Here is a 57,439-nt window from a genome sequence, read left to right as displayed (position 1 = left end):
GATCATAAACCCCATCCTCACGCCATAACTGCTCGTGCCGGGCTGGGTGTGGCAATCTCACAGAACAGTTATAATCAGGATGAGCAGGGTCATCACACCACCCGTCCTGTGGTGCAAGTGGTTCAACCTGAAGTATTGTTTGCGGCTTTATCACCCGGTCCGCCCGGTAGTACACCTTTCTGAGAGGAAAAATACCAATGGGCGTTGCATGATCACCTTCCTGTTTCACGTCTGTAAGGCCGTTCTTTCCGATGACCACATTCATGATTTTGCCCCCGCAATGCAGTTGTGCATCAGCGGCAAAGCATGAGCGGGACAGGAGGTGTATCATCATACGTGAAAATTACCCGTTTGCAGATTTTTCAGGGCGGTAACATACCATATCTAGACTAGAGCTCTGAGCCGAATCGTGACAAGTTCGAGAGACTGTGAACAGACCAGACAGCCCGCCCAGAAGGCCGATACCAAGGAGAAGAAAACCGAATGACGGGTGCACGTCCAATATTGGTTGTTGATGACGACCGGATCCTTCGCCAGACACTTGTTGAGCAATTGCAGCTTGAAGGTGAGTTTACAGTTGAAGAGGCCTCCTCTCTGGCTGAAGCACGGGAAAAACTGAAAGCACCAGACAGCCGGTTTGATGCTCTTCTGCTTGACGTCAGCCTGCCTGATGGCGATGGGCGCGATTTCTGCGCGGATTTGCGGAAAGATGGCCTGCGGATGCCCATCATCATGCTGACAGGTTCAGATGATGAAGCGGATGTGGTGCGGGGCCTGGATGCCGGCGCGAACGATTACGTCGCCAAGCCTTTCCGGATTGCCGAGCTTCTGGCGCGCCTGCGTGCCCAGATGCGCCTGTTTGAAAACAGTGAAGATGCCGTGTTCAGCATCGGGCCTTACACCTTCCGCCCTTCCGCCAAGCTCCTTCAGGAGCCGCTGAAGAACCGCCGCATTCGGCTGACGGAAAAAGAAACGGCTATCCTGAAATTTCTCTACCGTGCCGGCACGCGCCCTGTGCCCCGTCAGGTGCTTCTCAATGAAGTCTGGGGGTATAATGCCGCGGTGACAACGCACACGCTTGAAACACACATCTATCGGCTGCGGCAGAAAATTGAGCCCGATCCGGCCAATGCCACACTCCTGATTACAGAAGGCGGCGGCTATCGCCTGAACCCGGAATTGGCTGCGGTTCCCGCGCACTAAAGCCACGCCACAGAACACCAGAACGGGCCAGAGTCACTCTCTGGCCCGTTTTTGTTCGGGCAGCCATGGTGTTTGAACAGGGCCAGACCAGGCGCCTTTCCGTGGCCCATGCCCATTCATAACAGCCCCTTACGTTTTCTCCTGCCCTTCTCAAGCACCAATCCATCGTGCCATGCTTCACGCTATAGAGCGAACGGGCTTTAGCTGCTCTGTGCTCTTTGGCACTTTGAAGAGAAAGAGAGAAACTGTTCCATGAAGTTATATTACTCTCCCGGGGCTTGTTCACTTGCAGCGCATATCATTTTGAACGAAACGGGCCTGCCTTACACCCTCGTGCGGGTGGATCTCAAAAACAAGGTAACGGCAGACCATCAGGATTATACAACCATTAACCCACGCGGAGCCGTACCGGCACTTGAAGTCTCACCCGGCACTATTCTGACGCAGAACGTTGCTGTTCTGACGTATATCGGACAACACGCCGATCAGGCGGCATTTCGTCCCGCCACCAATACCATCGAATTTTTTCGCCTGCTGGAAGCTTTAGGGTTCTGTGAGGACGTGCACAGCGCGATCGGGCCTCTTTTTTCCCCTGATCTTCCAGATGCCACACGTGAAATACTCCTGAACCGTGTTGTCACACGCCGCCTGAGTGAAGTTGAAGCGCTTCTGGCGCAGGGGACAAATGGCTATATTCTTCCAGCCGGCTTCACACAGGCAGATGCGCTCATGGCCGTTCTCCTGAACTGGACAACACCCCTCAAAATAGACATCTCCGCCTACCCGAAAACACGCGCCCTGCGCGACACCGTTCTTGCCCGTCCTTCAGCCCAAAAGGCGATGCGTGAAGAAGGATTACTCTGAGGCGCAACTGCTGCCGGTTACAGCCCGTAGCCGGCAGCAGGACACTGCGCGACCAGCCGCATCAGAAATCGACTGGATGTTCAATTCCGGGATTTGATGGCACGGATTTCTACGTGCCAATGCGGATTGAGCCGTACCGAAATGCACCGATATGAATTTTGGAAAAAACCGGAAACCACGTAAGAGCCGCAAAAAAAACTGCGGTTTATCGTGGTGGGTGCGACAGGGATTGAACCTGTGACCCCCGCCGTGTGAAGGCGATGCTCTACCGCTGAGCTACGCACCCGGTTTGTGGGGATCCTATTAGCCGAGAGAAACAGGGGTGGCAAGTGGGAGAAAGGAATTAATTTTCACCCGCTGCAAGGTTTTCCCGCTTCATCTCCAGTTCCAGCCATTTTTCTTCAGATTCAGAGAGTTTTCCCTCAATCTTCTCAAGGTCCGCGCTGTATTTCTGGAACAAGGCAGGGTCTCGGCTATAAAGAGAGGCATCCGAGAGTTTTGTCCGCAATGCGGCTGCTTCCTGCTCCAGTTTTTCCATCTCCCGGGGCAGGTTATCCAGAGCGAACTGGTCCTTGTAGCTCAGCTTTCTGGCTGTTGTCGTACGGGGGCCGCCTGAAGGCTCTTTGGAAGGTGCTGGCCGCACAACCGCTTTTTCAGAGGCAACAGCCTCTTCCACGCCGCCTTTTTTCTGAACCAGCATATCGGAATAGCCACCGGCATACTCCAGCCATGTGCCGTTACCGTCTGTCGTGAGGACCGAGGTCGCAACCCGGTCAAGAAAATCACGATCATGGCTGACCAGCAGAACTGTGCCTTCATAGCTGGACAGCATTTCCTGAAGCAGGTCCAGCGTTTCAAGATCGAGATCGTTGGTCGGCTCGTCCAGCACCAGCAGATTGGAGGGCTGCGCCAGCGCGCAGGCCAGCATCAGGCGGCCACGCTCACCGCCCGAGAGCACGCCAACAGGAGTTCTGGCTTGCTCCGGCCTGAACAGGAAGTCTTTCATATACCCGATAACATGCCGCTTTTCGGTGCCGACCTGCACCATGTCTCCCCCGCCGCGCGTGAGGGTGTCGGCCAGTGTCTTGTCCGGGTCCAGCGTGCGGCGCTGCTGGTCCAGCGTCACCATGGACAGAGAAGGGCCAAGCGTGATGCTACCACTGTCCGGCTGATCCTGCCCGACCAGAAGGTGAAGCAGGGTGGTTTTGCCTGCACCGTTTGCGCCGACAATTGCGAGCCTGTCCCCCCGCAGCACACGCAAGTCCAGATTACGGACAATGCAGCGCTCACCCCAAGATTTGCTGACATTTTCAGCAACAGCCACAAGACGGCTGGAGGTGGAGGCACTTTGTGCAGCCAGCGTGACTGTCCCCTGTGAACGCACTGCATCGCGCCGGGCCGCACGCAGGGCAGCCAGTTCTCCCACTCGGCGCACATTCCGCTTGCGCCGGGCGGTCACGCCATACCGCATCCAGTCTTCTTCACGGGCAATCTGGCGGTCCAGCTTGTGGGCGTCCCGCTCTTCCTGCTCCAGCAGTTCCTCACGCCAGGTTTCAAACCGGCTGAACCCTTGGTCCAGCCGCCTTGTTGCCCCGCGGTCCAGCCAGACAACGGAGCGGGAGAGGGTGGAAAGCAGCCGCCGGTCATGGCTGATGATAACCATTGCACAGTTCAGGCTGAGAAGTTCACGCTCCAGCCATTCGATGGTGGGCATGTCCAGATGGTTGGTTGGCTCATCCAGCAGCAGAATATCCGGGGAGGACGCCAGAGCGCCCGCAATGGCACAGCGGCGCGCTTCACCCCCGGAGACAGTTGCCGGGTTTTCCTTGCCGCTCAGCCCCAGCGCATCCAGCATGGCTGCGGCGCGCCACTCTGAAGCCGGCTCGGTAATCTGCGCCAGAACATAGTCCGCCGTGGTTGCGTAGCCGGACAGGTCCGGCTCCTGTGGCAGATACCGCAGGCTGGCGCCGGGTTGCAGGAACAGGGTTCCTGAGTCGGGCTGGATAACGCCCGCTGCAATTTTCAGGAGGGTGGATTTGCCGGAACCATTGCGGCCGACCAGACATAACCGCTCACCGGCTGAAACGGAAAAACCTGCCTTGTCGAGCAGCGGATTTCCACCAAGCGTGAGAGTAATGTCCTGAAGGAGAAGGAGAGGGGGAGCCATGCCCTGTTTCTGTGGCAGAGTGACCGCTGACGCAAGAGGCTTTTACGGACCTGAGCGTGCCATTGTGCGGTTACTGACAGCCTGATACGTCGCGACAGCAAGTGTGAGAGGCTCAAACGGCTTGGTGATGACGAAGCTGGGCTCGGATGTCTCGCCTGTCAGCAATCTTTCAGGATACGCCGTAACGTAAATAACCGGCACGGAAAGAGTTTTGGTGATTTCCGCCACGGCACGCATGCCATCGCCCCCAGCCCCAAGATTGATGTCCGCCAGAATCAGCCCGGGGCGCGTTTCCTGCGCCAGACGGATCGCATCGGCCTGCGTATGGGCGACCCCTGCCACCTTATGGCCACACTGCAGGACCAGTTCTTCAATATCCATGGCAATAATCGGTTCGTCCTCAATAATCAGGACGGATGTCTGAACGCCGGTTTTCAGATAGGCATAGGCGGCTTCAAGATCTGCAGATGCGTCCTTGGCGGCAAGACCGACTATTCTGGCCGCCGTCTCCAGAGAAACCTCTTCCAGGGTCGTGAGAAGGAGAAGCTGGCGCTGAATAGTGGAGAGCCCATGCTCGGGGGTGTCATGCTCCTGCTGTGCCGCGAAATGTCTGGAAATGGCCTGATAAAGCCTGCAAAGAGAAGGAAGGTTATCCGTATGCTGGCTTGTGGTAAGAGTCCGCAGGCTTTCCGCCACAAGAAGATCTCCACGGGGCTGGCTCCCTGTCAGAGCGCGGGCGTAACGCCTACCGTAGGGTAACGCCTGAATTAAAGCGCTGCGCAGCGACTCTGGCATGACAAGGCTCCTTCGCGTGGAGTGTGGCTTAAATTAAGCACGTCCGTAACGATGACATGTGTCATTGTTTGCAGGAAAGGGGAAGTGTTCTGATTCAAGACCGACAACATTCTGCCAATGTTGCCACGGCATCCTTCTCCCGCACAGATCTGTTGGCGTTGATACCCGCCCTGCGCGCATTTTCCCGTTTTCTGGCGAGAGACACCACCCTGGCGGATGACCTGGTGCAGGAAACCGTTGTGCGTGCGTTAAGCAAGGCTGGGCAGTTCGCACCGGGCACCAACCTGAAGGCCTGGCTTTTTTCAATTTTGCGTAATTTCTTTCTGGAGCAGGCCCGCCGCAGCAACCGGGAGCGGGCCGTGCTGAGCGATTATGCGGCAAGCCCGGACCGTGTGGCGCAGAGCCAGTCCGCGGCGGTAGAGAGAGCCGCCATTCAGGAACTGGACCACTTTCTGTGGCAGCTCTCTCCACTGCTGAGGGAGGCCCTGGTGCTGATTGGCGCACAGGAAATGACATATGAAGACGCCGCCATGATCTGCGGCGTCACGGTTGGCACCATGAAGGCCCGTGTCTCTCGCGCACGCGTAAGACTGCAGACCCTGACCGAAAATCAGGGCGGGAATACGCCGTAAAGACGGCAATCACATTTAAGTGAACGGCAATTTTGAAACCGGATGTAACCTTCTTCTTCTCCCCTTCATTGATAGGGCACGATTTAAGGCAACAGAAGCGGAGAACACGATCATGACAACCTCCTTCCACGATCAGGTCATAGGGATTCTCCCCAAGCTGCGTGTTCAGGCTCTTGCGCTCACCCGCAATCGGGCTGCGGCGGAAGATCTAGTGCAGGATGCCGTCTGCAATGCCCTTGCCGCCCAGAACACCTTCGCGCCCGGAACAAACTTTGCAGCGTGGATGCACCGCATTCTGCGGAACCGTTTTATTTCCGATTTGCGGAAAAAGCGGGACACCACGGATATTGATGATATAGCCCCCTCTTTTCTCGCCACAAATGCACCGCATGAAGACCGCATTGTCCTGAAAGATCTGGATGCAGCCCTTGCACGCCTGCCAGACGACCAGCGGGAAGCTCTGGTTCTGGGTGTGCTTGAAGGAATGAGTTATCAGGAACTGGCCGATGTTGCCGGATGCGCTGTTGGAACGGCCAAAAGTCGTGTATTCCGGGCAAGAAGGCAGCTTGAAGCCTGGATGACTGGCGAAGAACATGTTGGAACGGAACGCTTGAAGACGCAGGCCACCACACTGCGCCGGAAGCTCAGCCCGCATGGCAGTCAGGGCGCATCCAGGGCGGTCTGAAACAAGGAGTGGGTGAGCTTTGGCTCACCGGCAGAGGCGGAAGAGACTGAGCGGACCCGGGCATGTCAGATGACGATTCACGCAGACGATATGACCTTTCCATCAGGCCAGGTGCTGCAGCACCCCCAGATGGACAAGACCATGGATAAAAAGCCACGGCAGAAACCGGAGAAACCCTCCGATCAGGCCTTTGATCTCTGGCTAAAACGCGGACTGCATCAGCTTTTTGATGACGTGGCCAATGAGCCTATCCCCGAAGAGTTGCTGAGGCTGATTGAAGAAGATCGAGGAGAATAGGGGCCGTTCACGCGGAAGGGAGAGACGGCGCTGGCGCTCGATGCGCCATATCCTCCTCTTGCTGATGTCTGGACTGGGGCATATTTTTGCCACCACCAGCGCACGGATGCGTGTCCTGATCTGCCTTTCGGGTGTGCCCGTTCTGGCAATCAGCGCTGTTCTCGCACTCCACAATTACGATGAACTGATGGTTGGCAGTGCGCGGCGTGCCGCAACAGCCATCACGCGGCTGGACCTTCAGTTTCGCCATGATACGGACCGGCTGCGCAGTGCGCTGGAAACAATCGGGGGGATGGGGCTCACACCGGAGCAGATAGGCCACGCGCTTCGTCTGGCTGAAACCATGAGCGGCCAGCGCTATTGCTTTCTGGCCATTCTGGACAGTGACGGGCAGCTTATCCAAACGGTGACACCCCCCGGCAGCAACTGCAACGAGATTGGCACCACTGCGCCTCGGCCCTCTTTTCAGGGCACGTTGCTTGAAGCGGTTCAGGAAGACGGAAACCCGGATTCAAAAGGAACATTCCTGCGCATCACGGTTCCGGCCATTTTCCTCTCCATTCCGGAAACACGCGGCTATCTGGTGGGTGTTCTGCAACTTTCCAGAAAAGCCGCCTATCTGACGAACAGTGCCGGGTGGCAGGCCTTTTCTGATGAGAGCAACCCGCTCAAGGCCTGGCTGATCAATCAGGACGGAACCCTCTCCTCCGTCTGTACGGATTGCCACTGGGTTCCACCACCCGCCAGCGTTGTGCATCAGTTGCAGAGAAAGCTTGAAGCCAGTGAGGGCTCGGTTGTCTCCATCCCAACCGGTGAGGGAGGCTACGCGCTGGGCGCCATTGCCGGTGGAGCCGATATTCTGGTGGCCACCCAGAGAACGCCGCGAGAGGCGGATGCACTCCATACGATGGTACTGGAAATCTCGGCGTTGATGCTCCTTCTTGTCGCAGGGCTGATCGGGGTGACGCTGGCAGCCAATATTGTTCTGGTCTGGCCTTTGCGGCGGCTGACCTATTCTGTGCAGAAATGGCAGATGGAAGGCGTGTTCGATGCCCGCATCACCCGCTCCATGCCTCTGGAACTGCAACGGCTCGGGCAGGCCTTTACCCGTGCCACACGCCGCCTGACCCGGCATGAGGCGCGTCTGAACAAGGCCATGGCGCATCAGGAACTGCTGATGCGTGAAATTCATCATCGGGTGAAAAACAATCTTCAGATTGTCGCGTCATTGCTGAATCTGCAGGCAAGCCGCATTTCTCATCCTGACGTGCGGGCTGAATTTGTCATGGCGCGTGACCGCGTGCGGGCTCTGGCGACCTTGCACCGCACGCTCTATTCGGAAGACAGGCTGGATAGTCTGGATATGGCCGCCTTTCTCAGGGAACTGTGTGAACAGACCCTGCATGTTGCCGGAGAAGGCGAAACCGGCCGGATTACACTGAAAATTGAGTCGGATGATTTCCGCATGAACCCGGATCAGGCCGTCCCTCTGGCCCTGATCATGACCGAACTTGTCACCAACTCCATCAAATATGCCTTCCCGGCCTGCAGGAAGGGGACCATTTCCGTCGCCCTGCGTCTGGTGGACGATATTGTCACCCTGACAATCGCGGATGATGGAATCGGATGCCGGTTTGATGAAGAGGTCCCGGAAGAACAGCGTGGGATCGGCCGCAAACTGATCCGCGGTTTTGCCCGCCAGCTCAACGCGGAACTCTTTCGCAGCGGGGAGAACGGAACAGTCTACAGATTTGTCTTTCCGCTGATCAGAGAGTGAAGAAACGCTCTTTGAAGAGCAAAAAACAGGGCCGGCAAACGCGCGGGCAGGGGGGCTATGCTTTCTTAGCAGTCGGGAAAGGCATCCTTAAGTGTTTGCGTCCCTCGCTGTCCGGTATAAATGCCTTCCTATGAGTGGTGACAAAGCAGCGATACGCGGCTGGACGCGGACACAGTCGCGTCTGGGGCGTCAGGCGGCACGGCCGGTTATAATTTTCGGGCTGCTGTCCAGTCTTCTTGGTGTTGGGCAGGCATGGTGTGTGGCAACCGTTCTGGGGCAGGGGCTGATCGGCTTTGTCTCAGGGGCCGGTGCGCATCCCCATGACCTGTGGCCTGTGTTTGCCTTTGCCGGGCTAGCGTTCGTTCGTGCCTTAATTATGGCGCTGAGTGATACCGCTGCCGCGAAAGCCGGAATCAATGCCCGGCGCAGGCTCCGGGGCGAAGTCCTGGCATCCATTCTGACCGGCGGCCCGGCCCTTTTGCGGAAAACGCATAGTGGCGAGCTGACAACCATCGCGGTGGACCGTGTGGAAGCGCTGGATGGCTTTTTTGCCCGGTGGGTGCCTGCATCCATTCTCTGGTTCGCGGCCCCGCTCCTCATTCTGGTGCCGGTCTGCTTCGTACAGCCACATGCCGCATTGATCCTCGGGTTATGTGGCGCTGCTGTGCCCTTCGGGCAGGCTGTTTTCGGTATCGGCGCGGCCGTGGCCTCACGGAACCAGTTTCTGGCCATGACACGCCTTCAGGCGCGCTTTCTGGATCGCGTGAAAGGTATTGCCACCATTGTGCTGGCTGGCCGCGCTGATGAAGAAACACAGAGGCTGGGGCAGGCGGCGGATGAACTGCGCCAGCGCACCATGAAGGTGCTGCGTGTTGCATTCCTCTCTTCCGCCTCCATTGATTGCGCCATGGTGCTGGCTCTGGTGGTCATCGCCATCACGGACGCCCGGCAGGCCATGGCGCTGCTTTCAGGCGGGGCCTCTCCGGCCCTTGCCGCAACACTAACTGGCGGGCTGTTTGTCCTGCTGGTTGTGCCGGAATTTTTTGCCCCCCTCCGCAGCATGGCGCTGGCATATCAGGACCGCGCCCACGCACAGGGGGCGGCCACCGCCATTCTGGATCTCCCGGCCCCCGCGCCGCGGCCCTCGCCGGAAGGCGCACGCACGGTCAACGCATCTGGCGTAACCATTTCTCTCGAAGATGTGTGCTTCACCTGGGACCCGGCCCGTGGCCCGGCGCTGGACCATATCAGCTTTACCGTTCCGGCGGGAGAGACCGTGATTCTGGCGGGCCCGTCCGGCTCTGGTAAATCAACCATCATGGAACTTCTGCTCGGCTTCATTCAGCCGGACAGCGGAAGCGTGCGGCTGAATGGCGCACCGCTGGAGAGCATTGTTCCTGATGCGCTCTCCCGCATGGTCTCATGGATCGGGCAGAAGCCAGTCCTGTTTGCCGGCACCCTGAAGGATAACATCCTCTTTGCCCGGCCGGACGCGGATGAAGACGATCTGATGGCCGCGGTGAAAGCCGCGGCAGTGGACCAGTTTCTGCCCTCTCTCCCCGAAGGGCTTGAAACACGGATTGGAGAAGGGGGCTTCGGGCTTTCCGGCGGGCAGGCACAGCGCATTGCCATTGCTCGCGCCTACCTGAAAAATGCTCCCATCCTGCTGCTGGATGAACCCACCGCGCATCTCGACCCGGCCACCGAGAAAAGTGTTTTTGAAAGCCTGCAGCGTCTGGCGTTGCGCAGGACTGTTGTTCTCGCCACCCATTCCGCCGCTGCGCATATGTTTAACGGTCGCCGCGTGGACCTTCAGTCCGGATGCGTTGTGGCGCGGCAGGGAGTGGCCTGAAATGAGCAATCCGGATCAGCATACGCGCACCACACACGCACGAGCCGGAGCGCCCGCCAGCGCGGTGCCTGCTCTGACGGATTGTCAGGCCATTTTGCGTATTCTCGCACTCTGGCAGAAGCAGGCTGCCCGGTTGATCACGGGCATCATGCTGGCGCTGATGGCGCTTGGCCTCGGGCTTGTGCTGATGCAGGCATCCGGCCTCCGGCTGGCCAGCAGTGTGCTGGGAGAAGTGGTGATTACCACCGCCCTGTTACGCTGGGTGGGGGGAGGCCGCATTATCCTGCGCTATGCAGAGCGCCTTTTTGCGCATGACGCCATGTTCCGCGCTCTGGCAGACCTGCGGGTGTGGTTTTTCCATTCTCTGGCGCAGGGGGCCGCGGCGGGGCTTGGCTTCCGGCGGGCGGGGGACATGCTTTCCCGTCTGGTGTCGGACATCGGCACGCTGGATGGCCTGTATCTGCGCATTCTCATTCCCTTTGCATGCGCCTGCCTGACTCTGCCTATTCTGGTCCTCCAGCTTGGGCAGCAGAGTGTGGCGCTTGCCGGGGTGGTCGGGCTGCTTTTCGCCTGCTCTGCGTTTCTGGTGCCTTATCTGATTGCCCGCTCCGGTCGGGCTGAGGGGGAACGTCTTGGCAAAAATCTCGCATCCCTGAGGATTGGCGTTCTTGATCTGGTCGGCGGGCTGCGGGAAATTCGCGCCTTCGGTGCCGAAGGGCGCATTCTTGCGCACGTTCAGGCAGACGATGCCTCACTACTCGCCGGACAGATGCGGCTGGCCCGCCGGGCGGCCTATGCCAATGCCTCTGCGTTTTTATGCGGTCAGGTGGCTGTGTTTCTGGTGCTGCTTGCCGCTATCGGGGTATTTTCGCTGCATGTGTCGCCGCTTGCGGCAGTTGGCATCCTGTTTCTTACAGTCGCCTCTTTCGAAAGTGCCGCAGCACTCACCCGCGCCGGGCTTCAAAGCGGAGCTATGGGGGCTGCCGCACGACGGGTGGTCGAAGTTGCCGCCAGCACGCCGGAGACAGTGCAGGCCAGCACTCAGACAGATGCGCCGGAAGACACACATATCCATCTTGAAGATGTCAAATTCCGCTGGGCTCCGGACCGCCCTCTGGTGTTCGATGGGCTGACGCTGGATATTCCCCAAGGCGCACGCGTTGCCATTCTTGGTCCGTCTGGTGTTGGCAAATCCAGTCTGGCCGCACTTCTGCTCAAGGCAGCCGCACCGGAAGCCGGAAGCATCACGCTAGGAGGCGAAGAGATCAGCCATATCCGTGCGGCCTCTCTGCGTCGGCGGATTGCCTGGCTCTCTCAGGCCACACACCTGTTTGATGACACCATTCGTGCCAATCTCCTGCTCGGCCGCCCCGATGCCACGGAAGAGGATTTGTGGACTGCGCTGGAAGAGGCCGCCGTGGCGGATGTCGTGCGCACTCTGCCTGATGGGCTGGATACATGGCTGGGTGAGGGCGGGATCAAGCTGTCCGGCGGGCAGGGGCGGCGTATTGCGCTGGCCCGGACCCTGCTGACACAGGCCCCCATCCTTATTCTGGATGAACCGGCGACAGGGCTGGATGCTCAGACAGAACAGGATTTTCTCCGCACACTCAATAACGTCACAAAAGGCCGCACGGTTATTCTGATTGCACATCGCCTGACAGGCGTGGAATCACTGGACCGTATCTGGCGTCTGTCTGGTGGTCTGGCTACAGCGGCGGCGGCTTAAAAGACAAAAGTTGACGCCCCTGTAGCCACAGGGCACGAAGGAACTGGCTTCCGAAACGGTGCGGGGCCAAAATCATGCAGTCTTTGAGTCTGCGTCTGTTTGTAGTGTTGGGGGTTACTACCATGCGTCGCCTGCTGCCTGTTCTGGGTCTCTCCGTTCTTACCGCGTGTGCGTCTCTGCCCGCGCGCAAATATGTTGTTTTCTTTACCAACCAGTCTGTTGAGCTGAATGAGCCCGCCAAAGCCGTGATTGCGGACGTTGCGCGCGAAGCACAAAGCCATCCCGGCAAGATTGTGCAGGTTGAAGGGTATGCCGCCGCAGGGGGCGATCTCTCAGCCGATGCGCTGCTTGCCATCCAGCGCGCCAAGCTCGTGGCCGCCACCCTGCATGAGGATGGTGTCTCCGGGGACCGTATCCGCCAGACGCCGCGTGCCCCCACCAGTGGGGAAGGTATGGTTGTCGGTGCGCGCCGTGTGGAAATCGAGCTGGTCAGCCCCTGATTTTTCATGAGTGAGACTGAAACCGATGTGACGACACCCCCGGCCGCTTCCTTCACGCGGGAGGCCGGGGGGCGTGACCGGTTTGTGGGTGTGAACCCGAAAGACGTTCTGCACGCCGTTTTCGGCTTTCCTGATTTTCGGAGCTTGCAGGGGCAAGCTGTAGAGTGTGTCATGAGCGGGCATGACGCACTTGTGCTCATGCCCACAGGGGGCGGCAAAAGTATCTGTTATCAGATCCCCGCCCTGTGCCGCAGGGGCATGGGGCTGGTGATCTCCCCCCTTATCGCCCTGATGGATGATCAGGTGGCCGGGTTGCGGCAGGTGGGCATTAACGCCGCCGCCCTTCACTCAGAACTGGAGGGCGATGAAGCCGCAAAAATCCGCGCCGATCTGGCTGCCGGGCGCGTTGATCTGCTCTATGTCTCACCTGAGCGCCTGCTTTCCCCCGGCACGCTGGAACGGCTGACGCGGCAGACCATTTCTGTCATCGCGATTGATGAAGCCCACTGTATTTCGGCATGGGGCCACGAATTCCGGCCGGAATATCGCGCGCTGGCGTCTCTCCCCGCCCATTTCCCCAATGTGCCGCGCATCGCCCTGACGGCCACGGCGGATGAGCGGACACGGGAAGATATCCTCTCAGCCCTCGGGATGCCTGATGCTGAAGTTCTGGTATCAAGCTTCCATCGGCCCAATCTCAATATCGCGGCACTCCCCAAAGCCTCTGAAATGCGGCAGCTCACAGCCGTACTTGAGCGGCACAGGGATGAAGCCTGTATCGTCTACTGCGGCAGCCGCGCACGGACCGAACGCATTGCCGCCGCTGTGCGGGAAAAAGGCTGGACAGCTCTACCCTTCCACGCAGGGCTCTCTCCCCTTGAAAAAAAGGCGGCCCTGCTCCGGTTTCGCTCGGGTGAGCCCATCGTGATTGTGGCGACTGTTGCATTCGGGATGGGGATTGACCGTCCGGATGTGCGAGCCGTCATTCATCTGGACATGCCGGGCTCTCCCGAAGCCTATTATCAGCAGATCGGCCGGGCGGGGCGCGATGGTCTGCCCTCTGAAACGCTCCTGCTCTACGGCGGGGAAGACATGGCCCGCGCCCGCTACTGGCTGGATCAGTCCAGCGCACCGGACACGGAAAAGCGGATCATGCGCAGCAGGCTGGAAGCCATGATTGCCCTGACCGAGACAACCGGCTGCCGCACGCAGGCACTCCTGCACTGTTTTGGGGAAACGCTGGCCGGGCCTTGCGGCCATTGTGACAACTGCCGCTTTCCGGTTGTCACCTTTGATGGCACGGATGCCGCCAGAAAATTTCTCTCCGCCGTTTATCGCACCGGGCAGAAATTCGGCGCACTGCACATTATTTCCGTTCTGCGTGGCACGCTGACTGAGTCCGTGGAGCGGAACCACCATGATACGCTCTCTGTCTGGGGTATCGGGAAAGATAAAAGCGAGCCCTTCTGGCGCGGTGTCGTGCGGCAACTGATTGCGCGCGGTGCCTTGCGGAGCGAAGGCCAATATAGCGGGCTGGCCCTTAATAATGAGGTTGCAAGGCCGATCCTGCGCGGTGAGGAGACTGTCCAGCTAAGGGCAGACGCCACGCAGGAGCTGCAAAAAGCCGCCGGACGCACACGCTCTTCCGAAACGCTGGCGGACCTGCCCGAAGACAGGCTGCCTCTGTTTACCGCCCTGCGCGCCTGGCGCCTTGAAGAAGCGCGGGAGCAGGAAATTCCGCCTTATCTGATTTTCCATGATTCCGCTTTGCGGGATATTGCACTCGGACTGCCCGACACTCTGACAAAGCTGGGAGAGATCAAGGGGGTCGGACGATCCAAACTGGAACGCTATGGGGATGCGGTTCTGGCTGTTCTGAAAAACACACAAGGAGTGTGACAATGGCCTCTGTCGAGGAAAGGCGCGCGCGCATCCTTCAGATCGTGCAGCAACAAGGATACGCTGCAAACGAAGATCTGGCCAAAGCCCTGCAGGTAACGGTGCAGACCGTGCGGCGCGATGTAAACACCCTGGCGGCAGAAGGCGCGCTCTCCCGGCATCACGGCGGGGCAAGCGCCATCTCTTTTTCAGAAAATATCGCGTATTCGGACCGGCAGATCCTCAATCTGGCCCAGAAGGACGCTATCGGGCAGAGTGCCGCCACAGCCATTCCCGATGGCGCATCCCTGTTTATTAATATTGGCACCACGACAGAAGCCTTTGCCCGCGCCCTGCGCATGCACAGGGCGCTGCGCGTGATTACCAACAATATTCACGTTGCAAGCCTGCTGACCCCGGCACCGGAATGCAGTGTTGTCATTGCAGGTGGCACAGTCAGGCTGCGTGATGGCGGAATTGTCGGACCGGCTGCCGCCGCCATGATTGAGCAGTACAGGGCTGATTTTGGCGTTATCGGCATCAGCGGCATTGATGAGGATGGCACCCTGCTGGATTTTGACGTGGATGAAATTGCCGCGGCCCAAGCCATCATCCGGAATTCCCGCACTGTCTTTCTGCTGGCTGATCGTACCAAATTCAGGCGCCGCCCCATGGCGCGGGTCGGGCACATTTCCGAGATCAGCGCATTTTATACGGATCAGCCTCCACCCGCATCCATTCGCGGCATTCTGAAAGAGGCCGGGGTTGGCCTGCACATAGCAAACGAAGCCCCTTTTTCGGAAAGGAAAAGAAAGGAGGATAAATAACAGCGTTACATCACATTATAGCCATTGTTTTTCGCTTGTATTTTCGGATACGAATGATGTCAGTAGTTTTTTATCTGGTGTAACGGGAAGAAAAAATGTCAGACTCCACTCCCTCTCCTGCACAGCCATATGATCTTCTGATTGTTGGCGGTGGCGTGAATGGCGCTGGTATTGCGCGTGATGCAGTTGGACGAGGGGCTTCAGTTCTGCTTGTCGAGCAGGATGATCTGGCAAATTACACATCCTCCGCCAGTACAAAACTGATTCACGGCGGCCTGCGTTATCTGGAATATTATGAGTTCCGGCTGGTGCGGGAAGCACTGACCGAGCGTGAGCGCCTGCTCAAGATCGCTCCGCACATCATATGGCCCATGCGTTTCGTGCTGCCGCACTCCCGGCTGGTGCGTCCGGCATGGATGCTCCGGGCAGGCCTCTTCCTGTATGATCACCTTGCGTCCAACATGACGCTGCCGAAATCCCGCTCTGTGGATCTTCGGACCCATTCCTCCGGGCGGCCGCTCAAGCCTGAATACAAGAAAGGGTTCGTGTATTCAGATGGCTGGGTGCAGGACAGCCGTCTGGTCGTGCTGAATGCGCTGGATGCCGCAGAACGCGGCGCTGAAATCCGGACACGCACCCGCCTGATCAAGGGCACACGCGTCAATGGCCTGTGGGAAGCTGTTCTGGAAGACCGCGCTACCGGCAAGACCAGCACTGTGCGGGCGCGCGCTCTGGTGAATGCTGCCGGACCGTGGGTGGCCAGACTTTTGTCTGACACTCTGCACATCCCCAACTCCAAGTCCGTAAGGCTGGTAAAGGGAAGCCACATTATCGTGCCCCGCCAGTTCGAGGGGCCACAGGCTTACATTTTTCAGAATCCTGACAAGCGCATCGTGTTCGCCATCCCGTACGAGCAGAACTTTACCCTGATCGGCACGACCGACATTCCCTGGACGGACGATCCCGGCTCCGTCAGCATCACGCCGGAAGAAGTCACCTATCTGTGCGAAAGCGTGAACCGCTATTTCCAGATTGGGGTTCGGGAAAGCGATGTTGTGATGAGCTATGCTGGCCTGCGCCCGCTCTATGACGATGCGTCTGCCAATGCCTCCGCTGTTACCCGGGATTACGTACTGGATCTGGACACGACAGACGGCGCGCCGCTGCTGTCCATTTTTGGCGGCAAGATAACAACTTACCGCAAGCTTGCCGAGCATGCTCTCGAGAAATTGGCTCCTGTTCTGCCTGTGGTGTCCGGGGCGAGCTGGACAGCAAGCGAAGCCCTCCCGGGGGGAGATTTTGGTGAAGGCAACTTCAGTGACGCCTTGGCACGCCTGCGCCGCGCCGCGCCATGGCTTCCTGAACAGCTTGCCTGGCGCCTGATGCGCAATTACGGAAGCCGGGCCTATGAAATAGTTGGTGCCTCCACCTCCATGCAGGATATGGGGGAACTTCTAGGGGGTGACCTGACCACACGGGAAGTGGATTATCTGATTGAGAAGGAATGGGCGCGCACACCGGAAGATGTTCTGTGGCGGCGCAGCAAACTTGGCCTGCACCTGAATGAGGCAGAAAAGAACAGCGTTGCAGACTATGTAAGGAAAAAGGTATCCTGATTTCTCTTTGAAAAACTACACTTTTCCAAAAAATAAAACAAAAAGAGGAAAGTATGACGACCGCACAACGTGCTTTTATAGGCGAACTGATTGCCGAATGTCTGGCAGTCTTTATCATTATCGTTTTCGGGGATTCCGTAGCCGCGATGTATTCGCTCTACGACCCGAGCCCCTACAAGATGGCGTACTGGGGGGTGTGTATTGTCTGGGGGCTGGGCGTAACCATCGCCATTTACGTGACGGGCGCCGTCTCCGGGACACATGCCAACCCCGCGGTCACTCTGGCCCTGGCCTGCTACCGTGGTTTTTCATGGAAGAAGGTGCTGCCTTACTGCGTGGCGCAGGTTATTGGCGGCTTTCTGGGTGCCGCTATTGTTTACACACTTTTCTCTCCGGTTATCGCGCACTATGCCGCGGTCAATCATCTCGACTGGACGCATGATGGCGCGGCAGCGGGTGTCTTTTTCACGCATCCGGGTGATTTCATTACGCCGCTCCACGCCTTTGTTGATGAAGTCATCCTGACCGCCATGCTGCTGATCGGAATTTTTGCGATCACCTGTGAATATAATACTCAGGCTCCTCAGGCGAACGCTGGCGCGCTGATTATCGGGCTGCTCGTAGCTACGATTGGTGCTTCCGCAGGGTATCTCGAAGCGTGGGCCATTAATCCCGCACGTGATTTCGGGCCGCGCCTGTTCTGCTACCTGGCCGGATGGGGCGAAACAGCCCTTCCTTCCCCCGGAAACTACTGGTGGATTCCGATTGCCGGACCGCTTCTGGGCGGCGTTCTGGGTGCCGGCTTCTATCAGGGGGTTATGAGGCCTTTCATGCCTGCAAATGTTCGGGCACAGAAGTCTGATACGGCTCAAGATTAACACCTCGAGAAATCAAGCAATAAGGATAACGTGTGATGAGCAAGCAAGATTACGTATTGGCGATTGATCAGGGCACGACGTCCACGCGCAGTATTGTGTTTGATCGGAACGCCCAGGACATTGCGAGTGCCCGTCAGGAATTTGCTCAGCACTATCCCAAGCCCGGCTGGGTAGAGCATTGCCCGGAAGATATCTGGAACGATACGAAAGCCACTGCCACAACCGCACTGGAAAAGGCCGGGGGCACCAGCCGCATTGCTGGCATCGGTATCACCAACCAGCGTGAAACCATTGTGGTGTGGGAGCGTGCGACCGGAAAGCCCATTTACCGCGCCATTGTCTGGCAGGATCGCCGCACGGCCGCAGCCTGCCAGAAACTGCGGGAAAGCGGAGCTGAACCCCTTGTGCGTAAACGCACAGGGCTGCTGCTTGATCCTTATTTTTCCGCCACAAAGCTGGAATGGATTCTTGATAATGTCAGCGGTGCGCGTGAGAGAGCCGACAAGGGCGAGCTGGCGTTTGGCACGATTGATTCTTTCCTGCTCTGGCGCCTGACGGGCGGCAAGGTGCACGCAACGGACATCACAAACGCATCCCGCACGCTGCTGTTCGATATCCACAAGCAGCAGTGGGATGAAGAACTGCTGCGCCTGTTCCGTATCCCTGCGTCACTCCTGCCGGAAGTGAAGGACAACAGCACCATTTTCGGTGAAACTGACCCTGCGCTGTTTGGCCGCGCCATTCCTATTGCCGGTATGGCGGGAGATCAGCAGGCCGCCGTTGTCGGGCAGGCCTGTTTTTCACCCGGCATGGCAAAAGCCACCTACGGCACCGGCTGCTTCGTGTTGCTGAATACGGGCGAAAAGCCGGCGCTCTCCAAAAACCGGATGCTGACAACCATTGCCTACCGCATCGGTGGAAAGACGTCTTACGCTCTTGAAGGCTCCATCTTTGTTGCTGGTGCTGCCATCAAATGGCTGCGTGACGGTCTTCACCTCATCACGCATGCGTCCCAGACCGACGATATGGCAACCCGCGTTCCGCACAGCCACGGCGTTTATATGGTGCCGGGGTTTGTCGGCCTTGGCGCACCGCACTGGGACCCGGACGCACGCGGCCTGATTTGCGGTCTGACGCTGGATGCAACAGCCGCGCATATTGCCCGCGCCGCTCTGGAATCCGTTGCCTATCAGACCCTGGATCTGGTGACGGCCATGACACAGGATGGAGCCGGCACGACCGAAGCCCTGCGTGTTGATGGTGGCATGGCAGCGAACGACTGGTTCTGCCAGTTTCTGGCGGACATGCTTCAGGTGAATGTCGAGCGGCCGAAAAATATTGAAACAACCGCTCTGGGGGCGGGCTTCCTTGCGGGTCTGGCAACAGGCGTGTGGGACAATGAAGCCACACTCTCCTCCGAGTGGGCACGTGGCGCACTGTTCAAACCCTCCATGCAGAATGAGCAGCGCAAAACCATGATTGCAGGCTGGCACCAGGCCGTTAAACGGACGCTCACAAACCCGACAGCGGTTTAACTTCTTCCTCCCGGCTCACCGCCCTTCAGAACAGGGGTGTGCGCCGGGAGGAAAAGCATTCCTGCACGAGCAACAAAAGAGGGCAGGCCAGACGGTGCCCTCAGTCCGCCCGATGAGACTGATCGATCGGAATAGTAACAGTCTTGGACGACCCACCAAGAAACGTGAATGTAAACGGCACGCGTTGCTCGGGCTGGTCCGCCGCATTCGTATCCAGACACAGCAGATAATACCCCCCGCGCGGAAAAACGAGGGTTGTATGCGCAGGCAGGGCAAGATGCGTAAACAGGCCCGGCAGGCCTTCCTGATCTGAATGATGGCCCACCAGAGTATGGCATGCGGGAGACTGTACATCTGTGATCAGATGAGCATTTTCGCCGTCATTTTTGATGGTGAAATAAACAGCCGCCATGCGCCCCTCGCCATGAATGAATTGCATACTGGCGTTGGTAATCGTGATATCCTTCTGAGCATCACTTTGGCCGGGCAGGGCGTTACCAGAGCTGTGATCCTCGGCCAGAACAGGGCCGGAAAGAGCAGCGCCTGCAAGCAGGGCAAACACAAACCCGTCACGAAAACGAATTTTCATCGTCACTCCAGTTTTTTATCGCCCGGGACCGGTATAAACTGGCGGGGCAGAAAGAATTTTGTTGCGGTCACTATACCGCAAGGTCTCGCCAGAAGGACAAGCCTGAAAAAGCGCAAACTCTTTCTGTGCCAGAGGTAGGAAAGGCTCAGGTCACATGCGTTGCCCTTTTTGTGGGAACCCGGACAGCCAGGTCAAGGACAGTCGCCCGAATGAGGAAGGCTCCGCCATTCGTCGTCGCAGGGCCTGCCTGTCCTGCGGCCAGCGTTTTACAACGGTTGAACGCGTGCAACTGCGGGACCTGATTGTTGTAAAGGCCGATGGCCGCCGCGCACCGTTTGAGCGGGAAAAAATCACACGCTCCATCCGGATCGCCCTGCGCAAGCGGCCCGTGCCGGAAAGCAGAATCGAACAGATTGTGACCGGCCTTGTGCGCCAGCTTGAAGCAACCGGCGAAACGGAAGTGCCCTCGGCCCGTATCGGGGAACTGGCCATGGACGGCCTGAGAGGCGTTGATACGGTCGGCTATGTCCGGTTTGCCAGCGTGTATCGGGATTTCACGGAAGGTCGGGATTTTTCGGAAATCCTCACATCCATGGATTCTCCGGACCCTGATCCGGAAGATCCAGAGGAAAAGACTGGACCTCGTGCCATAAAGAAGTCATGAAACCCCGCTCCCCTCATACGAGCAGCCAGGAGATAGGGATGACAGAGTTGCAGGACCACTCAGAACTTCACGGCGCGCAACGGCCCCGCACGGCTGCCCGTGTTGCCGCCATTCAGGCACTTTTTCAGATCGACCAGAATGAAGATCGTCTGGAAAATGTCATTGAACAGTTTCTGGTACATCGTTTCGGCACCACGCTGGACAATGCCTCTTACGATGACGGATTTATTCCTGAAGCTGACACGCGCCTTTTCTCCGCGATTGTCCGGCAGGGGGTGGCCACACGCGGCACCACTCTGGAACAGTTGACGCAGACATTACCCGCAACATGGCCCGCCGCACGTCTGGACCCGGTCCTGCGCGCCCTGTTTCAGGCCGCCTTGGGCGAAGCGCTGGCAGGTGAGGTGCCCGCACGCGTTCTCATCAACGAATATATGGACATTGCTCATGGGTTTTTCTCGGGCGATGAACCCAAGCTGGTGAACGGCGTGCTCGATACCATCATGAAGAGGCTGGCAGGCGGAACAGCAGAAGGGTCGGCAGAAGACAGTGCCCACACGGACTGATCTGCCTCAGGAATTCAGCTTCATTCACCGGCATTTTTCTGAACTTGCAGGCCCGGCGGCGCTGGGCCTGAAGGATGATGCCGCCGTTTTCATGCCCCCTGCAGGCAGGGAGATGGTGATTGCGGCCGATGCCATGGTGGAGAATGTCCATTTTCTGCCGGATGACCCGGCAGAAACCATCGGGCGCAAACTCCTGCGCTGCAACCTTTCAGACCTTGCCGCCATGGGAGCCCGCCCCGAAGGATGGCTTCTGACACTGGCGCGCCGTCCGGGGCTTGATGATGCATGGTTCTCCGCCTTCTGTGGCGGGCTGAAGGCTGATCAGACCCATTTTGGCCTCAGCCTGCTGGGAGGGGATACAACATCCACACAGGGGCCTCTTGTTCTCTCCCTGACCATTCTGGGCTCCGTGCTCCCCGGCCAAGCCATCCGCCGTATCGGCGCACAGGCCGGCGACGGGCTTTGGGTGACGGGCACCATCGGGGATGGCGCGCTGGGCCTGCGTGTTCTGCAGGGAGGGCTGGCTGATCCATCCGGGCATCTGGCTGAGCGCTACAGACTTCCTCGGCCGCGTGTTGGCCTGCCGCTCCATGGTCTGGCCTCTGCCGCCATGGATGTGTCTGATGGGCTTGTGCAGGATGCCGGCCATCTTGCACGTGAAAACGGCCTGAGCGTAACAATACAGGCCAGCACCGTTCCCTTATCAGAGGCCGCCAGAGCCTGCGGCCCGGAGTGGCTGGAGACTTGCCTCACGGGAGGGGATGATTATGAGATCCTGTTTGCCGTGCCTCCCGCGCGCGAAGAGAGCCTTATGAGGGCAGGCGTTCTGATGACCTTGTCAGGCCCTGTTCCTGTCACGCGTATTGGCCAGTTTCACACGAGCGCTACAGGCGTGCAGGTTTTAGATGAAAACGGTGCCCCCATGCGCTTTAAAAAGACCGGCTGGAGCCACCTTTAAAAAATCTGAAAATGGCGGTCCGAGCCCGGTCAGGAAATCAGCTTTTCATACATGCGATGCCGCTTGTACGGAACAGGTACAATCCGTTCGATCAGATTCCGAATCGGCATATTGGTTTCCAGAACCCACCCCAGCTCAATGGTCCGATAGGGCAACTCTCGCCCGCGCTTCATCAGTTCATCAATCAGCAGGCCCGGAATAATGGCACTCAGCGCCGTGCCTGACAGCTTCTTCTTTACCCCCAGCAGGATCACGCGAGCGGAATAGAAGTCATGCCTGAGCAGACGCGATGCCAGAGTGACCCACCCAAGCGGGGAGGGCGCGCCACCGATATCTCCGTTCAGATCGAAAATATTCGGGATAACCAGAGCAATCGCCACCGGCTCTCCCTTGTATTCAACCAGTACATACTGCTGGGGCTTTAAAACCGGCTTCAAGGCTTTAAGCAGGGAGCGGATTTCAATTTCCGTAATGGGGACATTACCCCATGTACCTTCCCACGCATCATTATAGATGGAACGCAGGATATCCGCATCTTCGTCAATGTGGTCCTTGCGCAATCCGCGGACTGTAATCCCCCCCAGTCTTTCCCTCAGATTGGCGGGAATGCGGTTGGCCTGCTCTGCCGCTGGCCCCAACTCCATCCTGTAGGACAGCAGGTCCATGGCCTTGAAAAAACCCGCCTGTTCGATGGCTGGCCCCAATGTGGCGGGATGCCAGCCTGTGCCGATCATCGGGGGTTCCATCTGACCTTCAACCATGGTGCCTGATTCACCATGGTAATTCAGCGTCCACGGCCCGCGCACCCGCTCTATTCCCTGCACCTTGAGCCAGCTTGTCGCGGCATCCAGCAGAGGTTTCACGCATTCCATATCCAGAGCGTCCAGGGCCCCAAAGAAGCCGGTCCTTGGTCCGGCCTGCTCAAGAACAAGCGTATCAATTTGAGCCGATATGCGCCCGATGGGCTTTCCATCCCGCCAGGCCAGAAAGTAACATGCCGTGCCATGGGTGAAAAACGGCGCCCGGCGCGGATGGAGCATATCCTTCTGCTCCATATCCAGAGGCGGGACATAGCTGGGCTGATCGTTATAAAGAAGGCGCGGAAGCCTGATGAAGAGCGAGAGCTGACGAGCGCCCGAGACGGCGGAAACGACGATCTGGTGCGGGGTAGTCATCGGAACTCCATCAAACTGGGCCTTGGAACCGCAAGGTGATGCATCATTCCGACGGAATGGAAAAGGGGGAAGTGTGAACAACGTCTCAGCAAACGGGCAGGACCTGCGGTCTGTGCTGATCACAGGGGCCACGGGCGGGATCGGCGCAGAACTGGCAAAGCGTTATGCCAGACCGGGCCGTGTGCTCATTTTATGGGGACGAAACAAAGAGCGGCTGGATGACGTTGCCAAACTCTGCTGCGCGCGTGGGGCTGAGGTTTCTCCTCGCCAGATTGATCTCTCCAAAGGAGAGGCCGCCCTGGCCGCCCTCCGGGAAGATCAGGCACGGCATGGCCTAGACCTCCTGATTCTAGGGGCTGGCCTGTCCGATATCAAACCCCTTGACCAACCCACCGAAGACCCGGAAAGCGTTCTGAGGCTCGCGCTGGTCAATTATGCAACACCAGCAACGCTGGCGACTGCCGCCGCACAGGGGATGATGCGCCAGGGGCATGGAAAAATTGTTCTGATAGGGTCCGTAGCCGGATTTTATGAGCTGCCATTTGCCGCGGCCTATAGCAGTTCCAAGGCTGGTCTTGCCTGTTTTGCCCAGGCGGCCAATCTGGCGTGGCGCCCCGCCAACGTCCAGCTCACCCTGATCATTCCGGGATTTGTGGATACCCCCATGAGCCAGCGGCTGGAAGGAGCACGGCCATTTCTGGTTTCGGCCGAAAGTGCGGCCCGGCAAATCATGAAGGCCATCCGGAACGGGCAGGCCGAGTATATTTTCCCCTGGCAGTTTCGAGTCCTGCGCGTGGTGGAACGTCTGCTCCCCTTGTTCCTCCGCAAACGTATTCTGATGAATCTTGGCGTTGGCCAGAAAGAACACGCGGGGGGGTGAAGGACGGGGTTTCGTCTGGCGAACAGGTGGCACATCCGCCATTCGCCAGAGCGCCCAGTGCCCCCCCGCCGGACAGCCAGCAGCCAGCAGCCAGCAGCCAGCGCGACTACCTTTGCCAGGAAACAGCCGCGAGAGTTCCGCTGCATGCAGGCACTGCAAGAAAGGATTATGAATTTAAGGAAGAATTACACCCTGTTTTCAATTTCACTGAAAACTGGAGGTCCGGGCGGGAATCGAACCCACATTCGCGGATTTGCAGTCCGCTACATCACCATTCTGCCACCGGACCGGTGCGGTGTGCTGGCCTTATCTCCTTTAACGCGGTTCAGGTCAAGTCGTTCTGTCACGTGATTTTCGGAATTTTATCACCCACCGCGCCGGGCTTTAAAGAAGAGTATTGCGTTCTCCGGCACAGACCCGGGACTGCTCAATATCAGGCTTTGGCGCGCGCACCGGCACCGTGCAATTTAATGAAAAACGGTAGTTTTCCGTAATTCCGTGTTTTTTGGATTATAAATGATAGAAATACCGGCAGTGTCGTGGCATGAAGTGGCAGCTATTTATTGAGTGCTGTAATCAGGGCAGGAGAAACATATGCGGCGTTTTTACGGGGTAGGGATAGGCATGGCGGCTATGCTTTGCAGTTCCACTGCGTGGGGCCAGAAATATGATGGGAGCGGCTCGCCAACCTTCGTCCCCCATACGCTGCAGGAAGCCCTGGCTTCTGCCTACCTGACCAACCCGACACTCCAGCAGGCCCGCGCCACCCTGCGCGCTACAGATGAGCAGGTGCCCGCAGCTCTGGCTGGCTGGCGCCCGACCGTGACCGGATCCGTAGGCCTGAGTTATTACGAAGGCACGAACGACTATCAGGGCACAGCTGATCAGCCCGGATATCTTCGTCAGTACAACACCCCGGGTTATACGGCAGGCGTGACCATTCAGCAGCCCATCTACAGCGGCGGCAAAACTACGGCCTCCACGCATCAGGCGGTCAACAAGGTCATGGCCGCGCGGGCCAATCTGATTTCAGTCGAACAGCAGGTCTTCAAGAACGTAGTCGCCGCTTATGTCAGCGTGATTGAAGATGAGCAGCTTCTTCAGCTCAACATCAACAACGAACGCGTTCTGCAGCAGCAGCTTCGTGCCACCAATGAACGTTTCAAGGTTGGGGAAATTACCCGCACCGACGTTGCCCAGGCCGAATCAGCTTACGCAACAGCCAAAGCCACACGCCAGCAGTCCGAAGGCACGCTTCAGACTGCACAGGCCACGTATATGCAGATTGTCGGCATGGCGCCGCCACCCAACCTCGTGCCGCCCCAGCCTCTGGTGCTTCCCGTCAAAAACGAACAGACAGCAGCCGCCATGGCGGTTAAAAACAACCCCGATGTTGTGAATGCCCTGTTCACGGAAGCCTCACAGAAAGATGCTGTCGCAGTTGCCATGGCCGCCATCATGCCGAAAATTTCGGCAACAGCGGCATACAGCCGGCAGATAAACCAGAGCCTGAATCATCAGATTGATGAAAACAAATATGCCACGCTGAATTTCAATATCCCCATCTATCAGGGGGGCTCGGAATACGCGGCAGTACGGCAGGCCAAGCAGCAGGCTCAGGCCGCGCATCGTGAAGTGGACATCCAGCGCCGGACCGCGGCACAGGATGCCGCGTCAAACTGGCAGAAGCTTGTGGCCTATCAGGCTGCCATTTCGAGCAACCGTGCGGCCATCCGGGCAGGCACCATTGCTCTTGATGGCGTGGAGCGGCAGGCCATTGTGGGCACCAGCACGACACTGGAAGTGCTCCAGCAGCAGGGAACCCTGCTGCAGGCACAGGTCGCCCTGGTGCAGAGCCTGAGCAACATGGTCATCGCCTCATACAATGTGGCCTCGGCCATCGGCCGCCTGACTGCCGCAGATCTACAGTTGAATGTTCCGCTTTATGATGACAAAGCATATTATAAAGCGGTAAAAGATCGGCTGTGGGGGCTTAACGACTACGCCGTCAACCAGCCAGGTCGTTAACCGCTGATCAGGGTTTTTAGCAGGGATATTTTAATGGCGCCACCAGAACGCACAGAAGAGTCAGGGCAATCTGTCGCAGACGCCCTGTCTTCTATCCGGCAGGTTCTGAATTCCGGAGAGCAGGAAAAAAAATCCGGGGGACAAGCTGAAGAGGGCGAGCCTTCGGCCCACGCCGACGGAGCGCCCGGTGATGAAGATGATGAGGTGTTCGTCCTTTCTCCTGCCATGATGGAAGAGGATCCCTCACTCGCGCCGCATGACCAAACTTCTTCTGGACAGCTGGCAGATTCAGGGTCAATAAATCTGCTGCATGACAGTCATGCAGATGCACCTGGCGCCCTTGTACCGGCTGAACAGAACGGGAACCGCTCTCCGGTACCGTTTACCTCGGCCGCTGATGACTCTGAGGTTCTGTCTGTCACTGATCTCAGGCAAATTGAACTGATTGAAAAGGCCGAAAATATGTCCGGTTCCCTGCCGATTCCTCTCAATGACGAGACTATGTCCGACACTGGGAATTCATTTGCAGTCCTGCAGAAAACATTGCAGGAAAAATATCTGAGAGAGCACGAGGAGAGAAAAGTGGCGATTACGCATGAAGGGTCTCTGACCGTTGAAGATATTGTTCGTCAGGAAGTCCGGGTTTTCCTGAAAAAATGGCTTGATGCACATCTTGCCGGCATCGTGCAGGCTGCCGTCCGCAAGGAAGTTGAGCGCCTGACGCAGCGCGGCCTGTAACAGGCAGAGCTCTAAAACGTCGACAGCCCCGCTTTTTCGATTTCACACGAAAAAGCGGGGCTGCCAGATGTTTCCTGCCCGCGTGGCAGCGATTATAACTCTGCAAAGGCGGGGGCAGCATATGCCTTCCGCCTTTTTACGTTTTCTGGTTGGATATCATGCTGAACAAGACTTTTGAGCCTGCTGAGACAGAGAAGAAACTTTACGAACTGTGGGAAAGCGAAAAAGCCTTTTCGTCTGACCCGCAGAGCGGCAAAAAGTCGTTCACCATCATGATCCCCCCGCCGAATGTTACGGGTACCCTGCATATGGGGCATGCCCTGACCATGACCTTGCAGGATACGTTGATCCGCTGGAAGCGTATGCAGGGGTTTGACACGCTGTGGCAGCCCGGCACGGACCATGCCGGCATTGCCACGCAGATGGTTGTCGAACGGGCACTGGCGGCAGAAAACACCACGCGTCAGGAACTGGGCCGTGAGGCCTTTGTAGAACGCGTGTGGAAATGGAAAGAGGAATCCGGTGGCGGCATTACGCGCCAGTTGCGCCGGCTGGGAGCCTCTCTGGACTGGCCGCGCGAGCGCTTCACAATGGATGAAGGCCTCTCCCGCGCCGTCAAGGAAGTTTTTGTCACCCTGCACAAGGAAGGCCTGATCTACCGCGACCGGCGTCTTGTGAACTGGGACCCGGTTTTCCGGTCCGCCATTTCCGACCTTGAGGTGGAAAGCAAGGATGTTGCCGGAAAACTCTGGTATATCCGCTACCCTGTGGAAGGCAAAAGCGGCGAGAGCATCACTGTCGCCACGACCCGCCCGGAAACGATGCTGGGCGACGTCGCCGTTGCGGTTCACCCGGAAGATGAGCGCTATGCGGCTCTGGTCGGCCAGCATGTCAGGCTCCCCCTGACAGGACGCCTTATTCCCATCGTGGCGGACCTGTATTCCGACCCTGAAAAGGGCACCGGCGCCGTTAAAATCACCCCGGCTCATGATTTTAACGACTTTGAAGTCGGACGGCGGCACGGTCTGCCCATGCTCTCCGTTCTCGACGAACAGGCCCGCATTGTTCTGGACGAGATTGAAGGCGAACTGACCCGCATCGAAGGTCTGTCCGACCCTGACTTTGTGAAAAGCCTTTCAGGTCTTTCCCGTGAAGACGCACGCAAGGCGATTGTCGCCGAGCTGGAAAACTTGGGATGGCTCGAAAAAATTGAACCGCACCGCCATCAGGTGCCCCATGCGGAACGGGGCGGGGCCGTGATCGAGCCACGCCTGACAACGCAATGGTATTGCGATGCCGGCAAGCTGGCCGGACCAGCCATTGAGGCTGTGACCAGCGGAAAGATTACCTTTGTTCCCAAACAGTGGGAAAATACCTTCTTTGCGTGGATGCGCGATATTCAGCCTTGGTGCATTTCTCGCCAGTTGTGGTGGGGGCATCGTATTCCCGCATGGTACGGGCCGGATGGGCATGTTTTCGTGGCGCATGACGCCGCCGAGGCCCAGACGCAGGCTGACGCCCATTATGGCCGGACAGAACCGCTCTCTCAGGACGAAGATGTTCTGGATACGTGGTTTTCTTCAGGCCTCTGGCCGTTTTCCACACTGGGCTGGCCCGACAAGACGCCTGAACTGGCCCATTACTATCCCACAGACGTGCTGGTTACCGGGTTTGACATCATTTTCTTCTGGGTCGCCCGGATGATCATGATGGGGCAGCACTTCATGCAGGATGTGCCGTTCCGGGATATCTTCATCCACGGTCTGGTACGTGATGAGCATGGGCAGAAAATGTCCAAGAGCAAAGGCAACGGGATTGATCCGCTGGAGCTGATTGATGCCTACGGTGCTGATGCCCTGCGCTTTACCATCTGCGCTTTGACTGGCATCGGGCGCGATGTGAAGCTCGGACGCAAGAAGGTTGAGGATTACCGGGCCTTTGTCACGAAAATCTGGAATGCGGCGCGCTTCTGCGAAATGAACGGCGTGACGGCCCAGAAAGGGTTTGACCCACAGAGCGTGACCTCCCCCCTTGGAAAATGGATCATTTCCGAAGCGTCCGCCGCTGTTCAGGATGCAACGCATGCTCTGAATTCCTACCGCTTTGATGAGTACGCGCTGACCTGCTATCGCTTTGTCTGGAACCGTTTCTGTGACTGGTTCCTGGAGTTCGCCAAGCCGGTCTTTGCCTCGGATGATGCGGCGGAAGCGGCTGAAATCCGGGCTGTCGCCGCCTATGTGTTCGGGGTCATTCTCAAGCTGCTTCAGCCTGTCATGCCGTTTGTCACGGATGAATTGTGGACGTCTTTCGGTTTTGGAAAGCAGGGTAGCCTGATTTCTGAAGCCTGGCCCGAACCGGTGATTCTGACCGATGCTGAAGCGGCACGGGCGGAGTGTGACCACATCATCCGCCTGATTTCCGAAATCCGGACGGTACGGGCTGAAATGAACGTGCCGCCTTCTCAGAAAGCCCCGGTCTTCCTGCAGGATGCCGCGCCGGAAACCGTGGAACGCGCCGAACGGTGGCAGGAAGCAATTGGCCGGATGGCCCGCGTTTCTCATATTGCACCGCAAGTGGGGCCTGTGCCGCGTGGTTCAGCGCAGGCGGTTGTTGATGAGGCGACCCTGATCATCCCTCTGGAAGGGCTGATTGACATCACTGCCGAACAGGAGCGCCTGAAGAAGGAACTCGCCAAGGCAGAGGATGAAATTTCCAAAACCGCGAACAAACTCGGAAACGAAAATTTCGTCTCACGCGCCAAACCTGACATCGTTCAGGAAATGCGGGACCGTCTGGCAGCCCAGCAGGGTGAAAGCCTTCGCCTGAAGGCTGCTCTGGCTCGTATCGCCTGAACCGGGCTACCTCTCTCTCCTCCGCCCCCTCATGCTCTATTCATGAGGGGGCGGGCAGGAGCGGGGAAAGCCCCGGCACCATAAAGAATACCTGTAAGGAAAAAAGCATGTCTCAGTCTCTCGTTCTTGGTGGTGGCTGCTTCTGGTGCATGGAAGCGATCTTTCGGGACATGAAGGGCATTCTGTCCATCACGCCGGGCTATGCTGGCGGACACAAAGCCGAGCCAACTTACAAACAGGTCTGCACCGGAGAAACCGGGCATGCGGAAGTCATCCGGCTGGAACTGGACCCGCAGGTGATCAGCTATGACGATGTGCTGAAAATATTTTTCACCCTGCACAACCCCACCACACTGAACCGGCAGGGGGAGGACGTGGGAACACAGTATCGTTCCGTTATTTTCTATGCTGACGATACCCAGAAAACAGCCGCCCTTTCCGCAAAAGCGGAAATTGAACAGGCCCAGCTGTGGGATGCCCCACTGGTTACCGAAATTGTTCCGCTCGACGTATTCTGGCCTGCGGAAGAAATGCACCATGATTATTACGAGCAGAATCCCGGCACCGGCTACTGTCAGGCTGTGATTGCCCCCAAGGTTGCCAAAGCCCGCAAACTGTACGCCGCCCGTTTCCAGCGCTGAGACCCACTACTCCGGGAGAGGTTGCGTGAGCCAGTCAGGTGGGCTGGTTCACAGGCTTTGCAGCAGCCTCTTCCCGTTATTCAGCGCCATCGTCTTCAAGATAGAAGCGATCACCTTCTTCATCAAAATCAAACAGCTCTGCAAAACGGGCCCAGCCGATAACGGTCTGGAGGGTCTGGCGGGCGTAATCGGGAGACATGCCTTCTTCCAGTTCCTCACGGAAGCGCTCGGCATTGGTGCTGTGTGACGGGCGCTCGTCCAGCACGGTGCAGATCATTTTAACCAACGGTACATGATGCAGCAGCGCATGGCTCATGATCGCCTTGCGTTCTTCAAGATCACTCAGAACAAAATGCACGCCCTCATTCGTGAGAAGGATGTCACCATCCTCCAACTCCGCCAGCCCCAGAAGCTCAAGAGATTCACCAAGAGGGAAGAGATCATCCAGCTCAAGTTGCAGCTTTTCCGCCAGCATGGGCAGGTCGGCACGACCATTGAGGGGAGGGGCCGCCAGAGCCTCCATCATCCCGATCATCATTGTGATGGACACCAGCGGCAGGGCCACAAAGGCCGGGGCAGGCTGCGCAGCCGGCTTCACACCTGTCGCCAGATCGGCTTCGGAAACAATGGGGGCACGCTGCGTCATCAACGCGTAGATGTGATCAACAAACTGACGGAACGCCGGATCCTCACGATCCCGGGGATGCGCGAATGGTACCGTCAGAACATGCGCGATACGGCCGGGATTGGAGGAGAAAATCATGATCCGGTCACAGATCAGAACCGCTTCCTCAATGTTATGCGTGACCACCAGCATGGCCTGAACGGGCAGTTTTTTTTCTGACCAGAGTTCAACCAGGTCTGTCCGCAGATTTTCGGCTGTCAGGACATCAAGAGCGGAAAACGGCTCGTCCATGAGCAGCAGGTCCGGATGCACCACCAGCGCGCGCGCAAGCCCCGTCCGCTGCTGCATGCCGCCGGAAAGCTCCTTGGGCCAGGCATTTTCATACCCCCCGAGGCCGATCAGCTCGATCACACTTTCTACAAGCCTGTCACGCTCTTCACCACGAATGCCTTTGGCATCCAGCCCCAGTGCGACATTTTCTTCCACGGTCATCCATGGAAACAGCGCAAAAGACTGAAAGACCATGGCAATGCCATCTGCCGGGCCCTTCAGGGGCTCTCCCTTCCAGAGCACTTCCCCCGATGTGGGCTCCAGAAGCCCGGCCAGAATACGCAGCAGGGTTGATTTCCCCGAGCCAGAGCGCCCCAGAAGACCAACAATCTCGCCGGCATTGAGTGTGAGATTGACATCATCCAGCACCAGCAGATCGGCTGAACTGTCTTTATGATAAGACTGGCTGATATGCCGGGCCTCAACCAGAGGCGTGGAATGTCCGGGCGTCTGATCGGTGGTGGAAGGAGCGGGAGTCATGGTCGGGGCTGTCCTGTCAGCTCAATTTCAGGCGGCGGTGGGCGTAATCAGAAAGTGGACGCCAGACCAGCCAGTTCAGAATGAGCACAAACAGCGCCATCACAACAACGCCCAGTGCCACGTCACTCATGTTTCCCTCAGCGGTGGACTGCGCAATATACGCGCCAAGACCATGCGCCTTCAGTGTCTCGGTGCCCCATTGTACAGATTCCGCGGCAAGAGCCGCATTCCAGGCAGCGCCCGAGGCAGCAAGAACACCGGTCAGATAATAGGGTATAATACCCGGCAGGATAATCCTGCGCCACCAGAGCGCCCCCTTCACCTCAAAATTCTGCCCGACTTCCAGCAAGGCAGGCGGGAAGGAAGATGCCCCCTCGATAACAGTGAACAGGATGTACCATTGCGCACCCAGCATCACCAAAGGGGTAAGCCAGAAGTCTGGTGACAGATGGAAATACAGAACCCCTGCGGCGACAACAGGAAAAAACAGGTTGGCCGGGAAAGCTGCGCAAAACTGCACGATCTTGTATGCGCGGCGAGCCCGCACCGGATCAAGCCCCAGCCAGACACCGACTGGCACCCAGATGAGAGAGGCCAGACACAGCATGCCAAGCACGCGCAGAAGCGTATAAAAACCTGCCACCACCACATGTCCGATCTGGCCAGCCGTGTAGGCGCTCAGGCCGTAACGCAGGGTCTGCTCCAGTGCGGACAGGAAAACCAGCCCCAGCACACCCCACCACAGACACTCCAAAACCGTGTTTGAAGCCGCTGCGGGTGTCTTCTGGCCCCGGCCTTGCCGGCGGCCGAGGGGGAGGGAGCCGATTTTGCCTGTGGCGGAGAGGAGGGCGTCTATACTGACCCGCAGGATACGTGTGCGACGCAGCGCCCGCAAAACCCACGGTTCTGCCATTCCTTCATCCTGAACACCTGTCTCCAGCCGGAAACGCGAGGCCCAGACAGTCAGCGGGCGAAACAGAACCTGCTCATAAACAAGAATGACCGCCAGCATGGCGATAAGCCCAGCCAGCACCGCCAGACTATCACGCTGCCGGGCCGCGAGGGCGACATAGGAGCCGATGCCGGGCACCATGATAGCCCTGTTGCCCACCGTAACGGCTTCTGCGTACACAAGCACGAACCAGCCACCGGCCATGGACATCATGGCATTCCAGACAAGAGCAGGGATGGCGCAAGGCACTTCAAGCCGCCAGAATTTCTGCCAGGCCGTCAGCCCGAAGCCGCGTGCGGCTTCTTCAAGTTCCGCAGGCACGCTCCGCAGGGACTGATACATGCCAGACGCCATTCTCCACGCCTGAGACGTAAAAACGGTGAACACAGCCGCCAGTTCAGCGCCCATCACCTGCCCGGGAAACACCCCCAGAAAAAATGTCACGGTGAAGGCCAGAAAACCCAGAACGGGAATGGACTGGAAAATATCCAGCAAAGGCACCAGAATCCGGGCTGCGCGCCGACTTTTGGCCGCCAGCGTCGCATAAGCAAACGTGAAGATCAGCGAGACTGCCAGCGCCGCGAGCATCCGCAAGGACGTCCGCAGGGCATAGTCCGGCAACCACAGGAGACCGAGATGAAGAGGCGGCAGATCCGGGGGCACAAGCGGCCCCAGAAGAGGCCCCACGCTGGTTCCAGCCAGAACAGCCAGACCGACCACACAGATTGATAAAACCGCATCCGCCGCAGTCAGGTGGCGGAATGGCAGGCGCGTGGACGAGTTTTGGGAAGAATATGAAAAATCTGTGCGAGCTGCCGTCATGGCAGGCCGGTTCCGGTACTGCCAAAGCCGCCAGACCCTCGGGCGGTTTCGTCCAGACTGTCGCACTCGGCCCAGGACACACGGTCAACCGGCGCGATAACGGCCTGCGCGATACGCATTCCATGCTCGACCGTAAAAGGCTGATCACCGGCGTTAAGGATAATCACGCCGACTTCACCACGATAATCTTCATCAATGGTACCGGGAGAGTTCGGGACGATAATCCCGTGCTTCAGGGCAAGGCCCGAACGCGGCCGCACCTGAAGTTCATACCCGGGTGGCAGTGCAATGCGCAGCCCTGTGGGGATAACGGCGCGAGCACCGGGCTGAAGGGTTACCGCTTCCGGCACGGCGGCCAGAAGATCCATACCGGCTGCACCTGCCGTAGCATAAGATGGCAGGGGCAGGTCCTGCCCGTGTGGCAGGCGCTGCACCCGCACTGTCAGACCGGCAATCCGGGATTCAGATGCGGGCATCAGGCACTCCATATGTCAGTTTCTATAAAAAAATCAGTTAGCCTTAGAAAACCAGTCTGCAAGGGTCATGGCAAGTCTGCGGGCCACTTCTTCCTTGCTCAGACGTGGCCAGTGTTCAACGGTATCCTGCGTCATGAGAATAACCTGATTGTCCGGCCCTCCCATCACATCTGATCCCGCACCGACATCATTGGCCACAATCCAGTTACACCCCTTGCGCTCAAGCTTGGCGCGGGCGTGGGCTTCCACCTTCTCGGTTTCCGCGGCAAATCCCACCACAAGAGAGGGACGGAAAGGGGAGAGTTCTGAAAGTTCGGCCAGAATATCCGGGTTGGGGATCAGCGCCAGAGGTGCTGGCTGATCATCCCTGCCGGTTTTCTTTATTTTCTGGTCCTGCATCACAGCAGGACGCCAGTCAGCAACGGCAGCAGTGCAGATGGCGGCATCAAACCGATGCGCCTGAACCGCATTCAGGGCCAGATCGCGCATCTGGCGCGCGGTCTCACAAAAGGAGACGGTAACACCAGCAGGCGCACGCAGGCCCGTCGGCCCGCTGACCAGAGTGACATCCGCGCCAAGATCCGCCAGAGATTCGGCCAGAGCATAACCCTGTCTGCCTGAAGAACGATTGGCCAGATAACGCACCGGGTCCAACGGTTCATGCGTGGGGCCCGCCGTAACAAGGAAGGATTTCCCCGCCAGACGGCCTGCCTGCCGTGCCTGCTGCCGGAAAAATGCAAGCACAGAATCCCGCACATCCGTCGGCTCCACCATGCGGCCCGGACCGAATTCCCCACACGCCATCGGACCGGAAACTGGGCCGAGAACCTGCACACCCCGTTCTTTCAAAGTCCGGATATTCGCCTGTGTGGCAGCATGCTCCCACATCCGCACATTCATGCCGGGTGCGACCATAACGGGGGTATCGGTTGCCAGAAGCAGTGTGCTGGCCAGATCATCAGCCAGCCCTCCCGCCATCCGCGCCAGAAGATTGGCCGATGCAGGGCACACGAGCAGAAGGTCCGCTGAACGCGAGAGCGCGATATGCCCCATTTCCTGCTCGGCCGTGAGAGAAAACAGGTCCGTATGCACCGGATTGCCACTCAGCGCCTGAAGCGTGAGCGGCGTGACAAACTGGCTTCCCCCCTGTGTCAGCACACAGCGCACCTGAATGCCATCCGCCCCCAGCAGGCGGACAAGCTCAGGCGCCTTGAAGGCGGCAATACTCCCGCTGACAATCAGCAGAACCGTGCGAGATGTGCCAGACCCTGCCATGTGCCCTCAGAGACGCCAGCCTGAGTGAATGGCGGCAATTCCGCCAGACAGAGACTGATACCGGACATGAGAGAGGCCAGCTTCACGGAACATGTTGGCCAGCGTTTCCTGATCCGGGAAGGTGCGGATACTTTCCGCCAGATACTGATAGCTCTCCCGATCACCCGCCACCATGCTGCCCATAACGGGCAGAACCTTGAAGGACCAGGCATCATAGATCGGGGCCAGCGCCGCAACCTGAACACGTGAGAACTCGAGGCACATGAAGCGGCCACCCGGACGCAGCACGCGCCGTGCTTCGCGGATAACGGCCATTTTATCAGTGCAGTTTCTCAGACCAAACGCAATGGAGACACGATCAACCGACATATCCTTCAGAGGAATTGCCTCGGCATCCACCACTGCGAAGGAGAGGTCTGACACAACCCCCCGGCCCAGAGCACGATCCCGCCCTACAGAGAGCATGCTGGCATTAATATCGGTCATGATGGTGGGGCCACCGCCGCCCTGCAACCATCCGAAGCTGATGTCACCCGTACCACCTGCCAGATCAAGCAGGGACAGGCCGGGCTGAGGCCCCAGCTCCGTGACAAAAATCCGTTTCCAGACGCGGTGAATCCCCAGAGACATCAGATCGTTCATGATGTCGTACTTGCCCGCAACGCTGTCAAACACGGCGCGGACGAGGGGTTTCTTTTCTTCCTTCCTGACGGAACGGAAGCCGAAATCGGTTTCTTCCTCCTGCTGCGCAGCGGAAGAGGCGGGGGAGGGCGCAAAGCTATTGTCGGTCATGGTGTTACCCTATACCCTGCTTTGCAGTCATGCCGGAACTCCCTGAAGTCGAAACCGTGATGCGTGGCATGCAGAGCGCTCTGCAAGACCATGTTATCAGCGATGTCATTCTCCATCGACACGATCTGCGATGGCAGATTCCTGCCGATTTTCGCCAATGCGTGTCTGGACAGACCATCACCGGCTTCCGCCGCCGCGGAAAATATATTCTTATCCGTCTGTCGAATAATCTGTCGATTGTGCTGCATCTGGGCATGTCGGGCCGCATTGTTCTCGATTCTCCCGCCACCCCGGCACCGCATGAGCACGTCATTTTCATCACCGCTGATGGGCGCCGCTGTGGCTTTGTTGATCCGCGCCGCTTTGGCATGCTGGACCTCATCCCCACAGCGCAGGAAGACGACTATAAATTTCTGGCCGGCATGGGGCCGGAACCGCTTGAGCCTGCCTTTACCAGCGCCGTGCTTCAGGCTGCCTTCAAGGGGCGGAAAGCCCCGGTCAAAACCGTGCTGCTTGACCAGAAAACAGTTTCCGGGCTTGGCAATATTTATGTGTGCGAGGCCCTTTTCCGGGCGGGCACTCATCCGCAGACCGCTTCCGGCAGCCTGAAGCCCCGGGAGATAAGCGGTCTGGTGCGCGCCATCCGGGCTGTTCTGACAGAAGCCATCGCCGCAGGCGGTTCCAGCCTGAAAGACTACGTGCGCCCGGAAGGCAGTCTGGGCTATTTTCAGCATGCCTGGCGCGTTTACGGCAAAAAGGGAGAACCCTGCCCGGACTGCCCCGGTCTCCCGGCCTGCACGGGGGTGGCGCACCTCACACAGGCGGGCCGTTCGACCTTTTTCTGCCCGTTGCAGCAGAAAATAAGGTAAAATTCCTTCAATAACGAGGGAACTGACTTGACTGTGGATACTGCTGTGGATTACAGCACCGCTACTCTTTGCAGCCAGCCCGGCGTTCTCGGGTGGCTCCTCATTTTTTGTGCTGGATAGAATAGAAACTATGGCGAATATCGCTTCAGCGCGTAAGCGCATCCGGCAGACCGCGAAGCGGACTGCTCGTAACACAGCCCGCAAGTCTCGTATGCGCACCTTTATCAAGAAGGTCGAAACTGCAATTGCCTCTGGCAATCATGATGAAGCGCGTGAAGCGCTCCGTGTTGCCCAGCCTGAACTGCAGCGCGGCGTGATCAAGGGCGTTGTGCATGCCAACACGGTTGCACGCAAAATTTCCCGCCTCTCTGCTCGCGTGAAGTCTCTGGCAAGCGCCTGAGACCTTCAGGCTGCGTCAGCAGCCATTTGAAGCATGCGTTTTTGTAAAGCCGAATCATCTTGGGGTGGTTCGGCTTTGCTTTGTGCAGCCCTCGGCATGGCATGCGGAAATGAGGGCCGGAGCCAGAGATTTTCATTGCTCATCCCTCGGTCGTGCTTTAGTTCTGGGAGATAGTCTCCGCTGCGGGAAAGCGCGCTTTACTGCGCTCCTGCGCCGCCTTTTCTGGCGGGCGTGAGACCTGCCGGACGCCCGGCTGTCTGGCTGTCGCGCAAGCGATGCCATTATCGGAAATCACGCGCGGAAGGCCGCGTTCTATGACCGCTCGGGAGCGCAGATGACAATCGGAGTGGACGATGACGAAAGGGCTTCCCCCCATCTTGAAGATGGCAAGGCGCTTGAGGAATCGTGGTTACAGATCTGTTCAAGACTGAAAGGCGAAGTCGGGGAGGTTGAATACCGCACCTGGCTGACCAAGATTGCCCTGGGCCCGGTGGATGGTGATGAGATTACACTCCTCCTGCCCACCCGCTTTCTGCGTGACTGGGTGCGCAGCCAGTATGGCGACCGGCTGAGCGAACTGTGGAATCAGGTTCTGCCTTCCATCCGCCGGGTGGAACTTCAGGTTGCCCGCCCCGGTGACCCTTCGGCTCCCGCACTGGTTCTTGAGAGTGATACCTCCGCAGTTGTGGCGGCTCCTCAGGGTGTCGAGGCGGAAGAGGCACCCCGCAATGCACCGGAAGTGCGGAGCGATCTTGTTACGGCTCTTGATACCCGCTTTACGTTTGATACGTTTGTGGTGGGTAAACCGAACGAATTCGCCTATGCCTGCGCCCGCCGTGTGGCGGAAAAGCCTTCAAGCGTCGGGTTCAATCCGCTCTTTCTGTATGGCGGCGTGGGGTTGGGCAAAACCCACCTGATGCATGCCATCGGCGCGGAGCTGGTGCAGCGCGGCAATGTCTCTGTTGCATATATGTCCGCTGAAAAGTTCATGTATCGCTTCATTGCGGCCATTCGCTCTCAATCCACCATGGAATTCAAGGAGCAGCTCCGCTCCGTGGATGTCCTGATGATTGACGATCTCCAGTTCCTGATCGGCAAAGACAACACGCAGGAAGAGTTCTTCCATACCTTTAACGCGCTGGTGGATGCCGGGCGGCAGATTGTGGTGTCTGCCGACAAATCTCCCTCAGACCTTTCCGGGCTGGAAGACCGCCTGCGCACCCGGCTGGGCTGCGGCATGGTGGCGGATATTCACGCCACCACATTTGAGCTGCGCATTTCCATTCTGGAAGCCAAGGCTGCGGCATCCGGCGTGGTTGTTCCGGCCAAGGTTCTGGAATTTCTGGCCCACAAGATCACGTCCAACGTGCGTGAGCTTGAAGGCGCTCTCAATCGTCTGATTGCCCATGCCAACCTGTTCGGGCGTCCGGTCACGCTGGAAGCCACGCAGGATGTTCTGCACGACATCCTCAAGGCGCATGATCGCCGCGTGACGATTGAGGAAATCCAGAAGAAAGTGGCCGAGCACTGGAATATCCGCCTCACGGATATGTCCTCCGCCCGCCGTGCCCGCGCCGTGGCGCGGCCAAGGCAGGTCGCCATGTATCTGGCAAAACAGCTTACCAGCCGGTCTCTGCCCGAAATCGGCCGGAAATTCGGAAACCGGGATCACACCACCGTCATGCACGCCGTCTCACGCGTGGCGGAACTGATGGAGCGTGACCCCGCTTTTGCTGAAGATGTCGAGCTGATGCGCCGGATGCTGGAAAGCTGAAACCCGGGGGCCTGCTGCCTCGCGCAGGGGAAGCAGGCACTCAAAGATTGACTGCGCCGTTACCGCTGTTAGTTTTCAACAGGATAGAACCCGGCCCGCCTGTATTCCTGCGTGGGGCCGGTCATGCAGGAAAGAGGCAAAGATGAAGTTTTCAGCTGAGCGCGCAATACTGCTCAAAGCTTTGGCACACATCCAGAGTGTCGCTGAAAAGCGTAACACCATCCCCATCCTTGCCAACGTTCTGATTCAGGCTGCTGACGGACGCCTGAGCCTGAAGGCGACCGATATGGAAATCGAGGTGGTGGAAGAGATTCCGGCCATCATCAAGCGGGATGGCGCCACCACAGTTCCGGCCTCCGTGCTCTATGAAATTGTCCGCAAACTGCCGGACAGCGTTGAGGTGGAGCTGGATCAGGCTGATGCGAGCGGCCCCCTGCATCTGCGGGCAGACCGGTATTCAACGCGCCTCAATGTCCTGAGTGTGGATGATTTTCCGTCCATGGGCACAGGCGACCTGCCATGCCGCTTCAAGGTTGGTTCAGCCGCACTGCGCTCCCTGATCGACCGGACTCGCTTTGCCATTTCCACCGAAGAAACGCGCTACTACCTGAACGGCATTTTCTTCCATGCGGCAGATACCGAAGCGGGCAAGCTGCTCCGCGCCGTAGCGACAGACGGGCACCGTCTGGCACGTGTGGAAACCGCGCTTCCCGCCGGGGCCGAAACCATGCCTGGCGTGATTATCCCGCGTAAAACCGTGGCGGAACTGCGCAAGCTGATTGATGAAGCTCCGGAAGAAATTGAAGTCGCCCTTTCGGAAACGCGTGTGCAGTTCACGGCTGGGCCGGTCATGCTGACCTCCAAGCTGATTGACGGGACATTCCCGGAATATGACCGCGTTATTCCCAATAACAACACGCGCATCCTGCGGGTTGGCAAGAAAGACTTCTCCGATGCCGTGGCGCGTGTCGCGGCAATCAGCCAGGAGCGTTCGCGCCCTGTGAAGCTGGCGCTGGAACCCGGCCTGCTGACACTCTCAGCCAGCAGTGCAGAGCAGGGGATGGCAACGGAAGAGCTGGATGACAGCCGCATTTCCTATACTGCCGAAGCTCTGGAAATCGGCTTTCAGGCCCGCTACCTGAACGACATTACCGATCAGGTGGAAAAGGACGTTGAATTCGCGTTCTCTGACAGCGCCGCCCCCACCATCGTGCGCGATGTGCACAGCCCATCAGCACTGTATGTGCTGATGCCCATGCGCGTTTAAAATCTACCTGCCGCCATGCCCACCATCCGCTTATCGCAAGACAGGATACGGGGCATGGCTTTGCCGGACGGGCACAAACCCGGTGGTGTCATCGGATAGATTGTGGCTCAGCTTCTCAAACTGACTCTTTCCGATTTTCGTAATTACGAGCGTCTGGTGTGGTCACCAGAGGCGTCTCTTGTGGTGCTGACCGGCGAGAACGGCAGCGGCAAGACCAACCTTCTGGAATCTCTCTCCCTGCTGACACCCGGCAGGGGATTACGCGGCGCGCCGCTGGCGCAACTGGGCCGCAACAATGCGGCGAACTGGGGCATTTCAGCACGCTTCACGTTTGATCAGGATAGTCTGGAACTCGGAACCGGCCTGACCGGGGAGGGGGAGGCCGCACGCCGGGTTTTCCTGCTGAATGGCCAGCAGATCCGCAACCGTGACGCTCTGGAGGATACGCTCTCCGCGGTCTGGATCACACCACAGATGGACCGGCTGTTCAGCGAGGGCACCTCAGGCCGCCGCCGCTTTCTGGACCGGCTCGTCATGGCGGTGACACCCCACCACGCCCGCGAACTGATTGCTTACGAGCGAGCCATGACGCAGCGGAACCGCCTGCTGCAAACCCGTTTTTCGGAAGCCTCCTGGCTGGCCGGGCTGGAAGCCTCCATGGCGCGGCATGGCGTGGCGATTGCCGCGGGCCGAAGAGAAATGGTTCAGCAGCTCTGTCTTTTCGCCCGCTCCAGCCTTGGGGCCTTCCCGAGTGTGGATGTGGCGGTCTTGTGCGATGTGGGAAACCAGCTTGAGCATGCTCCCGCCCTGAGTGTGGAAGACTGGCTGCGGGACCAGCTTGCCGCCAACCGCCAGCAAGACAGGGACCGTGGGCGCGCCACCTTTGGCGTGCACCGCACGGATTTCCGCCTTTCAGACCTGCGGACAGGCCTTCCGGCCGCCACAGCCAGCACCGGCCAGCAGAAAACCCTTCTGATGGGCGTGGTGCTGGCGCATGCCAGACTGGTTGAGGATTATCGCGGCACACCGCCAGTCCTGCTGCTGGATGAACCTCTGGTGCATCTGGACCACGTCCGGCGTGGTTCCCTGCTGGAAATTGTTCAGGATTTCCGCGCCACGGTGATCCTGACAGGCACAGATGAAGTGCCTTTTGCGGACTTACGGCCTCAGGCACGGTTTGTAACACTAAAACAGGGTGAATTTCTCGGATAAATCGGGAAACAATCCCATAAAAAAGACCTTCCAATCTGGTCGGACTGCACTGGCCGGAGTATAAGATACTCTCAGGTCCTATTGTTCTTTTCCGGAGTACCGTTCCCTTATGACAGACCTTTCTCAGCCCACGCCGTCTACCGGAATGGAAGAGTATGACGCCGCGTCGATCTCTGTGCTGAAAGGGCTTGATGCCGTTCGTAAGCGGCCGGGGATGTATATCGGTGATACGGACGATGGCTCCGGCCTGCACCACATGGCGTTTGAAATCATTGATAACGCCGTGGATGAAGCGCAGGCTGGCTATGCCACCCGCTGCATCCTGACACTGAACGCTGATGGCAGCGTGACTGTACGCGATAACGGGCGCGGCATTCCTACCGACATGCATGCCGAAGAAGGAATCAGCGCTGCCGAAGTCGTGCTGACCCGCTTGCATGCTGGCGGTAAGTTCAACCAGAATTCCTACAAGGTTTCCGGCGGTCTGCACGGTGTGGGTGCCGCTGTGGTGAACGCGCTTTCTGAATTCATGGAAGTGCGCATCTGGCGCAACGGGCTGGAGCATATGATCCGCTTCCGCCATGGTGAACGGGAAGCACCGCTGGAAGTCGTCGGGCCTTCCGATGAAGAACGCGGCACGCAGGTTACGTTCAAACCGAGCCACGAGACATTCCCCCGGACCGTTTTCGAGTTCTCCGTTCTGGAACGCCGCCTGCGTGAGCTGGCCTTCCTGAACTCCGGTCTGGAAATTGTTCTGCGGGATGCCCGCGAAGAACCTCGTGAAGAAGTGTTTTACTACGAAGGCGGCCTTGAGGCTTTTGTGGAGTGGCTGGACCGCGCCCGCACCCCGATTGTCACACCGCCCATTACCGGCAGTCTGGAAAACCCCGATAACGGGATCAAGGTTGAATTCGCGCTGAGCTGGAATGACAGCTTTCACGAAACCATGCTGTGCTTCACCAACAATATTCCCCAGCGCGATGGCGGTGCCCATCTGGCAGGCTTCCGGCAGGCGCTGACCCGTATTGTCGGCAAATATGCCGAGAGCATTGCAAAAAAGGATGCGCAGTCTCTGGTTGGGGAAGATATGCGTGAAGGGCTCACGGCTGTTCTCTCCGTCAAGGTGCCGGACCCGAAATTCTCCTCCCAGACCAAGGACAAGCTGGTTTCCTCCGAAGTGCAGCCTGTGGTCCATGCCGCTGCGGCGGACATGATCGGCCACTGGTTCGAAACGCACCCCAAAGAAGCCAAGATTGTTGTCGCGAAAGTGCTGGATGCGGCCTCGGCACGTGAGGCCGCGCGCAAGGCCCGTGAGTTGACCCGCCGCAAGGGAATTCTGGATATTTCCTCTCTGCCGGGCAAACTGGCTGACTGTCAGGAACGTGATCCGGCCAAGGCTGAAATTTTCATCGTTGAGGGTGACTCCGCAGGCGGGACCGCAAAGCAGGGAAGGGACCGCCGTTTTCAGGCCATTCTGCCGCTGAAGGGCAAGATCCTGAACGTGGAGCGCGCCCGGTTTGACCGGATGCTTGGCTCTGCTGAAATCGGAACCCTGATTACGGCTCTGGGCACAGGCATTGGCCGTGGCGAGGCTGAGCAGGGCGGCTTCTCCCTTGCCAAGCTGCGCTACCACCGTATCGTCATCATGACTGACGCTGACGTGGACGGCTCCCATATCCGCACCCTGCTGCTCACATTCTTCTTCCGCCAGATGCCGGAACTGATTGAAAACGGGTATCTCTATATTGCTCAGCCGCCGCTCTACCGCGCCAAACGCGGCAATGAAGAGCGGTATCTGAAGGATGATGCGGCTCTGGAGCAGTACCTGCTCGACAAGGCCCTGAACAATGCCGCCTTTATCTATGCGGATGGCCGGACAGTCTCCGGGACTGATCTGGAAGCTGACCTGCCGTTTATTCGCCACGCCGCGCAGGCTATTGCCCGCCTGTCCAACCGCGTGCCGAACTGGATTATCGAGCAGGCGGCACTGGCTGGTGCCCTGACGGCTGACCTTGAAACACTGCAACAACGTATTCCGGACCTCCAGAAGCGTCTGGATGCTTCCTCCGCAGAGACCGAACGCGGCTGGAAAGCCGTGGCCAGCACGGATGGTCTGGAACTGGCCCGCAGCGTTCGCGGTGTGGGAGAAGTTTACCGGATTGATCCCATCATGCTGGCAGGCGGGGATGCCCGCTGGCTGACCAGCCAGATGGACCGTCTGGTGCGTGAATTTGGCACGGGTGTCACCCTGCGTGTGGACACGACGGATCTGCTCATGAAAGGGCCGTCAGACCTCTATACGCGTCTGCTGGCACTGGGGCGCCGCGGTCTGGCCATCAACCGCTTTAAAGGTCTGGGCGAAATGAATGATGAACAGCTGTGGGAAACCACGCTGGACCCGTCCATGCGCACCCTGCTTCAGGTCAAGGTCGGGGATGTGGAAGATGCCGCACAGGTCTTCACCACCCTGATGGGGGATGTTGTCGAACCACGCCGCGACTTCATTGTCGGCAATGCCCTGAAAGTGGCCAATCTGGACGTGTAAGGCGCATTGCCTTGCCGTCTGGCTGATGGGGAGCCCTTGTGGCTCCCTATTTTTTTGCCTGCCGGGCAGCGACTGTCTTCAGGAAACCAAGGATGACCCATCCCGGCTGGGCAGATAACAAAAAAGCGGAAAGCAGGGCGTTATGCCCCGACTTTCCGCTTCCCAAGAGGTGCGTGCTGCGATTCCGCCCGGACGTTAAGCCTGCGTCTTGATCAGCTGATCAATCTCGCGGAACTGCTTCAGCAATGCCGGGAGCGTTCTGATAGGCAGCATGTTCGGGCCATCGCTTGGTGCGCGGTCCGGGTCTTCATGCGTTTCAATGAAAAGAGCCGCCACGCCAACCGCCAGAGCGGCGCGAGAGAGAACAGGGGCAAATTCTCGCTGCCCCCCGGAAGAACCACCCAATCCTCCCGGCTGCTGCACGGAATGCGTCGCATCATACACAACAGGATAACCCGTCTGCGCCATAATAGGCAGGCCACGCATATCGTTAATCAGGGTGTTATAGCCAAAGCTGGTCCCACGTTCACACAGCATGACGCGCTGATTGCCTGTGGAGGCAATTTTTGCGGCAACGTGCTGCATGTCCCACGGCGCCAGAAACTGACCCTTTTTGACATTCACCACAGCCCCGGTTTCCCCCGCAGCCAGAAGCAGATCTGTCTGGCGGCACAGAAAGGCCGGGATTTGCAGCACATCAACAGCCTCAGCCGCAGGAGCACATTGCTCCGGGCTGTGAACATCTGTCAGCACAGGGATATTCAGGCTGCTCCGGATATCCGCCAGAATAGCCAGCCCCTCCTTCATCCCGATGCCACGGGCACTGGAAAGGCTGGTCCGGTTGGCTTTGTCAAAGGAGCTTTTGTAAATGAGCCCCACATTGGCAGCAGCACAGAGTTCCTTCAGCGCAACCGCCATTTCCATGGCATGCGCCGCAGATTCAATCTGACACGGGCCTGCGATCAGCACAAAAGGCTGATCATTCCCGACTGTCAGGGACTGAAGCTGAAAATTATGTGCTGCTACCTGCGTCATGCACGGCGTGCCTTTTCAAGTGCTGCGCCAATAAACCCGGAAAACAGCGGGTGCGGCGCAAAGGGGCGGGACTTCAGTTCCGGATGATACTGAACAGCCACAAACCACGGATGGTCCGGATATTCGACAACTTCCGGCAGAATACCATCAGGAGACAGGCCGGAGAATTTCATCCCGGCTTTTTCAAGCTGCTCCTTGTAGTGAATATTGACCTCATAACGATGCCGGTGCCGCTCACGGATATCGGTCGTGCCATAAATGGCCGCGGCACGGGAGCCTTCCACCAGCTTGGCCGGATACGCGCCAAGCCGCATCGTGCCGCCCAGTTCTCCGCCTTCACTGCGGCGCAGGCGCTCATTCCCGCGCGCCCATTCCGTCATCAGGCCGACAAGCGGTTCATCCGTGTGACCAAACTCGGTTGAGGATGCCTTTGGCAGACCTGCAAGATTGCGGGCGCATTCAACAACGGCCATCTGCATCCCGAAACAGATCCCGAGGAACGGAATGCCATGCTCACGGGCAAACCGCACGGCCGCAATCTTCCCCTTGGAACCGCGCTCCCCAAACCCGCCCGGCACCAGAATGCCATGCGCGTTTGAGAGGCGTTCCACAGCAGCCTCAGATTCTTCAAAGGCTTCGGCTTCCATCCAGTCCAGCTTCACTTTGGCGCGGTGTGCAATGCCACCATGCAAAAGCGCCTCATTCAGGGACTTATAGCTGTCGAGCAGGGCCGTATATTTCCCGACCACCGCAATCCGCACATCCGCATCCGGACGGCGGATGGCATCCACAATCCTTTCCCAACCGGACAGATCAGGCTCTTCAGCATGAGGAAGATTGAAATACCGCAGGACCTCGGTATCCATCCCTTCCGCATGATAGGCGAGGGGGCAGGAATAAATCGTGTCCACATCCCGCGCGGCAATAACCGCTTCCGGGCGGACGTTACAGAAATTGGCGATTTTCCGGCGTTCGGTGTCAGGAATGGCGCGGTCACACCGGCACAGCAGGATCTGCGGCTGAATACCAACATTCTGCAACTCTTTGACAGAGTGCTGGGTGGGCTTGGTCTTCAGTTCACCAGCAGAGGGGATCCACGGCAGCAGCGTGAGGTGCACGACCATGGTCCGGTCAGTGCCCAGATCATTGCGCAACTGGCGAATAGCTTCAAGGAACGGAAGGCTTTCAATATCCCCAACCGTACCGCCGATTTCGACCAGCACGAAATCCACATCATCCGTATTGGCCACCACGATATCCTTGATGGCGTCCGTGATATGCGGAATGACCTGCACCGTAGCACCCAGATAATCTCCGCGCCGCTCCCGGGCGATGACATCGGAATAGATCTTGCCGGTTGTGGTGTTGTCTTCTCTGGTGGCGTTCACGCCGGTAAACCGCTCGTAGTGGCCCAGATCCAGATCTGTCTCGGCCCCATCGTCGGTAACGAACACTTCCCCATGCTGATAGGGGCTCATGGTGCCGGGATCAACGTTCAGGTACGGATCAAGCTTGCGCAGGCGGACCTTGTAGCCGCGCGCCTGCAGGAGTGCGGCAAGGGCTGCCGAGGCAATGCCTTTCCCGAGAGAGGATACCACACCGCCGGTGATAAATACGAAACGGGTCATGAACAGACTTCCTACACGGATTAAACCGGGTGGGTAAAGATGGACACAGGAATTCCTCCGCAGCCTTGCTCAAGCGCAGAGGAATAAAGACTCTTTTTCTCTCTCCATCCTGGGGAAGGAGAGAGCGGGAACCATGTTACTGTTTGGACGGGGCCGGGGCTGCCGGCGGAGCAGCGGGCTGAACCGGGGCCGTAACCGCAGCCGGAGCGGGGGCAGGCGGCTGAGCCAGAATATCATGCCCGGCCCCGGTGGAGGAGCCGCGGTTCAGAATCGCCAGCACCAGTGACAGCAGCATGAACAGCCCGGCAAGGACTGCCGTCGTGCGGGTCAGCAGGTTTGCCGTGCCACGGCCGGACATGAACGCACCCATGCCCTGACTGCTGCCAATGCCAAGGCCGCCCCCTTCACTGCGCTGGATCAGCACAGTGCCAATCAGGGCTATGGTCACGCAAATATGCAGAATCAGCAGGGCTGTAATCATGTCGAGTTCCCGATAAAGTGCGGAAATCAGGCAGCAGACGCCGCGCCGATAATGGATAGGAATGCCTCTGCATTCAGGCTGGCACCCCCGACAAGGGCACCTGCTACATCTGCAATCGACAAAATGGAAGCCGCATTCTTGGCATTAACCGAGCCACCATACAGAATCCTGAGCGTTTTGCCAGCCTCGCCAAACTGACGCACCAGCTCTTCACGCAGGAAGTGCATGGTTTCGGCAATTTCTTCCTCTGTCGCAGCGCGCCCCGTGCCGATGGCCCAGATGGGTTCATATGCCAGAATACCCGTGAAATTGTCGGGCAGGGAGCCTTTGATCTGCCAGCCAAGCGTATCAAAATGCTGCCCGCTTTCCCGCTGTTCTTCGGTCTCACCAATACAGACAATGGGGGTCAGGCCCGCCTGTGTCGCGGCAATGGCTTTTCCCCGCACGGTATCATCCAGTTCGCCATGCTCCTGCCGGCGTTCGGAGTGACCCAGAATGACATAAGAAACGCCAAGATCTGCAAGCATGGCGGGGGAAATATCACCCGTATGCGCGCCAGAAGCATTCTGATGACAGTCCTGCGCCCCCAGGGCGATGGGGGAAGAGTTCAGTTTCTCCGCCACCAGGGCAAGCTGCGTAAAGGGCGGGCAGATGACGATATCCGGCAGCGTGGCCGGAAGCCCTGCCAGCAGGGCCTCAACAAGCGCCTGCGAATCACGGCTGGTGCCGTTCATCTTCCAGTTGCCGACAATAATCTGTCTGGTCATACTCCGGGTCCTTCCGTGCTACCTGTGCCCGCATCATCATCGCGCCACTCGGGCCGTAGAAACAGGCTAAACCATACACCCGGCCTGTGGGGCAAGATGCTGTGTGCGTGTTTCATTCCGCTGTGGTGCGTTACCGCTGGTCAAGAGCGGCCGCTCCGCTTATGGTGCCGCGCCCGGGTTTGCCCGTGGCATGGTGTTCTGTCTCCTACGGATCCTTGGGTTCATGATTTCCTATCTGCGTCGCGTTTTTGTTGAATCCTGGCTTGGGCGTGTCTCCGCCATCGTCATTTTCCTTGCTTTCATCGGCTGGGGGGTGGGGGATGTGCTCGGCTATATGGGCACTGAGACTGACGTCGTGGCCAAAGTCGGCCAGCAGCGCATCAGCTCAGCGGAGCTTGGGCAGGCCCTGCAGGGGGAAATGCCGGCCATTGCGAAGCAGATGGGCATTTCAGACCCGGCACAGGTCCCCGTGGCCATGCGGCAGCAAATGGCCTATCAGGTTCTGCAAAGACTGATCGGGCAGGCAGAGCTGCTGGATGCCGCACGCCGCCTGAAGGTGTCTGTGCCTGATTCGGCCGTGCGGGAAGAAGTGTTCTCTCTCCCTTACTTCAAGGGAGCCAATGGCCAGTTTGACCGGAACATCCTGAACGCGCGCCTGCGGGAACGCGATATTACGGAGCAGCGCTTCCTGTCTCTGGTGCGTGATGATCTGGCCAGCCGCACCATGCTGCAGCCCATCGGGCAGGCCGCCAGCGTTTCCGACACACTGACAAAACGCCTCTCGGATTTTGGCATGCAGACACGCACGCTTGACCTTGTGCGCATTCCGTTTGCAGACCAGCCGACCCCATCCGCGCCGGATGACGCCGTTCTGCGCCGCTACTATGCCAACCACCTGTGGAATTTCCGGACCCCGGAATTCAGGCATGCGCGTATTGTCGTGCTCTCTCCCGCCACGGTGGCGGACACCATCACCATTGATGAAAAAGACCTGCACCGCGTTTATGATGAAGAAAGCGACCGCTATCACGTGCCTGAAACACGCGATGTGCAGGTTGTGACCATGCCGGATGAAGCACAGGCCCGCACAATTGCCGACTTGTGGACAAAAGGAGCCGACTGGGCTGCCGTGCAGGCGGCCGCCAAGGCGGGGGCATCCGTTGAAATGCCGGGGGCGCGCCCTTCCACCATTCCTTCTGAAGGGCTGAGCAAAGCTGTTTTTGCCGCACCGGTGGGGCAGATTCAGGGGCCCTTCAAGTCTGAAGGCGGGTGGGTTGTGCTGCGCGTGACCAAAGTCACACCCCCCAAAGACACACCGTATGATGTGGCGAAAAAAGACATCCTCCAGCAGTATCGGACCGCCAAGGCACCGTCCGTTGTGAGTGAGCGCAGCCGTCAGTTGCAGGATGCCATTGCCAGCAATGGTCTTGACTCCATCCCGACAGACATTGGCGCCGCCGCTGCGGCTGGCACGCTGGATATCAATGGCACTACGCAGGATGGTAGCCCGGCACCGTTCCCCGCGAGCGGAAAGCTCCGCGCTGCCGTGGTGCAGCAGATTTTCACCCAGGCCAAAGGCGCCCGCCCCAATCTGATAGAAGGGCCGGACAACAGCTGGTATGCGGTTGAAGTTGATACCACCACACCCGCCGCACAGCTGACATTCGATCAGGCAAAAGCCAGCGTCCTGACGGCGTGGCAGGCGGACGCCCGGCGGCACGCCGCCGATGAGCGCGCAACAGCCCTCTACACCGCCGCGCAGGAAAAAGGTGGCCTCTCCAACGTTACCGGAGCCGGAACACAGGTCGTGCACGGCCTGACATTCTCACGTTCCGCTCCCAACCCGGCCATTCCGTCCGAACTCATGGAAACACTGCCGCGCATGAAGGCGGGGCAGTCTGTGATGGGTGAATCTGCTGGAGAATTTGTCGTCGCCACCGTCACGGCGGTTTCCACTCCCAACCCGATGGCGGATCTCCCGGCTTACCAGCGCCTGAAAGCCGCGCTGACGCAGTCCACAGGGGATGATCTTCTGGCCTCCTATGTAGAAGCCCTGAGCAAACGAACCCCGCCGGTTATTATCCGACGGGCCGTGACAGCCACACTCTCCTCCCTTGGTCTTGATGGAAGCACGGCGCCATGAGTGTTTCAGCACGGATTGCGGCTTCTCCCTCGCGCGAGGCCTGTCAGGCCGCGTGGGCGGACGGGAAATCATCCGTCGTTTTTTCGGTTGAACCGGCTGACCTTCTGACACCGGTTTCCGCCTATATTCGGCTGGCCGGGTTTGATGGCGGCACAGGCCGCCACACGTTGCTGCTGGAAAGTGTTGAGGGTGGGGTTTCCCGTGGGCGATATTCCGTTATTGCCCTCAAACCCGATCTGGTCTGGACCTGCCATAATGGCGAGGTCACGATAGATGATGCGCCGGAAAACGCGGAGCAGGCTCCACGCCCGGTGGCAGGCAAGGCCCTTGATGCGCTGCGCCAGCTTATCCGCGAAACACAGCTTGATCTGCCCGCTGGGCTTCCGCCCATGATTGCAGGGCTGTTCGGCTATGTGGGCTATGACATGGTTCGGCAGATGGAATATCTGCCAGATGCCCCGCCGGATGATCTGGGCCTGCCGGAAGCCATCATGATGCGCCCCGGCCTGTTTGCTGTTTTTGATACCGTGAGCGATGAGCTGATTCTGGCGGCGCCCGTGCGGCCTGCCGCTGGAGAGGATGCCGGTGTGGCGTGGGATAAAGCCCATGCACTGCTCGCCCGCGCACGGACCTGTCTGGCCGGAGCCCTGCCGGCTACGCCTGAAGTCGCTCTTCCGCCAGCGTTCGAAGCGCCGCATTCGACCTTCTCCCGCGAAGAATTCTGTGACGTCGTCACGAAAATTCAGGAATATATTGCCGCCGGGGATGCGTTTCAGGTCGTTCCCAGCCAGCGTTTTTCCGCGCCATTCCCGCTTCCATCTCTCGCGCTGTACCGGTCACTGCGCCGCATTAACCCGGCACCGTTTCTGTTCCATCTGGATCTGGGCACGTTCTCTCTGGTCGGCTCTTCACCCGAAATTCTTGTCCGGCTGCGCGAAGGCACCATGACTGTCCGGCCACTGGCCGGCACGCGCCCCCGTGGCAAAGATGCGGAAGAAGACGCGTGGCTGGAACAGGACCTGCTGGCCGACGCCAAGGAACGCGCCGAACATCTGATGCTGATTGATCTGGGCCGGAACGATGTTGGCCGTGTGTGCCAGCCCGGCTCTGTGCGGGTGACGGAACAGTTCGTCATTGAACGGTTCAGCCACGTCATGCACATTTCCTCCACTGTGGAAGGCACCATTCGCCCCGATCTGGGCGCGCTGGATGCGCTGGTTGCGGCATTCCCGGCGGGCACCCTGACGGGGGCTCCCAAAATCCGCGCCATGGAAATCATTGACGAGTTCGAACGCAGCCGCCGCGCGACCTATTCCGGGTGCATCGGATATTTCGGGGCAGGGGGCGATATGGACACCTGCATCGGGCTGCGTATGGCTGTCGTCAAGGATGGCATGATGCATGTGCAGGCCGGATGTGGTGTGGTGGCTGACAGCGTTCCGGAACTGGAATATGAAGAAACGCATCATAAAGCCCGCGCCGTTTTCCGGGCCGCGGAAGAGGCCGTTCATTATGCCCTGCGGGAAAAAAGCTGAGTTCTTGCACGTACGTCATTTGACCCGCACGCCGCATTAAGGTCATCATAAAACCATGATCCTTCTGATCGATAATTACGACAGCTTTACCTTCAATCTCGTTCACTATCTGGGCGAGCTGGGTGAACGCTGTGATGTGCGCCGCAACGATTCTCTCAGTGTTGCGGATGCGCTGGCCCTCAGGCCGGAAGCCATTGTGCTCTCACCGGGGCCGTGCTCACCGAATGAGGCCGGAATCTGCTGTGACCTTATAGCTGCCGCAGCCGGAAACATTCCCGTTTTTGGCGTGTGTCTGGGGCATCAGGCAATCGGGCAGGTGTTTGGCGCCAAAGTGGTTCGGGCTCCGGTGCCCATGCACGGCAAGATCAGTCCCGTCTTTCATAACGGGACTGATGTTTTTGCTGGCCTGCCCAATCCGTTCAACGCAACGCGCTACCATAGCCTGACGCTGGACCCACCCAGCATTCCAGACAGTCTTGCTGTCACAGCCTGGACGGAAGACGGTGTGATTATGGGTGTCTGCCACACGCAGTATCCTGTCTCCGGCGTGCAGTTTCACCCTGAGAGCATCGCATCCGAATACGGGCATGATCTTCTGCGCAATTTCCTTCAGGAAGCCCGCGCATGGAACGAAAAGAAAATAGCGGTCTGACATGCCGGACGCATCCGCTTTTTCAGAAGACACTCAGGACGCATTTTTCACAAAAGTTCTGAACACGTTGGCGCAGGGCAGGATACTGACCCCGGCTGAGTCTGAGGCCGCCTTCGGCGTCATTATGGAAGGCACTTTGCCAGCAGAGCGGGTTGCCGCCTTTCTGATGGCGCTTCGCGTGCGCGGAGAAACGGCGGAAGAAGTGCAGGGGGCTGTTACAGCCCTGAGGCGGCGCATGATTTCTCTCCCGCAGGTTCCCCCCGGAACGATTGATGTCTGCGGAACCGGGGGCGACAATTATGGCACCCTAAATGTTTCAACCGCCGTGGCCTTCGTGCTGGCGGCACTCGGCGTTCCCGTTGCCAAACACGGGAACCGGGCCGTTTCCTCCCGCTCCGGCGCATCCGATGTTCTGACCGCTCTGGGGGTACCCCTGCTGGCAGACCCGGCGGAACTGTCCCGCCAGCTTGCGCGGCACAACCTGACCTTTCTGGCAGCCCCCCATCATCACCCGGCCATGCGCCATGCCGCTCCTGTCAGAAAGTCGCTGGGGATCCGGACGGTGTTCAATCTGCTGGGGCCAATGGTCAATCCGGCATGCGTCAAGAATCAGTTGATCGGGGTTTTCGCTCCCGAGTGGTTGCCTCTGGTTGTCGATGTCCTGCATCGCCTTGGCTCCGAGCGGATCTGGGCTGTGTGCGGGCAGCCTGCCGGAGAAACACAAGGAATTGATGAACTGACGCTCGCGGGGCCCACTCAGGTTGCAGCCCTTGAAAACGGTTCTTCTTACACCCTTGTAGTAGAGGCGGGGATGGCGGGCCTCCCCAGTGCGCCAGTATCTGCCATACTGGGCGGAGATGCGGAGTATAATGCGCACGCTCTGGAAGCCTTGCTCAATGGCGCGTGTGGCGCTTATCGTGATACTGTTTTGCTGAACGCGGCCTGTGCCCTTCATGTGGCCGGAAAGCGTTCCATCCTGCGGGGTTTGCAGATAGACCCTCAGGCTTTGAGAGAGTGCGTGGCCGATGTCAGCCGTGTACTGGATAATGGTGCCGCACTGGCGGTGCTCAATGGTTTGCGTACGTCATCTTCTGGTGCGCATGCTCAAGACATGACAGGATGATTATGAACGAAGCACCCAATTCGTCCGCTGCAGGAACATGCACCGAGGAGGCTGGCATTCAGGCAGACCACCTGCCAGATGTCCTCTCCCGTATCTGTGCACGGACAAGAGTTGAGGTTGAACACCGTTCAACTCTTGTGCCTCTGAAAGAGATGATGGCCAAAGCGCAGGATGTGAAAGAGCCACCGCGCGGGTTCGGTCGCGCCCTGAAGGAAAAAGCGGCGGATAGAACTATCGGGCTGATTGCCGAAATCAAGAAGGCCTCTCCTTCGGCTGGCATTCTGCGCGAAAACTATGATCCGGCAAAAATCGCTACGGCCTACGAGCAGGCTGGTGCCGCGTGTCTGTCCGTGCTGACGGAAAGCTCGTGCTTCCATGGCCAGAATGAAGACCTCCAGACAGCCCGCGCTGCCTGCGCTCTGCCGGTTTTGCGCAAGGATTTCATTATCGACCCTTGGCAGGTTTATGAGAGCCGGGTGCTGGGAGCAGACTGCATCCTTGTCATCATGTGCATTCTGACAGACGAGGAAGCTCTGGCTCTGGTGGACCACGCCAAGGGGCTGGATATGGATGTTCTGGTGGAAGTGCATGATGAAGAAGAACTGAACCGCGCTCTGGCGCTGGACACGTTCCTCATCGGCATAAACAACCGTAATCTCAAGACGTTACAGACCGATATTGAGACAACAAGACGTCTGACACCGCTTGTGCCGCCTGACCGGATTATTGTTTCAGAAAGCGGCATCAAGACGCATGACGATATCATGTGTCTGGCTGATATTGGTGTAACGGGCTTTCTGGTAGGGGAATCCCTGCTGCGGCTGCCTGACCCCGGTCAAGCAGCGCGGGGTCTGCTTGGATTTGCCTGAGGTGCCTGACGTACCGGGGAAGACGCTGACTCATCTGGACGCCGCAGGGCATGCGCGGATGGTCGATATTTCCGAAAAAGCAGACACTTACCGGAAAGCTGTTGCAACCGGCAGCATTTCCATGCGCCCCGAAACTCTGGCGCTGATTGTTTCAGGCGCCATGCCCAAGGGTGATGTTCTGGCCACCGCCCGCATCGCGGGTATCATGGCGGCAAAAAAAACGGCGGATATCATTCCGCTCTGCCACCCTCTGGCGCTCAGCCGTGTTTCGGTCGATCTGGTTCCGGCAGATGACAAAATCGAGATCACGGTTTCTGTTGCAACAAAGGGCGCAACCGGTGTTGAAATGGAAGCGTTAACCGCAGCAAGTGCTGCTGCACTGACTTTATATGACATGTGTAAGGCAGTTGACCGCGGCATGAGAATTGACGGTATCCGGCTCCTGCATAAAAGCGGGGGCCGTTCAGGCGACTACAACGCGGAATGAATGATAAGATCATGCAGGATTGAGCCGGTAAACGACGGACATATGCGGATTTCTTCGTTTTCATAAACCCCGCGTCCGCGCGCGGATTTCTAAAAGCAGAACACGACACATTAATAAGGAAAAGCCGATGACGGCGGGGCAAAAAAGCAAAATACGTGCCGGGGGTAATGGACCATCCTTAACCCGTGAGCAATTCATGAAGGCTTTTCATGAAATGCTGCTTATTCGTCGATTTGAAGAAAAAGCCGGACAGCTTTACGGCATGGGCCTGATCGGCGGTTTTTGCCACCTGTATATCGGGCAGGAAGCCGTTGTTGTCGGTATTCAGATGACCCTCAAGGAGGGTGACAAGCTGATCACCTCCTATCGTGACCACGGCCAGATGCTCGCCTCAGGCATGGAACCGCGCGGCGTGATGGCGGAACTGACGGGCCGCGCCACCGGTTATTCGCACGGCAAGGGTGGCTCGATGCACATGTTCTCGCGCGAGAAAAACTTCTATGGCGGACACGGGATCGTCGGCGCGCAGGTCGCACTGGGTATCGGTCTGGCTTTTGCCAATAAATATCGTGAAACAGATGAAGTCTCGGTTGCCTATTTTGGGGATGGCGCCGCCAACCAGGGGCAGGTTTACGAGAGTTTCAACCTTGCCGCCCTTCATAAGCTGCCCTGCCTGTTCATTATCGAGAACAATCTTTACGGCATGGGCACCAGTGTTGAGCGTGCTTCGGCCTCTCATGAATTCTGGCGCAATGGAGAGCCGTGGGGCATTCCCGGCCGGCGCGTGGACGGGATGGATGTTGCCGCCGTGCATGAAGCCGCAGCCGAAGCCGTGGCGCATTGCCGGGCAGGCAAGGGGCCTTACCTGCTGGAAATGATGACCTACCGCTATCGCGGCCACTCCATGTCCGACCCGGCCAAATACCGCAAACGCGAAGAAGTGGATGAAGTCCGCAAAAACCGGGATCCGATTGAGCATGTGCGGCAGATTCTGCTCGATGCCGGTGTGGATGCCGATAACCTGCGTAAAATTGAAGACGATATCAAAGCGACAGTAAACGATGCTGCTGAATTCGCGCAGACCAGTCCCGAGCCTGATCCTGCCGAGCTTTACACAGATGTCCTGCTAGAGGCGTAACGGATCATGGCGACTGAAATTTTAATGCCTGCTCTCTCTCCAACGATGACGGAAGGGACGCTGGCACGCTGGCTTAAAACCGAAGGAGACACCATCTCCATTGGCGATGTGATTGCCGAGATCGAGACCGACAAGGCGACCATGGAAGTGGAAGCTGTGGAAGGCGGTATTCTTGGCCGTATTCTGGTGCCGGAAGGGACGCAGGACGTTGCAGTCAACGCCCCCATCGGCATTCTCGTGGCCGAAGGCGAGGCCGTGCCGGATGCCGTCTCTGCGCCGCAGGCCCGTGCCGCATCTGCGCCTGCCGCAGAGCAGCCCGCATCTGTCGCGCCGCTGCCAAAGGCTGCCGCAGAGCAGACCTCTGCTCCGCTACTGGCCCCTGAGCCGGAAAAAGACTGGGGCCCGACTGCTGAAATCACGGTACGTGAAGCCCTTCATGATGCCATGCAGGCTGAACTGCGCCGTGATCCGGATGTTTTCCTGATCGGTGAGGAAGTCGCGGAATATCAGGGTGCCTACAAGATCTCGCAGGGTCTTCTGGCTGAGTTTGGTGACAAGCGTGTTATTGACATGCCGATTACCGAGCATGGTTTTACCGGTATGGCTGTTGGGGCCGCGCTGACCGGCCTCAAGCCGATCGTGGAGTTCATGACCATGAATTTCTCCATGCAAGCCATTGATCATATTATTAATTCGGCTGCGAAAACCCTGTATATGTCTGGCGGACAGATGGGCTGCCCCATTGTCTTCCGTGGCCCGAACGGTGCGGCAGCGCGCGTTGGCGCGCAGCATTCACAGTGCTACGGAAGCTGGTATGCCCATGTTCCGGGCCTGAAAGTGGTTGCTCCCTGGTCCTCAGCCGATGCGAAGGGCCTGCTGCGCGCGGCCATTCGGGACCCGAACCCGGTTATCGTGCTGGAAAATGAAATTCTCTACGGGCGCAAATTCCCATGCCCGGTGGATGAAGACTTTATCCTGCCGATCGGCAAGGCAAAGGTTGAGCGGGCAGGGCGGGATGTCACCATCGTGACGTTCTCCATCATGGTTACAACCGCTCTGGAAGCAGCTGAGGCCCTTGCTGAGCAAGGCATCGAGGCGGAAGTCATCAACCTTCGCAGCCTGCGCCCGCTGGACACCGCCACTATTGTGGAAAGTGTCAAGAAAACCAGCCGTCTGGTCACTCTTGAAGAAGGCTGGCCGTTTGCCGGGATCGGGGCGGAAGTCGCCATGCAGGTGATCGAGCATGCATTTGACTGGCTGGATGCGCCCCCCGTGCGTGTAACGGGTGTGGATGTCCCCATGCCGTTTGCCGCCAATCTGGAAAAACTGGCCCTGCCGCAGCCCGAGCACGTCATTGAAGCCGTGCGTCGTCTGATCTGAGGAAAAAGAGATGGCTATTGAAGTTCTGATGCCAGCCCTTTCGCCCACCATGACGG

51 protein-coding genes and 2 tRNA genes (2 of these 53 cut by a window edge) are annotated in these 57,439 nt (G+C 58.4%); 37 read left to right on the top strand and 16 right to left on the bottom strand.

The genetic code is table 11. The annotated features are described in order from the left end of the window. Nucleotides 1-334, bottom strand: the 5' portion of a protein-coding gene (locus tag GOB82_RS03425) for a L,D-transpeptidase family protein (protein ID WP_377792151.1). 182 nt of this gene lie to the left of the window's left edge; 334 of the gene's 516 nt are visible here — the first part of the coding sequence; it begins with the start codon at nt 332-334; its stop codon lies off the left edge, out of view. A gap of 149 nt (nt 335-483) precedes the next feature. On the opposite strand from GOB82_RS03425, the gene GOB82_RS03420 reads away from it, so the two are divergent. Next, nucleotides 484-1,203, top strand: coding sequence for a response regulator transcription factor (locus GOB82_RS03420; protein ID WP_166119537.1), 720 nt, complete (start codon nt 484-486; stop codon nt 1,201-1,203). 252 nt (nt 1,204-1,455) lie between these two features. Further along, nucleotides 1,456-2,067: a glutathione S-transferase N-terminal domain-containing protein gene (locus GOB82_RS03415; protein WP_166119535.1), complete on the top strand. Its 612-nt coding sequence runs from the start codon at nt 1,456-1,458 to the stop codon at nt 2,065-2,067. Between the two features lie 211 nt (nt 2,068-2,278). Here GOB82_RS03415 and GOB82_RS03410 read toward each other — a convergent pair. From GOB82_RS03410 to GOB82_RS03400, 3 genes are all read right to left on the bottom strand, one after another. Further along, nucleotides 2,279-2,353, bottom strand: a tRNA-Val gene (locus tag GOB82_RS03410). A gap of 57 nt (nt 2,354-2,410) precedes the next feature. Continuing rightward, nucleotides 2,411-4,234 carry an ABC-F family ATP-binding cassette domain-containing protein gene (locus tag GOB82_RS03405; RefSeq protein ID WP_166119533.1) on the bottom strand — a complete coding sequence of 608 codons (1,824 nt, stop codon included), beginning with the start codon at nt 4,232-4,234 and terminating at the stop codon, nt 2,411-2,413. 42 nt (nt 4,235-4,276) lie between these two features. Beyond that, nucleotides 4,277-5,029, bottom strand: a complete 753-nt coding sequence (locus tag GOB82_RS03400) for a PhyR family response regulator anti-anti-sigma factor (RefSeq protein ID WP_166119530.1) — start codon at nt 5,027-5,029, stop codon at nt 4,277-4,279. 152 nt (nt 5,030-5,181) lie between these two features. Here GOB82_RS03400 and GOB82_RS03395 point away from each other — a divergent pair, with 152 nt between their 5' ends. From GOB82_RS03395 to glpK, 12 genes are all read left to right on the top strand, one after another. Next, nucleotides 5,182-5,661, top strand: coding sequence for a sigma-70 family RNA polymerase sigma factor (locus tag GOB82_RS03395; protein WP_338078187.1), 480 nt, complete (start codon nt 5,182-5,184; stop codon nt 5,659-5,661). A 112-nt stretch (nt 5,662-5,773) separates the two neighbouring features. Continuing rightward, on the top strand, nt 5,774-6,346 hold the full coding sequence (locus tag GOB82_RS03390) for a sigma-70 family RNA polymerase sigma factor (protein WP_166119527.1): 573 nt from the start codon (nt 5,774-5,776) through the stop codon (nt 6,344-6,346). Between the two features lie 141 nt (nt 6,347-6,487). After that, nucleotides 6,488-6,643, top strand: a complete 156-nt coding sequence (locus tag GOB82_RS03385; RefSeq protein WP_265794111.1) for a NepR family anti-sigma factor — start codon at nt 6,488-6,490, stop codon at nt 6,641-6,643. Between the two features lie 40 nt (nt 6,644-6,683). Continuing rightward, complete coding sequence (locus GOB82_RS03380; protein ID WP_242007152.1) at nt 6,684-8,420, top strand: sensor histidine kinase; 1,737 nt, start codon at nt 6,684-6,686, stop codon at nt 8,418-8,420. 130 nt (nt 8,421-8,550) lie between these two features. Further along, nucleotides 8,551-10,272: a thiol reductant ABC exporter subunit CydD gene (gene cydD, locus GOB82_RS03375; protein WP_166119525.1), complete on the top strand. Its 1,722-nt coding sequence runs from the start codon at nt 8,551-8,553 to the stop codon at nt 10,270-10,272. Nucleotide 10,273: 1 nt separating this feature from the next. Beyond that, nucleotides 10,274-12,001, top strand: a complete 1,728-nt coding sequence (cydC, locus tag GOB82_RS03370; protein WP_166119522.1) for a thiol reductant ABC exporter subunit CydC — start codon at nt 10,274-10,276, stop codon at nt 11,999-12,001. 122 nt (nt 12,002-12,123) lie between these two features. Beyond that, nucleotides 12,124-12,501 carry an OmpA family protein gene (locus GOB82_RS03365; RefSeq protein ID WP_166119734.1) on the top strand — a complete coding sequence of 126 codons (378 nt, stop codon included), beginning with the start codon at nt 12,124-12,126 and terminating at the stop codon, nt 12,499-12,501. A gap of 6 nt (nt 12,502-12,507) precedes the next feature. Next, nucleotides 12,508-14,400, top strand: a complete 1,893-nt coding sequence (gene recQ / locus GOB82_RS03360; protein WP_166119519.1) for a DNA helicase RecQ — start codon at nt 12,508-12,510, stop codon at nt 14,398-14,400. 2 nt (nt 14,401-14,402) lie between these two features. Continuing rightward, nucleotides 14,403-15,206: a DeoR/GlpR family DNA-binding transcription regulator gene (locus tag GOB82_RS03355; RefSeq protein WP_166119517.1), complete on the top strand. Its 804-nt coding sequence runs from the start codon at nt 14,403-14,405 to the stop codon at nt 15,204-15,206. Nucleotides 15,207-15,301: 95 nt separating this feature from the next. Next, nucleotides 15,302-16,822 (top strand): glycerol-3-phosphate dehydrogenase, encoded by a 1,521-nt coding sequence (gene glpD, locus GOB82_RS03350; protein ID WP_166119514.1) that lies wholly within the window; start codon nt 15,302-15,304, stop codon nt 16,820-16,822. A gap of 53 nt (nt 16,823-16,875) precedes the next feature. Further along, on the top strand, nt 16,876-17,700 hold the full coding sequence (locus GOB82_RS03345) for an MIP/aquaporin family protein (RefSeq protein ID WP_166119512.1): 825 nt from the start codon (nt 16,876-16,878) through the stop codon (nt 17,698-17,700). A 35-nt stretch (nt 17,701-17,735) separates the two neighbouring features. Next, nucleotides 17,736-19,235, top strand: a complete 1,500-nt coding sequence (gene glpK, locus GOB82_RS03340; protein ID WP_166119509.1) for a glycerol kinase GlpK — start codon at nt 17,736-17,738, stop codon at nt 19,233-19,235. Nucleotides 19,236-19,335: 100 nt separating this feature from the next. Here glpK and GOB82_RS03335 read toward each other — a convergent pair whose 3' ends face one another. Further along, entirely contained in the window at nt 19,336-19,824 is a 489-nt protein-coding gene (locus tag GOB82_RS03335) for a copper chaperone PCu(A)C (RefSeq protein WP_166119507.1), read from the bottom strand. A 154-nt stretch (nt 19,825-19,978) separates the two neighbouring features. On the opposite strand from GOB82_RS03335, the gene nrdR reads away from it, so the two are divergent. From nrdR to thiL, 3 genes are read left to right on the top strand one after another with little or no spacing between them, the layout of a single operon-like run. Continuing rightward, entirely contained in the window at nt 19,979-20,488 is a 510-nt protein-coding gene (gene nrdR / locus GOB82_RS03330) for a transcriptional regulator NrdR (RefSeq protein ID WP_166119504.1), read from the top strand. 38 nt (nt 20,489-20,526) lie between these two features. After that, nucleotides 20,527-21,054, top strand: coding sequence for a transcription antitermination factor NusB (gene nusB, locus GOB82_RS03325; protein WP_166119501.1), 528 nt, complete (start codon nt 20,527-20,529; stop codon nt 21,052-21,054). Next, nucleotides 21,038-22,012, top strand: a complete 975-nt coding sequence (gene thiL / locus GOB82_RS03320) for a thiamine-phosphate kinase (protein ID WP_265794056.1) — start codon at nt 21,038-21,040, stop codon at nt 22,010-22,012. Before nusB ends, thiL begins: the two co-directional genes overlap by 17 nt. A gap of 29 nt (nt 22,013-22,041) precedes the next feature. Here the strand turns inward: thiL and GOB82_RS03315 are convergent, their stop codons facing one another. Continuing rightward, on the bottom strand, nt 22,042-23,187 hold the full coding sequence (locus GOB82_RS03315; RefSeq protein ID WP_166119499.1) for a hypothetical protein: 1,146 nt from the start codon (nt 23,185-23,187) through the stop codon (nt 22,042-22,044). A gap of 73 nt (nt 23,188-23,260) precedes the next feature. Here GOB82_RS03315 and GOB82_RS03310 point away from each other — a divergent pair, with 73 nt between their 5' ends. Next, on the top strand, nt 23,261-24,067 hold the full coding sequence (locus tag GOB82_RS03310; RefSeq protein ID WP_265794054.1) for an SDR family NAD(P)-dependent oxidoreductase: 807 nt from the start codon (nt 23,261-23,263) through the stop codon (nt 24,065-24,067). A 215-nt stretch (nt 24,068-24,282) separates the two neighbouring features. On the opposite strand, the gene GOB82_RS03305 is transcribed toward GOB82_RS03310, so the two are convergent. Continuing rightward, a tRNA-Cys gene (locus GOB82_RS03305) sits at nt 24,283-24,356 on the bottom strand. 305 nt (nt 24,357-24,661) lie between these two features. On the opposite strand from GOB82_RS03305, the gene GOB82_RS03300 reads away from it, so the two are divergent. The 4 genes from GOB82_RS03300 (at nt 24,662) to msrA (ending at nt 30,326) form a co-directional block, all read left to right on the top strand. Continuing rightward, on the top strand, nt 24,662-26,095 hold the full coding sequence (locus GOB82_RS03300; protein ID WP_166119496.1) for a TolC family outer membrane protein: 1,434 nt from the start codon (nt 24,662-24,664) through the stop codon (nt 26,093-26,095). 33 nt (nt 26,096-26,128) lie between these two features. After that, nucleotides 26,129-26,833: a DUF2497 domain-containing protein gene (locus GOB82_RS03295; RefSeq protein WP_166119493.1), complete on the top strand. Its 705-nt coding sequence runs from the start codon at nt 26,129-26,131 to the stop codon at nt 26,831-26,833. 158 nt (nt 26,834-26,991) lie between these two features. Continuing rightward, the gene (locus GOB82_RS03290) at nt 26,992-29,685 is read left to right on the top strand and encodes a valine--tRNA ligase (RefSeq protein ID WP_166119491.1); all 2,694 of its coding nucleotides are present in this window, start codon (nt 26,992-26,994) and stop codon (nt 29,683-29,685) included. 107 nt (nt 29,686-29,792) lie between these two features. Beyond that, nucleotides 29,793-30,326, top strand: coding sequence for a peptide-methionine (S)-S-oxide reductase MsrA (gene msrA, locus GOB82_RS03285; RefSeq protein ID WP_166119488.1), 534 nt, complete (start codon nt 29,793-29,795; stop codon nt 30,324-30,326). Between the two features lie 76 nt (nt 30,327-30,402). On the opposite strand, the gene GOB82_RS03280 is transcribed toward msrA, so the two are convergent. Genes GOB82_RS03280 through GOB82_RS03260 form a run of 5 tightly spaced genes read right to left on the bottom strand, consistent with a single transcriptional unit; the run spans nt 30,403 to nt 36,078 of the window. Continuing rightward, the gene (locus GOB82_RS03280; RefSeq protein ID WP_166119486.1) at nt 30,403-31,761 is read right to left on the bottom strand and encodes an ABC transporter ATP-binding protein; all 1,359 of its coding nucleotides are present in this window, start codon (nt 31,759-31,761) and stop codon (nt 30,403-30,405) included. A gap of 16 nt (nt 31,762-31,777) precedes the next feature. Continuing rightward, nucleotides 31,778-33,535 carry an ABC transporter permease gene (locus GOB82_RS03275; protein WP_166119483.1) on the bottom strand — a complete coding sequence of 586 codons (1,758 nt, stop codon included), beginning with the start codon at nt 33,533-33,535 and terminating at the stop codon, nt 31,778-31,780. After that, nucleotides 33,532-34,011, bottom strand: coding sequence for a dUTP diphosphatase (dut, locus tag GOB82_RS03270; protein WP_166119480.1), 480 nt, complete (start codon nt 34,009-34,011; stop codon nt 33,532-33,534). Before dut ends, GOB82_RS03275 begins: the two co-directional genes overlap by 4 nt. Before the next feature lie 33 nt (nt 34,012-34,044). Further along, entirely contained in the window at nt 34,045-35,286 is a 1,242-nt protein-coding gene (coaBC, locus tag GOB82_RS03265; protein ID WP_166119478.1) for a bifunctional phosphopantothenoylcysteine decarboxylase/phosphopantothenate--cysteine ligase CoaBC, read from the bottom strand. A 6-nt stretch (nt 35,287-35,292) separates the two neighbouring features. Next, entirely contained in the window at nt 35,293-36,078 is a 786-nt protein-coding gene (locus GOB82_RS03260; protein WP_166119475.1) for a class I SAM-dependent methyltransferase, read from the bottom strand. Between the two features lie 29 nt (nt 36,079-36,107). On the opposite strand from GOB82_RS03260, the gene mutM reads away from it, so the two are divergent. The 6 genes from mutM to gyrB all read left to right on the top strand — a co-directional run bounded on the left by mutM (nt 36,108) and on the right by gyrB (nt 44,145). Continuing rightward, nucleotides 36,108-36,947, top strand: coding sequence for a bifunctional DNA-formamidopyrimidine glycosylase/DNA-(apurinic or apyrimidinic site) lyase (gene mutM, locus GOB82_RS03255; RefSeq protein WP_166119472.1), 840 nt, complete (start codon nt 36,108-36,110; stop codon nt 36,945-36,947). A 130-nt stretch (nt 36,948-37,077) separates the two neighbouring features. Then, complete coding sequence (rpsT, locus tag GOB82_RS03250; RefSeq protein ID WP_166119470.1) at nt 37,078-37,347, top strand: 30S ribosomal protein S20; 270 nt, start codon at nt 37,078-37,080, stop codon at nt 37,345-37,347. A gap of 334 nt (nt 37,348-37,681) precedes the next feature. Then, on the top strand, nt 37,682-39,121 hold the full coding sequence (dnaA, locus tag GOB82_RS03245) for a chromosomal replication initiator protein DnaA (RefSeq protein WP_166119467.1): 1,440 nt from the start codon (nt 37,682-37,684) through the stop codon (nt 39,119-39,121). A 142-nt stretch (nt 39,122-39,263) separates the two neighbouring features. After that, nucleotides 39,264-40,388, top strand: a complete 1,125-nt coding sequence (gene dnaN, locus GOB82_RS03240; protein ID WP_166119465.1) for a DNA polymerase III subunit beta — start codon at nt 39,264-39,266, stop codon at nt 40,386-40,388. Nucleotides 40,389-40,490: 102 nt separating this feature from the next. Beyond that, nucleotides 40,491-41,600 (top strand): DNA replication/repair protein RecF, encoded by a 1,110-nt coding sequence (recF, locus tag GOB82_RS03235; RefSeq protein ID WP_166119462.1) that lies wholly within the window; start codon nt 40,491-40,493, stop codon nt 41,598-41,600. Between the two features lie 109 nt (nt 41,601-41,709). Beyond that, complete coding sequence (gene gyrB, locus GOB82_RS03230) at nt 41,710-44,145, top strand: DNA topoisomerase (ATP-hydrolyzing) subunit B (RefSeq protein WP_166119459.1); 2,436 nt, start codon at nt 41,710-41,712, stop codon at nt 44,143-44,145. A 195-nt stretch (nt 44,146-44,340) separates the two neighbouring features. Here the strand turns inward: gyrB and kdsA are convergent, their stop codons facing one another. The 4 genes from kdsA to tpiA form a co-directional block, all read right to left on the bottom strand. Further along, on the bottom strand, nt 44,341-45,180 hold the full coding sequence (gene kdsA, locus GOB82_RS03225; protein WP_166119457.1) for a 3-deoxy-8-phosphooctulonate synthase: 840 nt from the start codon (nt 45,178-45,180) through the stop codon (nt 44,341-44,343). Then, entirely contained in the window at nt 45,177-46,808 is a 1,632-nt protein-coding gene (locus GOB82_RS03220) for a CTP synthase (RefSeq protein WP_166119454.1), read from the bottom strand. The genes kdsA and GOB82_RS03220 overlap by 4 nt, the downstream gene beginning before the upstream one ends. Before the next feature lie 136 nt (nt 46,809-46,944). Next, nucleotides 46,945-47,289 (bottom strand): preprotein translocase subunit SecG, encoded by a 345-nt coding sequence (gene secG, locus GOB82_RS03215; protein ID WP_166119452.1) that lies wholly within the window; start codon nt 47,287-47,289, stop codon nt 46,945-46,947. A gap of 26 nt (nt 47,290-47,315) precedes the next feature. Then, nucleotides 47,316-48,056: a triose-phosphate isomerase gene (tpiA, locus tag GOB82_RS03210; RefSeq protein WP_166119449.1), complete on the bottom strand. Its 741-nt coding sequence runs from the start codon at nt 48,054-48,056 to the stop codon at nt 47,316-47,318. A 223-nt stretch (nt 48,057-48,279) separates the two neighbouring features. Between tpiA and GOB82_RS03205 the strand changes: the two genes are divergently transcribed. The 9 genes from GOB82_RS03205 to GOB82_RS03165 form a co-directional block, all read left to right on the top strand. After that, on the top strand, nt 48,280-50,199 hold the full coding sequence (locus GOB82_RS03205; RefSeq protein WP_166119447.1) for a peptidyl-prolyl cis-trans isomerase: 1,920 nt from the start codon (nt 48,280-48,282) through the stop codon (nt 50,197-50,199). Further along, nucleotides 50,196-51,734: an anthranilate synthase component I gene (trpE, locus tag GOB82_RS03200; protein ID WP_166119444.1), complete on the top strand. Its 1,539-nt coding sequence runs from the start codon at nt 50,196-50,198 to the stop codon at nt 51,732-51,734. Before GOB82_RS03205 ends, trpE begins: the two co-directional genes overlap by 4 nt. Nucleotides 51,735-51,789: 55 nt before the next feature. Next, the gene (locus tag GOB82_RS03195) at nt 51,790-52,386 is read left to right on the top strand and encodes an anthranilate synthase component II (protein WP_166119442.1); all 597 of its coding nucleotides are present in this window, start codon (nt 51,790-51,792) and stop codon (nt 52,384-52,386) included. Between the two features lies 1 nt (nt 52,387). Continuing rightward, a complete protein-coding gene (gene trpD, locus GOB82_RS03190) occupies nt 52,388-53,509 on the top strand; it encodes an anthranilate phosphoribosyltransferase (protein WP_166119440.1) in 1,122 nt (373 codons plus the stop codon). Nucleotides 53,510-53,511: 2 nt separating this feature from the next. Next, nucleotides 53,512-54,378: an indole-3-glycerol phosphate synthase TrpC gene (gene trpC, locus GOB82_RS03185; RefSeq protein ID WP_166119437.1), complete on the top strand. Its 867-nt coding sequence runs from the start codon at nt 53,512-53,514 to the stop codon at nt 54,376-54,378. 1 nt (nt 54,379) lies between these two features. Next, on the top strand, nt 54,380-54,865 hold the full coding sequence (moaC, locus tag GOB82_RS03180) for a cyclic pyranopterin monophosphate synthase MoaC (RefSeq protein ID WP_265794040.1): 486 nt from the start codon (nt 54,380-54,382) through the stop codon (nt 54,863-54,865). A gap of 196 nt (nt 54,866-55,061) precedes the next feature. Beyond that, the gene (gene pdhA, locus GOB82_RS03175) at nt 55,062-56,003 is read left to right on the top strand and encodes a pyruvate dehydrogenase (acetyl-transferring) E1 component subunit alpha (RefSeq protein WP_338078186.1); all 942 of its coding nucleotides are present in this window, start codon (nt 55,062-55,064) and stop codon (nt 56,001-56,003) included. Nucleotides 56,004-56,009: 6 nt separating this feature from the next. Beyond that, nucleotides 56,010-57,383, top strand: coding sequence for a pyruvate dehydrogenase complex E1 component subunit beta (locus GOB82_RS03170; RefSeq protein WP_166119430.1), 1,374 nt, complete (start codon nt 56,010-56,012; stop codon nt 57,381-57,383). 10 nt (nt 57,384-57,393) lie between these two features. Beyond that, nucleotides 57,394-57,439: the start of a pyruvate dehydrogenase complex dihydrolipoamide acetyltransferase gene (locus tag GOB82_RS03165; RefSeq protein ID WP_166119427.1), read on the top strand. The gene runs 1,199 nt beyond the window's last position; only the first 46 of its 1,245 coding nucleotides appear in the window; it begins with the start codon at nt 57,394-57,396; its stop codon lies off the right edge, out of view.

This window comes from Acetobacter farinalis, from assembly GCF_011516935.1.
Taxonomy (GTDB): Bacteria; Pseudomonadota; Alphaproteobacteria; order Acetobacterales; family Acetobacteraceae; genus Acetobacter; species Acetobacter farinalis.
The sequence above is the reverse complement of the archived record's forward strand: the minus strand, read 5'-3'. Positions and strand labels throughout refer to the sequence as shown.

What these genes read in the sequence shown, in the direction of transcription:
- mutM (WP_166119472.1), top strand. Translation starts at nt 36,108, where the DNA reads ATGCCGGAACTCCCTGAAGTCGAAACCGTGATGCGTGGCATGCAGAGC.
- secG (WP_166119452.1), bottom strand. Translation starts at nt 47,289, where the DNA reads ATGATTACAGCCCTGCTGATTCTGCATATTTGCGTGACCATAGCCCTG.
- glpK (WP_166119509.1), top strand. Translation starts at nt 17,736, where the DNA reads ATGAGCAAGCAAGATTACGTATTGGCGATTGATCAGGGCACGACGTCC.
- GOB82_RS03300 (WP_166119496.1), top strand. Translation starts at nt 24,662, where the DNA reads ATGCGGCGTTTTTACGGGGTAGGGATAGGCATGGCGGCTATGCTTTGC.
- GOB82_RS03405 (WP_166119533.1), bottom strand. Translation starts at nt 4,234, where the DNA reads ATGGCTCCCCCTCTCCTTCTCCTTCAGGACATTACTCTCACGCTTGGT.
- GOB82_RS03260 (WP_166119475.1), bottom strand. Translation starts at nt 36,078, where the DNA reads ATGACCGACAATAGCTTTGCGCCCTCCCCCGCCTCTTCCGCTGCGCAG.
- GOB82_RS03420 (WP_166119537.1), top strand. Translation starts at nt 484, where the DNA reads ATGACGGGTGCACGTCCAATATTGGTTGTTGATGACGACCGGATCCTT.
- GOB82_RS03365 (WP_166119734.1), top strand. Translation starts at nt 12,124, where the DNA reads ATGCGTCGCCTGCTGCCTGTTCTGGGTCTCTCCGTTCTTACCGCGTGT.
- dnaA (WP_166119467.1), top strand. Translation starts at nt 37,682, where the DNA reads ATGACAATCGGAGTGGACGATGACGAAAGGGCTTCCCCCCATCTTGAA.
- GOB82_RS03400 (WP_166119530.1), bottom strand. Translation starts at nt 5,029, where the DNA reads ATGCCAGAGTCGCTGCGCAGCGCTTTAATTCAGGCGTTACCCTACGGT.
- dnaN (WP_166119465.1), top strand. Translation starts at nt 39,264, where the DNA reads ATGAAGTTTTCAGCTGAGCGCGCAATACTGCTCAAAGCTTTGGCACAC.
- GOB82_RS03220 (WP_166119454.1), bottom strand. Translation starts at nt 46,808, where the DNA reads ATGACCCGTTTCGTATTTATCACCGGCGGTGTGGTATCCTCTCTCGGG.
- coaBC (WP_166119478.1), bottom strand. Translation starts at nt 35,286, where the DNA reads ATGGCAGGGTCTGGCACATCTCGCACGGTTCTGCTGATTGTCAGCGGG.
- GOB82_RS03315 (WP_166119499.1), bottom strand. Translation starts at nt 23,187, where the DNA reads ATGACTACCCCGCACCAGATCGTCGTTTCCGCCGTCTCGGGCGCTCGT.
- nrdR (WP_166119504.1), top strand. Translation starts at nt 19,979, where the DNA reads ATGCGTTGCCCTTTTTGTGGGAACCCGGACAGCCAGGTCAAGGACAGT.
- GOB82_RS03195 (WP_166119442.1), top strand. Translation starts at nt 51,790, where the DNA reads ATGATCCTTCTGATCGATAATTACGACAGCTTTACCTTCAATCTCGTT.
- pdhA (WP_338078186.1), top strand. Translation starts at nt 55,062, where the DNA reads ATGAAGGCTTTTCATGAAATGCTGCTTATTCGTCGATTTGAAGAAAAA.
- GOB82_RS03280 (WP_166119486.1), bottom strand. Translation starts at nt 31,761, where the DNA reads ATGACTCCCGCTCCTTCCACCACCGATCAGACGCCCGGACATTCCACG.
- gyrB (WP_166119459.1), top strand. Translation starts at nt 41,710, where the DNA reads ATGACAGACCTTTCTCAGCCCACGCCGTCTACCGGAATGGAAGAGTAT.
- GOB82_RS03345 (WP_166119512.1), top strand. Translation starts at nt 16,876, where the DNA reads ATGACGACCGCACAACGTGCTTTTATAGGCGAACTGATTGCCGAATGT.
- msrA (WP_166119488.1), top strand. Translation starts at nt 29,793, where the DNA reads ATGTCTCAGTCTCTCGTTCTTGGTGGTGGCTGCTTCTGGTGCATGGAA.
- trpD (WP_166119440.1), top strand. Translation starts at nt 52,388, where the DNA reads ATGCCGGACGCATCCGCTTTTTCAGAAGACACTCAGGACGCATTTTTC.
- glpD (WP_166119514.1), top strand. Translation starts at nt 15,302, where the DNA reads ATGTCAGACTCCACTCCCTCTCCTGCACAGCCATATGATCTTCTGATT.
- recQ (WP_166119519.1), top strand. Translation starts at nt 12,508, where the DNA reads ATGAGTGAGACTGAAACCGATGTGACGACACCCCCGGCCGCTTCCTTC.
- GOB82_RS03390 (WP_166119527.1), top strand. Translation starts at nt 5,774, where the DNA reads ATGACAACCTCCTTCCACGATCAGGTCATAGGGATTCTCCCCAAGCTG.
- GOB82_RS03290 (WP_166119491.1), top strand. Translation starts at nt 26,992, where the DNA reads ATGCTGAACAAGACTTTTGAGCCTGCTGAGACAGAGAAGAAACTTTAC.
- trpC (WP_166119437.1), top strand. Translation starts at nt 53,512, where the DNA reads ATGAACGAAGCACCCAATTCGTCCGCTGCAGGAACATGCACCGAGGAG.
- GOB82_RS03335 (WP_166119507.1), bottom strand. Translation starts at nt 19,824, where the DNA reads ATGAAAATTCGTTTTCGTGACGGGTTTGTGTTTGCCCTGCTTGCAGGC.
- nusB (WP_166119501.1), top strand. Translation starts at nt 20,527, where the DNA reads ATGACAGAGTTGCAGGACCACTCAGAACTTCACGGCGCGCAACGGCCC.
- rpsT (WP_166119470.1), top strand. Translation starts at nt 37,078, where the DNA reads ATGGCGAATATCGCTTCAGCGCGTAAGCGCATCCGGCAGACCGCGAAG.
- kdsA (WP_166119457.1), bottom strand. Translation starts at nt 45,180, where the DNA reads ATGACGCAGGTAGCAGCACATAATTTTCAGCTTCAGTCCCTGACAGTC.
- GOB82_RS03275 (WP_166119483.1), bottom strand. Translation starts at nt 33,535, where the DNA reads ATGACGGCAGCTCGCACAGATTTTTCATATTCTTCCCAAAACTCGTCC.
- GOB82_RS03355 (WP_166119517.1), top strand. Translation starts at nt 14,403, where the DNA reads ATGGCCTCTGTCGAGGAAAGGCGCGCGCGCATCCTTCAGATCGTGCAG.
- GOB82_RS03385 (WP_265794111.1), top strand. Translation starts at nt 6,488, where the DNA reads ATGGATAAAAAGCCACGGCAGAAACCGGAGAAACCCTCCGATCAGGCC.
- cydD (WP_166119525.1), top strand. Translation starts at nt 8,551, where the DNA reads ATGAGTGGTGACAAAGCAGCGATACGCGGCTGGACGCGGACACAGTCG.
- GOB82_RS03380 (WP_242007152.1), top strand. Translation starts at nt 6,684, where the DNA reads ATGCGCCATATCCTCCTCTTGCTGATGTCTGGACTGGGGCATATTTTT.
- dut (WP_166119480.1), bottom strand. Translation starts at nt 34,011, where the DNA reads ATGCCCGCATCTGAATCCCGGATTGCCGGTCTGACAGTGCGGGTGCAG.
- tpiA (WP_166119449.1), bottom strand. Translation starts at nt 48,056, where the DNA reads ATGACCAGACAGATTATTGTCGGCAACTGGAAGATGAACGGCACCAGC.
- GOB82_RS03415 (WP_166119535.1), top strand. Translation starts at nt 1,456, where the DNA reads ATGAAGTTATATTACTCTCCCGGGGCTTGTTCACTTGCAGCGCATATC.
- GOB82_RS03295 (WP_166119493.1), top strand. Translation starts at nt 26,129, where the DNA reads ATGGCGCCACCAGAACGCACAGAAGAGTCAGGGCAATCTGTCGCAGAC.
- GOB82_RS03170 (WP_166119430.1), top strand. Translation starts at nt 56,010, where the DNA reads ATGGCGACTGAAATTTTAATGCCTGCTCTCTCTCCAACGATGACGGAA.
- cydC (WP_166119522.1), top strand. Translation starts at nt 10,274, where the DNA reads ATGAGCAATCCGGATCAGCATACGCGCACCACACACGCACGAGCCGGA.
- trpE (WP_166119444.1), top strand. Translation starts at nt 50,196, where the DNA reads ATGAGTGTTTCAGCACGGATTGCGGCTTCTCCCTCGCGCGAGGCCTGT.
- GOB82_RS03205 (WP_166119447.1), top strand. Translation starts at nt 48,280, where the DNA reads ATGATTTCCTATCTGCGTCGCGTTTTTGTTGAATCCTGGCTTGGGCGT.